Below are 57,671 nucleotides of genomic sequence, written 5' to 3' on the forward strand. Positions count from 1 at the left end.
TAGCGCGCCGCAGCCCAGCGCCCCCTGCATGCCGTAGGACTCGATGGCGATGCCGCCCGCCAGCGCGCCCACCGTCACGCCCAGGTTGATGGCGGCGATATACACGCCGATGGCGAACGCGGGCGCCTCGCGCGCTTCGCTGCTGAGCCACACTTGCGTGACGATCAGCCCGCTCGTATGCGCCGCACCCCAGAACAGCAACAGCACCGCCATGGGCGCCCAGCCGATACCATTGCCCGCATAGCGGTACAGCAGCCAGTACGCCAGCCCCAGCAGCACGGGCTGCAGCAGCACCGTGCGCAGCACGTGCGTGCCCAGCTGCCGCCCCGCGAACAGATTGCCCGCCACGCCGCCCACGCCAAATACCACCAGCGCCAGCCCCGTCTGTCGCGCCGACAAGCCCGCTTCCTGCTGCAGATACGCGGCCGCATACGCATACACGGCAAACATGGCGGCAAACACGAGCACGGCGGCGGCAATGGTCAGCCACAGGGCGGGTTTACCCAGCACGGCCAGCTGGCGGCCATATGCCATTGGCGCTTCCTGCGGCGTGTCCGGCAAGAACAGATATAGCCCCAGCGCCGCCAAGGCATTGACGAGGGCGCAGGCAAGGAACGATGCCTCGTAGCCATATTGGGCGGCGATCCAGGTGGTGAGCGGAATGCCCAGCACCATGCCCATGCTGGTGCCCGTAAATGCATGCGCGCCAGCCCGCGCCGCCTGTTGCGGCGGGTACAGGGCTGCAGCCGCCACCATGGCCAGCGAGAAATACACAGGATGAAACAGGGCCGGCACGATGCGCAGCGCCAGCAGCAGCTCGAAGCGGGGCGCATACGCCGACACCACGCTGGCCAACGCGAACACGAGCAAGGAAACGATCAGCACGCGCTTGCGGCGCCAGCGCGTGGCCAGCAGCACGAGGAAGGGGCCGCCCACGGCAATCACGAGGGCGAACAGGCTCACCAAGGAACCCGCCTGCGCGGCCGTCACGCCGTAGCGCTGCATGATCATCGGCAAGATGCCGACGACGCCAAACTCGATGCAGTACACGCCGAACAGGCCCAGCGCGAGGAAGACGATCGGGTGCGGCCGTGTCATGGCGCCTCCATCACGCCATACACCGCCTGGCACAGCTCCGCCACGAACGGTCCCGCCATGCCTTCCAGTGCCGTATTCGTAAACGCCACCACGGACAATTCTTGCGCCGGATCGACAAACCACGAATGGCCATATGTGCCGCCCATGCGCCAGCTGCCGACGGACTCCGGCGTGGCAGCGGCAAGCGGGTCCGTCAACACGGTAAAGCCGAGGCCAAAGCTGCGGCCCGGCCAGAACGGCAAGTCGAACGCCTCAGTCTGGCTGGTGCCCATCTGCTGCGCCAGATCGGCTGGCAGCAAGGGCGCGCCACCCAGGCGCAGGGTTTCCAGCAAACGCATGAAATCGGGCGCCGAGCCGACCATGCCCGCGCCGCCCGATGGATACGCCTGCGCGTCGCGGGCGCGCGCCGGTGACAGGGTAAAACCTGCCATGCCATCGAGAAACGGCAGATGGTCTTCACCCTCGTCGCGCAAGCGGCGCGGCAGGGATTCTCCCGCTGCCCGGTCCGCGTACGCGACGGCCAGACGCGCCGGGTCGGCAGCCACAAAACCCGTGTCGCGCATGGCCAGCGGCACCGTCACCAGATATTCCACGGCGTGCGCCAGCGGCATACCGGCCGCCTGCTCGATGACGGCGCCCAGCACATCGGTGGCAATCGAATACGCCCAGCGCCCGCCCGGTGCATATGCGAGCGGCACGGTGGCCAGGCGGCGCAGGTTGTCCTCCAGGGAAATGCGGGACGCATCCATGCCGTCGGACACCCCGGCCTGCGCATACGCACCGCCCGGCGGCTGGAAGAAGCCATAGTCCAGGCCGGCCGTGTGCGTGAGCAGATGCCGCACGGTGATGGGCGCCACCATCCCGTCCGGCTGGCGCGGCGCAAAATACGGCAGCCAGCGTGTCACCAAGTCGTCCAGGCCCAGCCGGCCCTGCCCCACCAGCGCCAGCGCGGCCGTCGAGACGATGGGTTTGCTGACGGACGCCAGGCGGAACAGGGCGTCCTCAACCATGGGCGTACCCGCCTCGCGGTCCAGGTGGCCGGCCGCGCGGCGGTACACGTCCTTGCCGCGCTGGCGCACCAGCACGACGGCGCCCACCAGGCGCTGCTGCTGCAAGACTGCGTCCAGCAAGGGATCGATACGGGCGGACAGGGCCGCGGGAGAGAAGTTGTACATCATGGCGTAGCCTTTCAAATGATCAGGCTGCCAAGGTAAGGCAGGCGCGATCAAAGAAAAACAGGCTATAGTTTCTGTCTGTGCGGACGTTGGCATCCGCAATCAAAGGTAAAAAATGGATAACCTGGCGGGATTCACGGCCTTCGTACAGGCGGCCGAAACGCGCAGTTTTGTCGCGGCGGGCCGCGTGCTCGGTATTTCCGCCTCGGCCGTGGGCAAGAGCATCGCGCGGCTGGAAGAGCGCCTCGGCGTGCGCCTGTTTCACCGCAGCACGCGCAGCATCGCGCTCACCAGCGAGGGCACGGTGTTCCTGGAACGCTGCCGGCGCATCCTCGGCGAGATCGAAGCGGCCGAACTGGAGTTATCGAACAGCAAGAGCGCGCCGCAAGGCCGGCTGCGCGTCAGCTTGCCGCAGGTGGGCAGCCTGCTCAATCCCGTGCTGGCCGCGTTCGCGCGCGCCTATCCGCTGGTGGAGCTCGATCTCGACTTCAGCGACCGCCGGGTCGACGTGATCGAGGAAGGCTACGACGCCGTCGTGCGCGCGGGAGAGAGCGCCGACAGCCGTTTGATGAGCCGCCAGCTGGGCCAGTTCCAGCTGCAGCTGGTGGCCGCGCCCGCCTATCTGGCGCAGCACGGCATGCCGCTGCTTCCCGCCGACCTCGTACATCACGTTTGTTTGCTGTACAAATTTCCCAGCAGCGGCAAGGTCGAGGCCTGGCCCCTGCCCGAGTGGCCTGCCCTGCATGCGGCCGGCTTGCCGTCTCTGCTCCACTGCAACAATGTCGACACCTTGCTGCACTTTGCCGAAAGCGGCCTGGGCATCGCCGCCCTGCCCGACTTTGCCGTGCGCGCCGCGCTGGCCGCAGGCCGCTTGCAGCCGGTGCTGGACGCGCACCGCCAGCACGACGGCGCCTTTCGCATCCTGTGGCCCAGCAGCCGCCATCTGACGCCGAAACTGCGCGCCTTCATCGATTTCCTTGCCACCCACGTATTTCCGGAAAGCTGAGCCCGCATCCGGCGCCGCGCTCGTTGTTTCCACACGACAACTTAGTCAAGTTGCTACCGGTTTTTCAGCTTTTCACGGACTTGATACAAGTTTTTGTATTGCAGTGCGGAATTTTGAGGAACAATTACAGGCTAGCCGCCGCTACGTATAAACCCGTAGCGCTGGCCTGTCCGATGTTTTCCCTCACTTCCGCAATACGAAAGCAATCATGTCACTCACACAATTCAAAATCGGCACCCGGCTCGGGATCGGGTTTGCTGTCGTCCTCGGCCTGCTGGTGGCCGTCTTGCTCGTCGGCTTGTATTCCATGGGACAACTGAGCGCGCGCACGCACGACATCGTGGCCGACAAGAACGTCAAAATGGCGGCCGCCAATACCATGAGCGACAACGTGCGTAACATTACCCTGGCGATCACGAGCATTGTGGTGGCGCCGACGGAAGCGCTGGTGCAGGCGGAACTGGCAAAGATTGGCGAGTCGCGCAAGAAATACGGCGCCGCCAAGGAAACCTTGCAAAAGAAAATCTCGACGGACAAGGAAACGGCGCTGATGGCCGAGCTGGACGCGGCCCTGAAATCGGGCGCGCCGCTGAACAACAAGGTCATCGAGCTGCGCAATGCGGGCCAGACCGAAGAAGCGATCGCTTTCCTGACGCAGCAAGCGGCGCCGAGCCTGAAGCGCGTGCTGGGCGCGCTCGACAGCCTGGTCGCGTATGAAGGCGAGCAGGCGGCGCAGGCGGCAACGGAAGCCGAAACGCTGAGCAACAGCGCGCGCGCCTCCATGATTACCCTGGGCAGCGTGGCCGTGCTGCTGGGCGCTTTTGTTGCGTGGATCATCACGCGCTCGATCACCCAGCCCATCAATGCGGCCGTCAGCGTGGCCGAAACCGTGGCCTCGGGCGACTTGTCATCGCACATCGTCGTCAATTCCAGCGATGAAACGGGCCGCCTGCTGGGCGCCCTGAAAGCCATGAACACCAGCCTGCTGGGCGTGGTGGCGCAAGTGCGCAACGGCACGGATGCGATCTCCACGGCATCGAGCGAAATTGCCGCCGGCAACCTCGACCTGTCGTCCCGCACGGAAGAGCAAGCCAGCTCGCTGGAAGAAACGGCGTCGGCCATGGAAGAGCTGACCTCGACCGTGAAGCAGAACGCGGACAATGCGCGCCAGGCGAACCAGTTGGCGAAAAGCGCATCGGAAGTGGCCGTGCGCGGCGGCAGCATCGTTTCGCAAGTGGTCGATACCATGGGCACCATCAACGCCTCATCGCGCAAGATTGTCGACATCATCGGCGTCATCGACGGCATCGCCTTCCAGACCAACATCCTGGCCTTGAACGCGGCCGTCGAAGCGGCACGCGCGGGTGAACAGGGACGCGGTTTTGCCGTCGTGGCCTCGGAAGTGCGCAACCTGGCGCAGCGCTCGGCTGGCGCGGCGAAAGAGATCAAGGAGTTGATCGCCGCCTCCGTCGCCAACGTGGACACGGGTTCGCGCCTCGTCAATGAAGCGGGCCAGACCATGGGCGACATCGTCGACAGCATCGTGCGCGTGACCGACATCATGGGCGAGATCACGTCGGCCACGCACGAACAGACCATCGGCATCGAGCAGATCAACATGGCCATTGCCCAAATGGATGAAGTGACGCAGCAAAACGCGGCCCTCGTGGAAGAAGCGGCGGCCGCCTCGCAAAGCATGCAGGACCAAGCGGGCGAACTGGCACATGTGGTCGGCTTCTTTAAAACCGGCAACCATGTCGCCAGCGCAGCCAAGCTGGCGCCTGTGCGCACGGCACCAGCCGCCCCCGCCATCGCGCGCCCCGCGGCCAAGCCAGCGCCAGCGCGCAAGGCCGTCGCGGCCGCGCCGGCACGCCGCAGCAATGCGGCCGCCGAGAGCGAATGGGAAGAGTTTTAATGCACGAGTTTTAACCCTCAGCAACATCCCAACGGGAGAAAGCCAGGCAGGAAGTTGCTGCCTGGCTTTTTTTCGTCTGCCAATACCACTTTTTTTTGCCGCAAAGCCCGCGCAATAGACAAAAGTGCAAAACGTGCAGCGCGCATACGCTTTACAATCCTCGCTCGCTTTACAAAATATTGGTCATCATGAATCAGGCAGAACAGCAGCGCCTCCTGGCTATCCTGGAGTATTGGCACAAGATCGAATTTTTTATCCCGTTTGACCTGAATCAAATCACGGACGTTGAAGACCAGTCCACCGTGCGTCTCCTGCACCGCGAACAGCTGGCGCAATTGCCGCCGCAGTTCGCCACGCAATGGCAAGTACCGTCCGACCGCGAGATCGACGGCTTTTCATTGTTCCTCGGCGTGTTCGACAAGGCGGAAATCAACAAGGCTTGTCCGCCAGCCACTGGCCCGGAAAACATTGCCGAAACAGAAAAAACAGAACTGCTGGGACGCTCGTGCTTTGCCCGCCTCAATCTCAATGCGCTGGGCGAGCCGCAGTTCGATCCGGTGTCCGTGTCGACCTTGCCGTGGGCGCTGGGCCGCGCCCGCACGCCGGACTGGTCTGGCCTGAGCCTGGACGCCTTCAGCGACAGCCAGCTGGCGCTGCAGGACAGCCTGCGCAACTTCGCAGCCAGCCGCACGCCACAGCAAGTGACGGACGAGGCCGGCAATGTCTCCTCTCCCCTGTCCGGCATGGAAATCGCAGCCCTGGCCGACCTGCTGCGCGACTGGGCCGGCTTCCACCCGTCCGCCGGCCAGCCGCTGGCCGTGCTGGAATTGCGTACGCGCAAGAAACGCGCAACGGCCACGGAAACCGATCCGCTTGAATCCAGCCAGAACCGCAGCCTGGACTTTGGCGACGCGGTGGAGCCATCGATCGATATCCTCAACAGTTTTTACCTCGATGACTTGGAACAGATCATCCGCGCCTTGCGTGGCGGCAAGCTGCCGGCGACCGTCGCCGCCTACCTGACACCGCTGGCACAGGATGAGCGCATCGACCTGTACAGCCCGGCCGGACGCCAGGCGCTGGCCGCCATGCTCAACCCGGGCAATATGAACCGTGGCCACTGGCTGGAAGACGCCAGCTACGCCATGAGCCTGATGCAGCAGTTCGCCATCCACGGCGCGCGCACGGGTTTGAGCGAACGCGGCATCTTTTCCGTCAATGGCCCGCCGGGCACGGGCAAGACGACCTTGTTGCGCGAATTGTTCGCCGACAACATCGTGCGCCGGGCCAGCGTGCTGTCCTGCCTCGATCGCGCCGGCGACGCCTTCATCGGCAAGGTGGCCGTGGCCTTTGAAGGCGTGCGCGACCCGATCACCATCGCCCGCTTGCGCCCGGAACTGACGGGCTTTGAAATGGTCGTCGCCTCGTCGAATAACGCGGCGGTGGAAAACATTTCCGGCGACCTGCCAAAACCGAAGCAGCTGGGCAAGGAATGGGCACGCACGCGCTACTTTGAAAGCGTGGCGCGCCGGGTCGTGGCGGACGGCAATGGCGCCAACCGCGCGCTGAGTGAGGCGGAAGCGCCATGGGGCTTGATGTCCTGTGCACTGGGCAATAGCGCGAACCGCCGCCGCTTCGTCAGCAATTTCTATGACGACGACTGGGACAAGACCACGACGCGCAAGACGCCGAATGCGCAAAATATCCGCCAGTGGCTGGCCAGCCACCAGGGCGTGAGCTTCGCGCAGGCCGCGCGCGAATTCCGCGAGACGGAACACGTGGTGGAAAAGGCGCTGGCCGAGCACGCCCAGTACGCGGCCCTGTGGCAAGCCGTGGGCACGTGCACGGAAGCCGACTTCATGCAGGCCAGCCAGCAAGCGCTGATTGCGGCCGAGCAAGAGATGGATGCAGCCAATGGCGCCTTGTCCGGCGCGCTGGCGCAGCAGGACACCCTGCTCGCCAGCAAGAAGGAATTGCTGGAAGAAGAACGCCTGGTGGCGCTGACGCAGCCCGGCTTCTTTGCCCGCCTGTTCCGCACGGCACCGGCGCGCGCCTACAAGGATGCCGTCGTCGCCAACGCCGAAGCGCAGCGCCAGGCCGCGCGCGACGTGTCCGCCATCAAGCTGCTGCTGAAGGGCGAGCTGGAGCCGCGCTGCGAACGCGCGCGCAACAGCCTGCACATCGCCCTGCGCACGGCGCAATCGCGCCAGCGCGAATGGGATGACAGCACGGAACTGCTGCGCCGCGCGCGCATGCGCTTCCCCACCATCGCCGCACCGGCAACCCTGGACGAGCTCGATGGCGACGCCCTGCAAATTGGCGGCCTGTGGCATGAACCGGCCCTGGCCCGCCTGCGCTCGCGCCTGTTTGCCAAGGCCCTGGCCCTGCATGAAGCATGGCTGGCGGAAGTGGCAAAGAAAGGCGGCCCCGGCTTTGGCGGCAACTTGCTGGCCGTGTCGAAATTGCTGAAAAACAAGCGCGCCTACGACCAGTCGCACATCGCCATGGTCTGGCACAGCCTGTTCATGGTGGTGCCCGTCGTGTCGACGACGTTTGCCTCGTTCGCGCGCCAGTTCCAGGGCATGGGCCCCGAATCGCTGGGCTGGCTGTTCATCGACGAGGCGGCCCAGGCCGTGCCGCAAGCGGCGCTGGGCAGCCTGTGGCGCGCGAAGCGTGCTGTCGTCGTGGGCGACCCGCTGCAGATCGAGCCCGTGTTCACGGTGCCGGGCCGCCTCGTGCAAACCTTGTCCGCCCTGTCGCCGCACACGCAGGATGGCAGTTATGCGCCGACTTCCGTTTCCGTGCAGACATTGGCGGACAAGGCCAACCGCTATGGTGCGACTGTCGGCGCCAATAGCGCGCAGCCCCTGTGGATCGGCAGCCCCCTGCGCGTGCACCGCCGCTGCGTGGAACCGATGTTTTCGCTGGCCAATAGCATCGCCTACGAAGACAAGATGGTCTATGGGCTGGCTGAGCGCACGCCGCCGGCCGGCGCGCGCGGACTCACGCGTGGCCCCAGCTGCTGGATCGACGCCGCCGGTCCTGTCAGCTACAAGCAGGTCGTGCCCGTGCAACTCGATTTCGTGCTGGAGGTGCTGCTGAAACTGTACCGCCGCGACGGCAAGCTGCCCGACATGTATGTGATCACGCCATTCAAGGCCGTGCGCAACGAATTGCGTTCGCGCATCGTCGACATGGACTGGGACCGCCGCCTCGGCTACGGCAAGGCGCCGACGGCGCGCGAATTGCGCCAGTGGAGCAGCCAGATGGTGGGCACCGTGCATACCTTCCAAGGCAAGGAGCAAAGCGTGGTGATGCTGGTCCTCGGCGCCGATGACAGCACGGCCGGTGCCGCGCAGTGGGCGGCAGCCACGCCGAACTTGCTCAACGTGGCCCTCACGCGCGCGCAGCACCATGTGTATATCGTAGGCAACCCGCTGCTGTGGGGCCAATTGCCGCATTTCGCGCCCGCGTGTGCGCAGTTGCCGCATACGGGCATGCATGAGTTTTTGGTGGAGATGGGTTGACGGCCCCATGACCATGCTTTACGGCGTAGGCCGGATTAGGTCCGCAGGACCGTAATCCGACAATATGGTTGGCGCGTGATGTCGGATTACGCGCTTGCGCGCTAATCCGACCTACAGTCCTCGAGCGGAAACACTAAAGTAAACGTCGTGGCGGCCGCGTCCGATGCCACGGTCGCGCTGCCGCCATGCAACTGCATGATGGCCGTGACGATGGCCAGCCCTAAGCCTGTGGAAGCGGCCGAGTCGCTGCGGGCCGGGTCGGCGCGGTAGAAACGCTCGAACAGGTGCGGCAAGTGGCGCGCGGGGATGGCGGGGCCGAGGTTGCTTACGCTCAGTTCCACACCCTCGTTGGTCGCATGCGAGCGCAGCAGTATCGTGCTGCCGGGCGCCGCGTGGCGTATCGCGTTCGACAGCAAATTGCCGAGCGCACGACGCAGCAGTTGCGGCTCGGCCGTCACCGTGCCGCTGCCATGGCAAGCCAGCGCCAGCTCGCGCTCTTCGGCCAGTCCCTCAAAGAAATCGGCCAGGCGCAAGAACTCGTCCTGCACGGGCAAGACTTGCTTGACGAGCACCATTTCATCCTGCTGCGCACGCGCCAGGAACAGCATGCTGTCGATCATGCGCGACAGCCGTTCCAGCTCCTCCACATTCGATGACACCAGCTGTTCATACTCGTGCGCGCTGCGCGGGCGGGCCAGCATCACTTGGCTTTGCCCCAGCAAATTGGTGACGGGCGTGCGGAATTCATGCGCCAGGTCGGCGGAAAACTGCGACAGCCTCGCATAGCCTTCCTGCAGCCGCGCCAGCATGGCGTTGAGCGCCTGAATCAGAGGCAGCAATTCCGTGGGCGCGCCGCGCGCATCGAGTTGCTGCTCCAGCTTGCCAGGCCGCACGAGGGCCGCATGGGCGGCGATATTGCGCAGCGGCCGCAGTCCCCGCAGCAGCATCAGGCTCGCCAACAGCGCCGCCACCAGCGCGCTGACGGCCACGGAGACGACGATTTGCCAACGGTAGGCCGCAAACATGGCCGTGCGGTCGCCGTAGACCCGGGCGACGGAAATGTCCGCCATCTGCGCCGGGTCGCCGATGCGCGCGCTGGCCGCCACGACCCTGGCCGGATAGCCGTCGCGGCTGGTCCAGCTGACGATGTCGCTGTCCGTCACGGGCGCATCGACGGCCACGGGCACAGGATGCGCCACCGTCTCGCCGTTCGGATTGACGTCGATCAAACGCGTGCCATCGGCGCGCACGATGCGCACCAGGGAATTTTCTTGGCCGCTCATGGTGTCGCGGAAATACTGGGGCCGCTCGCGGATGATGTCGAGGGTGCCCGCATTGCCCAGCAGCTGCTGAATCTGCCGCAGTTTTCCCAGCAATAAAATATCGTCGCGGCGCTCGATTTCCGCGACAAATGAACGGTACAAATGCATGCCCAGCCCGGCCGACACGAGCGCCACGATCAGTACGAACACGAGCGTGACGCGCAGGGTCAGCGAGCGGCGGAGTTGCGCCAGCTTCATTGAGCGGTGCCACTGTCAGCCACGGCAGGCGCGCGCAATTCGCAGACATAGCCCATGCCCCGCAAGGTGTGGATCAGCTTGGGTTCGAACGGATCGTCGAGCTTGCTGCGCAGGCGGCGGATGGCCGCATCGATGACGTTGGTGTCGCTCTCGAAATTGATGTCCCACACTTGCGAGGCGATGATGGAGCGCGACAAGACTTCGCCCTGGCGCCGCGCCAGCAGATGCAGCAAGCCAAATTCCTTGGCCGTCAGGGTGATGCGCTGGCCTTGCCGGCTCACCTTGCGCTTCATCACGTCGATTTCCATGTCGCCGATGCGGATCACGTCGTCTTCGCGCGGCGGCCCGCGCCGCAGCAAAGTGCGGATGCGTGCCACGAGTTCAGCAAAGGCGAACGGTTTCACCAGGTAATCATCGGCGCCCAGTTCCAGGCCTTTCACGCGGTCCTGCACCTCGTCGCGCGCCGTGAGGAAGATTACGGGCACGTCGGCGCCGCCTTCCTGCAAGCGCAGCGCGCGCAAGACTTGCCAGCCGTCCATGATGGGCAGCATGACGTCGAGCACGATGAGATCGGGCGCCTCGCTGCTGGCCATATGCAGGCCGTCGCGGCCATTGCGCGCCAGGCTCACCGTAAAGCCGGACTCGGCCAGGCCACGCAGCAGATAGTCGCCCGTCTTCGGTTCGTCTTCAATGACCAGGATGCGCATGGGTAGGGGCTTTCTTGTGGGAAGTTGAACCATTTTACGCCGCGTGCAAACCGCTGCGGATGATAAAAATGTCATGCGGCGATCATCTTCTCGTAGGGCAACACTGGCCATACTGGCGTCACTTCACTCAACGGACAGCCACATGAAAACCCTGTTACTCGGCAGTACCCTGCTGTGCCTGCTGGCCAGCCCAGCGCACGCTCAATTGCGCAAGGTCGATGACCTCTCGCTGGCGGCGGCCAACAAGCTGGCTGATGCTGCCATGGCCGCATGCCAGGCGCAAGGACGGCACATCGTCGTCACCGTGCTCGATCGTGGCGGCAATATTGTCGCTGTGCAGCGCGCCGATGGCGTCGGGCCGCACAACACGGATGCGAGCCGGCGCAAGGCCTACACGGCCCTGTCCACCAAGAATGATACCCAGGCGCTGGCCGTGGCCGCACGCGGCAATCCCGACATGGCCAATTTGACGACCGTGCCGGAACTGTTGCTGCTGGGCGGCGGCCTGCCCTTGCGAAGCAAGGGCGAAGTAGCCGGCGCCATCGGCGTGGCCGGTGGCGGCGGTGCCCTGCAAGACCGGGCCTGCGCCCATGCCGCCCTGGCCGCTATCCCTGAACTCGATTCCCCTACCCTTTAAACTGAAAGATACGACGATGAGCACACTGAAACAAATCACCGCCGCCCTGGCCTTCGCCAGCCTGTCCAGCATGGCCTTGGCCGCCGCCAATCCCTTGAGCGTGCACATTCTCGACTTGCAGAGCGGACAGCCGACGGCGGGCGTAACGGTCACCCTGGAGCAAAAGAACGGTGAAGGCTGGCAACAACTGGGCAGTGCCGTGACGAATGCGCAGGGGCGCATCGCGGCCATGTATCCGGTGAATGCGCCCATGCAGGCGGGCGATTACCGCATCGTGTTCAAGACAGGCGAGCACTATGCGCGCCTGAAACAGGAAACCTTTTTCCCGGAAATCCCCGTGCAATTCCACGTAGAAAAGACTGAGCAGCATTATCACATTCCGCTGCTGCTCAGCCCTTTCGGCTTTTCCACGTACCGGGGCAATTAACCGTTGCTCAAGCCACCGTCTTCGCCGTCTGCCCGAACAGCACGCTTTTCGCATCGCCGCTGACGGTCGGCTGCACATTGATTTCCGCCGCCCGCGCATACGCGCGCACGGTGGCGGGACGGGCGGCAATGGCCGCGAACCAGCGCGCCAGATGCGGGAAATCTTCCAGCTTCTGGCGCTGGCGTTCGTGCGGCACGATCCACGGGTAGATCGCCATGTCGGCGATGGAATAGCTGTCACCGGCCACGAATGCACGGTCCGCCAGGCGCTTGTTCAGCACGCCGTATAGCCGGTTCGTTTCGTTGACGTAGCGCGTGATGGCGTAGTCGATCGGTTCGGGCGCATATTGCACGAAATGGTGATTCTGTCCCGCCATGGGGCCAAGGCCGCCCATTTGCCAGAACAGCCACTGCATGACTTCGGCACGTCCCCGCACATCCATCGGCAGGAATTGCCCGCTTTTCTCGGCCAGGTATTGCAAAATCGCGCCAGACTCGAACAGCGACAGCGGCGCGCCGCCATCTTCCGGCGCCTGGTCGACGATGGCGGGAATGCGGTTATTCGGCGCGATGGCGAGAAACTCGGGCTTGAACTGCTCGCCCTTGCCGATATGCACGGGAATGAGGTTGTAGGGGATGCCCGCTTCTTCCAGGAACATCGTCACTTTGTGCCCGTTGGGCGTGGTCCAGTAATACAGGTCGATCATCGTGGTCTTTCCAGGTAGATAAGTAGGAGCAGGCGAACTTGGCATAACTATTGTCGCGCCGCAACTGATATGCATGGATATAATGCCACGTAAGCGAAAAACAAGGCGGCGCAAGCACCCACTAGCGCCGTCACGCAGGCATCCCGACATTCCCGAGCACAAAACAAAGAAAGCCGACCATGCGCAAACTCCTGATCGTCACGCTGTCCGTCCTGCTGTCAGGCTGTGTCCAGGACTTCGCCATCTACATGTTCGATGGGCAAGACCATTCCCTGACCGTGCGCCGCCAGCAACGTTATTTTTGGCAAGATACCGTGGAAGTGCAGCTGATGGCGACCAATCTGCCGCAATGCCAGCGCTTGCATACCCTGTCCACGGATGCGCCGGCCGACATCACCGTCGAGCTGTTCGCGGCCGGCGATGGCCTGTGGAATATCCGCATGGGCAAGCAGTTGTGGCAGGCGGAAACGAATACCTGCAATGAGCTGACGGAAATGGAAAACGACCCGAAAGCCGACCTGGGCCAGCCGGTCGGGCAATTCGTGGTCGTCGATGACAAGCTGGAATTCGAACCGGCGCCGCCAGCGGCGGCACCAGCCCAGTAGAACCCTAGCGCGCCGCCAGGCTGCGCAGCGGCTTTTTCGCCGCGGCGCGCGGTGCGCCAGCCGAAGTGGCCGCCAGGCGCGGCGACGTGCCCGGCTCCTGCGCCGACAGTTTGAAGCGCGCCACCAGTTGCGCCAGCACGGCCGCCTGGTCCTGCATGCTCGACGCCGCTGCCGCCGCCTCTTCCACCAGTGCCGCATTTTGCTGCGTCACGCTATCCATCTCCGTGATCGCTTGGTTGACGTGGCCGATGCCCGTGCTTTGCTCGTGCGAGGCGGCCGTGATGTCGGCCATGATGTCGGTCACGCGCGAGACGGAAGCGACTACCTGATCCATGGTCGTGCCCGCCTGTGCGACAAGCGTGCTGCCGGCCGCGATGCTGTCGACGGAAGCGCCGATCAGCTCCTTGATTTCCTTCGCCGCACCGGCCGAGCGCTGCGCCAGATTACGCACTTCAGATGCCACGACGGCAAAGCCGCGACCCTGTTCGCCGGCGCGCGCCGCTTCCACGGCCGCGTTCAAGGCCAGGATATTCGTCTGGAAGGCGATGCCGTCGATGACGCCGATGATGTCGACGATCTTGCGCGACGAGGCGTTGATGGTGTCCATGGTACCGATCACTTGCGCCACCACGGCGCCGCCCTGGCGGGCCACGGCGGAAGCGGACTGCGCCAACTCATTTGCCTGCACGGCGTTGCCCGCGTTTTGTGTCACGGTCGAGGTCAATTCCTCCATCGAGGCAGCCGTTTCTTCCAGCGAACTGGCTTGCATTTCCGTGCGCGCCGACAAGTCCATATTGCCGCTGGCGATCTCGCTCGACGCCGTGGCGATCGTCTCGGCGCTATGGCGGATTTCGCTGATCGCATCGACCAGGTTGGTTTGCATGGTTTTCATCGCGTACAGCACGCTGTGGCGATCGTTGGCATGCGTGCGCACGACGCCGCTCAAATCGTTATTCGCGATCTTTTCCGCCACGTCGGCCGCATACTCGGGATCGCCGCCCAGCGCATGGCGCAAGCTGCGGTTGATCACCACGACGACGGCGGCCAGCAAGCCGCACACGAGCACCAGCACGCCCAGCGAGGTCAGCAGCGACTGGCGGAAGGCCGCGTCGATATCGTCCATGTACACGCCCACCACCAGGGTCCAGGCCCATGGCTTGTAGGCCGCCACGCGGCTCATCTTCGGTTCGGGGGTCTTCTGGCCGGGACGGGGGAAATAATAATGAACGAAGCCCTTGCCCGTATCGCTCTTGCCGACAGCCACGATGTCGCGGTACAGATAGGTGCCGTTGGCATCCTTAAAATCCGACATGTTCTTGCCATCCGTTTGCGGCGCGGCGGGATTCATCACGACGACGGCGTCGAGGTTGATGATGGACAAATAACCGGTCTCGCCGAAACGCATGCTCTTGATGACGGCCGTGGCCTGCTTTTGCGCTTCTTCCTTCGTCAAGGCGCCGCTGGCGGCCAGGTCGCCGAACATCTTGACGGCACCCAGGCCCAGGTCGGCGGCATTGCTCAGGTCGGCGCTGCGCTCTTCGATGCGGATCTTGCGCACTTCCAGGGCGTTATAGACAAAAATAACGGTGATGCACAACAGGCTGCAAATCAGGGGAATCCATAACTTCTGCTGGAACGTCAATTTCTTCATGCTGTGTCTCCAACTATCTATTTGCGGCGGTGGGGCGTGGCCCGCTTCCTGCGCGACAGGCCAGGAATGCGGCGGCGACGATGCTCTGGCGGCACCGTTCAGACGACACCAGCATACGCTCGAAATACCGGTATTTACAATGCCGGGAGGCAATGATTTTTGCTTGGTGTTGTTAATGCGTTGCGACAATTGATGAGAATTGATGAGAATTGATGCTGCATTGCAGTAAAAAAGCATGCAGATAGGGGGTGGCAAGGCAGGCGGGGGTGGCGTGCCTGTGTCAAAATGCACGCCGGATATAAGATGAATCACGAAAGCACAGCATGACCAAGAATGAAGCCATGAAACGCATCAACGACCGCCTGGGCAAACCCACCTTGACGGACAAGAACACGCATTTTGCCAGCGTCGCCAGCTATGGCACGGACGAAGGCTGGTGGCTGAAGATCCCCTTCCTGACCTTCAGGCAGGAATTGCATTTTATTCTCAACAATGAGAAAACGAAAAGTTTCCAGCACCTGAAAATCGGCGCCAACCAGATCCTCAGCCCCGGCATGAAGTTTCGCAGCACGGGCGGCGCGGCCGACGCCTTCATGTCGGCCTCGGCGCCGAAACGCCTGGTCGACTTGCTCGACGGCGGCAGCAAGTACAATTTTACAAAACACTTTATCAACGACTATCGCTATTAGGAACACCTGACCAAACCTGCTGCGCGTCGGTTTTGTCAGGCGTTGTGTAGCCTTGTCAGATCATTTTTGGGGCGGCAGCCACGCGTGCAGCAAATGCTGGGCGATGTCGAGCGCGTCGTCGCGGCTGGTGCCGAAATGCAGGGGATAACCCCAGAATTTGCCGAACATCACGGCAAAGGCCTTGCCCGCCAGACGCTTGGCGGCGCTCGGTTCGACCAGCACCATGCCCTGGATATACGCGCGGATGGCCGCCTTGTTCTGCTTCATCCAGAGTGACGCCCGCTTGCGCTCTTCCTGCGGGTGTTCGTGCCCATCCTCGTCAAAGCCTTCCTCGCTGAGAATGACAAACGCCTGGCGGCGCGCCAGCAGCGCGTCAAACTGGGCAAACAGCATATCGGGCTGGGCAGGCGCTGCCTCGCGGCGCATCCAGACGAGGGGAAAAGTGGATAGATCAAGCTGCATGGTGATGACTCCTTCAAGGGGTTGCCGTTCCTCCTTACCTTCATCAGAACACTGGCGGCGGCGGTTGCCGTTGAAGCGGGGCTGCGGATCTCCATACAATACCGTTGGCGGTACCGCGCGTCATTGCATAAAATAGCCACAATATTATTCAATCCAGCCAGAATCCACCCATGTCCCATCCATTGCAGCCCAACATGCTCACCACCGAGCTGGGCCTTGACGCCAGCGCCTCCCTCATGGATTTCGACGTCGATGGCGTGTTGCGCCCGCTGCTGGCCGTGGGCCTGGCCAGCGTGCCCGAGGAGGCCGAGCAGGCACCGCACCAGCACCGCAAGGGGCAGTTGCTGTATGCCACGCGCGGCGTGATTCATTGCGAGGTGGACAGCGGCGTGTGGATCGTGCCGCCCCAGTGCGCCGTGTGGATACCGGGCGGCCTGATGCATTCCGCGCAGGGCGTGGGCGAGGCCCAATGTTATTGCCTGTTTGTCGAACCGGCCATGGCGCCGGCCTTGCCCACCGTCTGCTGTACCGTGGCCGTCTCGCCCCTGCTGCGCGAACTGATCGCCAAGGCGGCCGGTTTTCCCACCTTGGCCGCGCTGCATGGCGCGCAGGAACGCCTGGTGTTCACCCTGCTCGACGAACTGGCGGCCGCGCCCGTGGAAGACTTGCATCTGCCGATGCCGCGCGATGCGCGTTTGCGCCGCCTGGCCGCCCTGCTGCTGGCGCAGCCCGCCGATAAAAGCACCCTGGCCGAGTGGGCCGGCCGCATCGGCATGAGCGAGCGCAGCATGACCCGGCAGTCACTGGAGGAATTGGGCATGAGCGTGGGCCGCTGGCGCCGGCAATTGCACGTCATCCTGGCCTTGCGACGGCTGGCGCAAGGCCACAGCGTAAAAGCGGTGGCGCTGGAACTCGGTTATGAAAATACCAGCGGTTTCGTCACCATGTTCCGCAAGGCGGCGGGCAAGCCGCCAGCGCGCTACCTGGCGGAACGGGAATCGGGAAGAGCATAAAAAAAGGCGGCATCTGCCGCCTTCGTCACGCATCATCGCCGAACAATCAGCTTTCGCGCGCCAGTGCCAGAAATTCCGTACGCAGCGCCAGGTTCGGCTGCATCTCGCCCAGCATGGCCGAGGTGATGGTTTCTTCGCCCGGCGTACGGATGCCGCGGCTTTCCATGCACAGATGGCGGCAGCGTACGACCACGCCCACCGATTTCGGTTCCAGCACTTCCATCAGGGCATTGGCGATCTGCATCGTCATGCGTTCCTGCACTTGCAGGCGCTTGGAGAAACAATCGACGAGGCGCGTCAGTTTCGACAGGCCGACGATCTTGCCGTTTGGCACGTAACCGATGGTGGCCTTGCCGAAGAACGGCGCCAGATGGTGTTCGCAATGGCTGTAGACGGGAATCCCGCGCACGACGATGAGCTCGTTGTACTGTTCCGCGCCATCTTCAAACGCTTTCAGCAAGTCCACCGGATCCTGGCCATAGCCGGACGTCCAGTGCTTCCACGCCTTGGCCACGCGTGCCGGCGTTTCCAGCAAGCCAGGACGCTGCGGATCTTCACCAAAGCTGCTGATCAGCCGGCGCCAGTCGTTTTCGGAGAATTCTTCTTGAGACATGCTACACCACCCTAAAATTTTCAATTGCCGCCAGTATATAGAAAATGCGGCAGGCTGCCCGAGCAGCCCCGGCTTTCTATGCCGTTGGCGGACGGTGGGCGCCCACCAGCAACGCGGAAATCGACACGCTCGAACTCGCCTCCGGCCACGCATCGCCGGGGCCGAACCAGCGCGCCTCGGCGATCTCGTTCTCGTCGAGGCGGATCTCGCCGTCGAGGTAATCGGCCGTAAACGCGATCATCAGCGAATGGGGAAACGGCCAGGACTGGCTCATGAAGTACTGCAGATTGTGCACGCGCAAGCCCACCTCTTCCATCACTTCGCGGTGCACGGCTTCCTCGATCGATTCACCCGCTTCCAGGAAACCGGCCAGCGGGCTGAAACGCTGCGATGGCGAGTGCTTGTGCATGGCCAGCAACACCTGTTCGCCCTTGCGGATGAGCACCATCATGGCCGGCGAAATGCGCGGATACGCGAGCATGCCGCAGGCGGCGCAGGTGAAACAGCGTTCGCCGCGCGTGCGCTGCATGGGCGTGGCGCACACGCCGCAATGGCGGTGCGTGCGCGCCCACTCGGCCAGTTGCACGGCGCGGCTGGCCAAGCCCAGGAAAGCATCGTCGACGGCATTGAACAGCGAGCGCATGCCGTGCCAGGCCAGGCCGGCACCCGGCGGCAACTCTTCGTCGGCCCAGACCGTCTGGCAATAGCGGCCCTGCCACCAGCCCACGGGCTGTGCGCGGCTCAGATCGATATCGTACGCGGCTACCTCGGCGGCCGTGGGCAAGGTCAGCTCTGGCGTACGCAACAACAAACGCCCGCGGTGAAAGACAAACGTCAGCGTATCCGTGGCGGCCGGGGCCGGTTCGGGCGCATCGATCAGGGGGACAAAGGCATCGGGAGTCTGCAGCATTCTGAAAGGAAATTTGTAAAGGTTGCTCATCATACTCCCGCCGGCGGACGCTTGCGCGCATAGCAGCGGCCGGGCCGCAAAGCAAGCATTCATCAGCCATGACAGTGTTTTTTTTGCGGCACGCCCAATCCGTTGCGTAAATGATACTGATAACGATTCTCATTTACGAAATAGCGCCCAGTTATTACAATACGGCCTATTCCGTCTCCATCGCCAGCCACTTGCCCGCGTGCCCAAGCACTGCGGCGCAGAGCCAGCCAGGAACCACTACCCTGACCTTTTCGAAAGAGCAAGATGGCAATCAAGAGCCGCAAACACGCCCCCACCCGTTTCAACCAGCACATCGGCGCCGCCCTGGCCGTGATGCTGCTGCCCGTTGCCGCCCAGGCAGCCGACCCGGCCGGCCAAAGCGCGCCCGCATCGCAGCAAACCCTGAACGAAATCAAGGTCGTGGGCTCCAAGGAAAATGATTTCAAGGCAGAAAAAGCCTCGTCGCCGAAATACACGGAAGAGCTGGTCAATACGCCGCAAACCATCGTCGTGATCAAAAAGGAATTGATCGAGCAGCAAGGTGCGCTGACCCTGACGGACGCGCTGCGCAACACGCCAGGCGTGGGTACTTTTTTCCTCGGTGAAAACGGCAACACGAACACGGGCGACGCCGTCTACATGCGCGGTTTCGATTCGTCGGGCAGCATCTATGTCGATGGCGTGCGCGACGTGGGCTCCATCTCGCGCGACGTCTTCAACATCGAACAGATCGACGTATTGAAGGGCCCGGCGGGCACGGACAGCGGCCGCGGTTCGCCGACCGGCTCGATCAACCTGGTCAGCAAGACGGCGACCATGGAAAACAAATTCAATTCGCTGCTGACAGTGGGCAGCGGCAAGCAGAAACGCGCCACGGCCGACTGGAACCGCGTTCTCGACAGCGATACCGGCACGGCATTGCGCCTGAACCTGATGACGCAGGACAGCGGCGATCCGGCGCGCGACGAAGTCAAGAACAAGCGCTGGGCCTTCGCGCCCACCGTCACCTTCGGCATCGGCAAACCGACGCGCATCACGGCCAGCTACCTGCATGTGGATCAGGACAACGTACCCGACGGCGGCGTGCCGACCATCGGCTTGCCTGGTTACTCGACGCCGGACACCATCACGAAGACAAACCCGGTCATCCGCACTTTCCTGAACGGCGCGGCCAAGGTCGATCCGAAGAATTTCTACGGCTCCACTTCGGACTACAACAAGGTCAAGGCCGATATGGGCACCTTGCGCATCGACCATGATTTCTCGCCAACCTTGCAAATCCAGAACACCACGCGCTATGGCAAGACCCAGCAGGACTACCTGCTGACGGCCTTCATGGGCAGCACCGTCAACCTGAAGACACCGGTCGCCACCGATCCGTCGACCTGGACCATGGCGCGCTCGCTGCGCACCGTGAAAGACCAGGAAAACACGATCCTGACCAACCAGACCGTGGTCAGCGCACAATTCGACACGGGCGTGCTGAAGCACTCCGTGGTGGCCGGCGCCGAGTTCACCAGCGAAAAACAGACGAACTACAGCTATGTGCCAGCCAGCCTGGGCACTTTGCAGGATGCCAATCTGTACAACCCGAACCCGCGTGACACCGTCACCGGCCATAACCCCGTGCGCAGCGGCGCCTTCACCGAAGGCGAAGTCAATACGCAAAGCCTGTACGTGTTCGACACCATCAAGTTCGGCGACAAGTGGCTGTTCAACGGCGGCGTGCGTTTCGACCATTTCAACACCACGTATGATGCCGTCGCTCTGCAAGGGGCCGTGACCGCGCCTGCGGTACAGCCCTTGCCCGTCGGCACGCCGATTCCGACGCATCTGACCCTGAGCGACACCTTGGCCAACGGCAAGATCTCGGCCATGTACAAGCCGACGCCGGACAGCAGCGTGTATGCGTTGCTGGCCACGTCGAAAGCGCCGCCTGGCGTCAACTTCGCCTTGAGCGCGGGCGCCAACAGCGCGCAAAATCCAAAATATGACCCACAGGAAACCATTACCAAGGAAATCGGTACCAAGTGGGACTTCCTGAAACAAAAACTGTCGTTCTCGGCCGCCGTCTACCAGACCACCGTCAAGAATGAAGTGGAACAAGATCCTGTGATCCCGACCATTTATTACCAGACCGGCAAGAAACGCGTGGAAGGCCTGGAACTGGGCGTGGTGGGCGAGATCATGCCGAACTGGCTGGTCAGCGCCGGCTACACGCGCATGAATACCAAGGTCGAGTCGGGCAAGGTCGTCACGGCCAGCGGCGTCAACAACCTCAGCTACACGCCAAAACAGGCGTTCACCAGCTGGACCTCGTACACCCTGCCATTCGGCCTGAAGATCGGCGGCGGCGCGCGTTACGTGGGTGAAATGCTGCGCGGCACCGATGGCGCCGTCGGCACGCCGGCACGCGTCGATGCCTACTGGGTCTTCGATGCCATGGCAAGCTACACCGTCAACAAGAACCTCGACCTGCAGTTGAATGCCTACAATCTGGCCGACAAGACCTATGTGGCGGCCATCAACAAGTCCGGCTTCCGCTACACGCCAGGCCAGCCCCGTTCGTTCAGTCTGATGGCCAATATCAAGTTCTAACATCAATAGAACACGCATTACGTAACATCGGCCCCTCTTCGGAGGGGCTTTTTTATTGTCCTGATAATCTTGCCTTTTTGACGCACTGCCGCCCTGCCGCGACTAGCGTATGAAAAGTCATACAGCGATGGCCCGCCGCGTCCAATATTTCGCGCAAGCACGCGAAGTTGCAACATCCTAACAACAAAAAAGCTTCCTTAAATCAACAACTTAAGAAGTTATGCGCCAAATCCCAATTTCAGGCATATCCTTTGCTATGTACAGGTTTTGCTGCAAATAATCGCTAGCACGCAAGGGCTTGTTTTTGAGAAATATTGACTCCAAGCTTGAGTTGCTCGCTATCAATAATCCGCTCACAGCGGCGTTTCACCGGAGGAGTCAAAATGAAAAAGAAACGGCCATTAACCCTGTACATCCTGATTGCCATGGTCCTCGGCATTATTGTCGGCTATGGATGCAACACCGCTTTCCCTGATGCCAAGCTCAGCGCTCAGATCGCTGGCAATATTTCCATCGTCACCGACGTCTTCCTGCGCCTGATCAAGATGATCATTGCGCTGCTGGTGTTCTCGACCCTGACAGTCGGTATCGCCCACATGGGCGACGGCAAGACGGCAGGCCGCATCGGCCTGAAAGCCATGTGCTGGTTCGTCGTTGCCTCGCTGGTTTCGCTGGCGCTGGGCATGGTGCTGTCGAACCTGATGCAGCTGGGTACCAACCTGGGCTTGCCATTGCCGGACGTACACGCTTCGACAAATTTGAAAACGGCCGCCTTCACCTTGAAAGATTTCTTCACGCACCTGGTGCCGAAGTCGCCGATCGAGGCCATGGCCAACAATGAAATCCTGCAAGTGCTGGTGTTCTCGATCTTCTTCGGCGGCGCACTGGCCGGCCTGGGCGAATCGGGCAAGACCCTGACGGCCGTCGTCGACCAGCTGGCGCAAGTCATGCTGCGCATCACCGGCACCATCATGAACCTGGCCCCACTGGCCGTGTTCGCCGCGATGGCTTCCGTCATCACCACGCACGGCCTGGGCGTGCTGGTCACGTTTGCCAAGTTCATGGGTGGCTTCTACCTGGGCCTGATGTGCCTGTGGGCACTGCTGATCGGCGCCGGCTTCGTCGTCATCGGCCCGCGCGTCTTCAAACTGGTCGGCCTGATCCGCGAACCATTCCTGCTGGCATTCTCGACGGCCAGCTCGGAAGCGGCCTATCCAAAACTGCTGACGGCGCTCGACCAGTTCGGCGTGGACCGCAAGATTTCCAGCTTCGTGCTGCCGATGGGCTACTCCTTCAACCTCGATGGCTCGATGATGTACTGCACCTTTGCCGTGCTGTTCATCGCGCAAGCCTACGGTATCGACCTGTCGATCGGCACGCAGATCACCATGCTGCTGCTGCTGATGCTGACCTCGAAAGGCATGGCCGGCGTACCGCGCGCCTCGCTGGTGGTGATTGCCGCTACCCTGAACCAGTTCAATATCCCGGAAGCGGGCTTGCTGCTGCTGATGGGCGTCGACCAATTCCTCGACATGGGCCGTTCGGCCACCAACGCGGTCGGCAATGCCGTCGCCACGGCTGTCGTCGCCAAGTGGGAAGGTGGCCTGGCCACCGAGGAAGAAGCCGCCGCGGCCAACGCGGCCAGCCAGAACACGGAAAGCCATTGGGGCGAAGCGGATCACGCTAGCAAAGCCTGATAGCGCCATGGCCCGCCACAAGCGGGCCATTTATTTGTTGTCGATGTTGAGTAACAAGCAGTCAGGTAGTGCGATCAGTAGTCATTCCAACTTATTAGAGAGATTTTCATGAAAAAAGTCCTGTTTACCCTGCTGACCCTCGGCGCAGCCTCCACCGGCGCCATGGCCCAATCGAGCGTGACCATGTATGGCGTGGCTGACGCCGGCCTGGTGTTCGACAAGGATGCGTCCGGAGACCGCCTGAACCGCGTCGCTTCCGGCGTCGCTTCGGGCTCGCGCATCGGTTTCAAAGGCAAGGAAGACCTCGGTGGTGGCCTGGCCGCCACCTTCGTGCTGGAAAGCGGTTTCAATATCGATACCGGTACCTCGGGCCAGGGCGGCCGGCTGTTCGGCCGCCAGGCGTATGTGGGCCTGACCGGCAGCGCCGGCGCCCTCACCCTGGGCCGCCAATATACGCCGTACTACCTGGCCCTGCGCGACGTGGCCGATCCGTTTGTCATCGGCCTGGCCGGCACGGCGTCGAACATTATGGCGACGAATTATCGCATCGATAACATGGTGCAATACAGCACACCGACCTGGAGCAAGCTGTCGGCCGACCTGGCGTATGGCTTTGGCGAAGTGGCCGGCGACAATGCGAAAAACCGCAGCATGGGCGGCGCCGTGCATTACATCGACGGTCCGCTGAACGTGACCCTGACACACCACCGCCAGGAAAATGCGCTGGCGACCCAGCAAACGCGCAACACCTTGCTGGCCACGCGCTACGACTTTGGCGTGGTGCAAGGTAACTTCGGCTACGCCGACAACCGCGCCCTCGACGACAGCAAGAGCAACGACATCCTCGTTGGCTTCAGCGCCCCGTTCGGCGCCACCAAGCTGGTCGCGTCGTACATCCGCCACAACGACAAGAGCAATGCCAACCGTGACGCCCAGCAGTGGGCCATCGGCGCCTTCTATGCACTGTCCAAGCGCAGCGACCTGTACACAGGTTACGGCCACATCAGCAACAAGAACGGCGCTACCTACAAGGTTGGCAATGCCACCGACGATGGCACCGGTAACAGCGGTTTCAACCTCGGCATGCGCCACACGTTCTAAGGACGTCGGCCAAAATCTACTGCGCGGCGCGCTTTGCGGCCGGCGATGCTCACCGTACTAAAGTACGGTTGCGCTTCTCGGCCATAAATCACTGCCGCTCGCTACGATTTTGTCGGACGTTGAGATGTCCGTAAAATAGAAGTGTGGGCCGCCGGATGCATATCCGGCGGCTTTTTCTTTTTACGCAATATTTAAATGCGATACTGTGGGTTCGTGCAAGTTGGCAGCTGATTTTATGAATAGCAGTACTACCAAACCCTCCCTTTCCTGGCGCCAGCGCCTGTCGCAACGGTCGGGCCGCGAAACGCTGGCCTGGGGCGTGGTGCTGGCCGCCTGCCTGGCCACCGTCTGGCTCGTGTATTTCTGGACCGAACGCATCGCCATCGGCAAGCTGCAGGCCAGCGGCGCGCAGCGCCTCGAGGTGTATGTCAGCAGCCTGGAAAATGCGCTGGAGAAATACGACTTCCTGCCCAAAACCCTGGAGCTGAACCGCGACGTGATCCGCCTGCTGCAGCATCCCGAAGACCCTGTGCTGGTCGATACGGTCAACCATTACCTCGAGCAGATGAATGCGCAGGCGAAATCGTCGACCATTTTCATCAGCAACCTCGATGGCAACACGCGGGCCGCCAGCAACTGGCAGCAGCCCGACAGCTTTATTGGCGACAATATCTCGTTCCGCCCCTACGCCCAGGACGCGCTGCGCGGCACGCCGGGCCGCTTCTATGGCGTCGGCACGACACGGCTGGAACCCGGTTACTTCTTTGCCCACGGCATCTACCAGAATGGCCACATGCTGGGCCTGGCAACGGTAAAGGTGAACCTGGAAACCCTGGAAAAACGCTGGGTGCAGGGCGCCGACAAGGTCATGCTGGCCGACGAGCACGGCGTGATCTTTCTCAGTTCCATGGCGGACTGGAAGTACAAGACCCTGGCGCCGCTGTCGCCCGCCATCGTCGAAGAACTCAACCGCACGCGCCAGTACTATTCGAAGCAGCTGGCCGCCATTCCTTTCGTTTCCGACCGCCAGCTGGGCAATGGCGCCCGCGTGATCAGCGTGCGCGAGCAGGAACACGCCGACACGCCGCCGAAGATCAGTTCGAGCGTCATGACGCAGATCAAACTCAAGTCGCCGCAAGGCTGGACTTTCATTTATTTGTCCGACCTGGCGCAGGCCAAGGCCAGCGCGCGCGCGGCGGCCGCCTTCTCCTGCGTGCTGCTGGGCTTTTTCATGCTGCTGTTCTTTTACCTGCGCCAACGCCGCGCGGCCGTGGCGCAAAAATTGCGCGCCCGCGAAGATCTGCAGCATGCCTATGACAACCTGGAAGCCATGGTCGAGGAACGCACGTCGGAACTCAATGCCATGACGCAAAGCCTGAGCCAGGAAATCGAGGTGCGCAGCAAGGCCGAGCAAAAGCTGCACATCACGCAAAACGAACTGTTTCAGGCCGGCAAGATGGCCGTGCTGGGGCAAATGTCGGCCAGCATCACGCATGAACTGAACCAGCCGCTGACGGCGCTGCGCACCATGTCCGACAATGCCGTCATCCTGCTCGAGCGGGGACGGCTCGACGACGCGCGGCGCAACCTGACGAAGATATCGCAAATTGCGGCCAGGATGGGGACCATTACGGGCCAATTGAAGATTTTTGCGCGCAAGTCGACGACCAGCCTGACGTCCGTGTCGATTCCCACGGCCATCAGCAACGCCCTGTTCCTCGTCGAACGCCGGCTGCAGGTGGAAAATGTGCGTTTTACTTTGCAATTGCCGCCCGAAGACATCTTCGCCATGTGCGAAAGCAACCGCCTCGAGCAGGTGCTGGTGAATCTGTACGCCAATGCGCTCGACGCCATGAATGGCAGCGACGTGCGCAGCCTGCGCGTATCCGTCGAATGCACGCCCGAGCATGTGCTGATCCACGTTGCCGACACGGGACCGGGCCTGTCAACGGAAGTGTACGAACACCTGTTCGAACCGTTCTTCACGACAAAACCGCAAGGACTGGGACTGGGCCTGGGACTGGCCATTTCCGAACAGATCACGCGTCAGTTTGGCGGCGTGCTGCGCGCCGAAAATGCTCCCGGCGGCGGCGCCATCTTCACCATCGAACTACAGATTGCAACGCAGGAGGAAAAACATGTTTGACGGCTTGAAGGTCTTGCTGGTCGAAGACGACCCCACCGTACGCGAAGGCAGCGAGCAAGCATTGCAACTGGCCGGCCTGGACGTGCTGGCCTTCCACTCGGCCGAGCTGGCCTATAAACTGCTCACGCCCGATTTCCCTGGCATCGTCGTCAGCGACGTGCGCTTGCCCGGCATGAGCGGCCTGGAATTGCTGCAAGCGGTCAAGACGCTCGATGCCAACCTGCCCGTGATCCTCGTCACGGGCCATGGCGACATCACCATGGCCGTGCACGCCATGCGCACGGGCGCCTACGATTTCATCGAAAAACCGTATTCGTCCGACCAGCTGGTCGACGTCATCCTGCGCGCGCTGGAAACCCGCCGCCTGACCCTGGAAGTGCACAGCCTGCGCCGCCAGCTCGAGGACGGCGGCGGCATCGAAGCGCGGCTATTGGGCAATTCCGTGGCGATGCGCGACATACGGCGTTTGATACTCGACGTAGCCGACGAACCGGCCGATGTGCTGATCTATGGCGACACGGGCACGGGCAAGGAAATGGTGGCCCGCTGCCTGCACGACTTCAGCCACCGCCGCAAGCACAACTTGGTCGCCGTCAACTGCGGCGCGATTCCCGAAAGCATTTTTGAGAGCGAAGTCTTCGGCCACGAACCGGGCGCGTTTACGGGCGCGGCGAAGCGGCAGGTGGGCAAGATCGAGCACGCGGACCAGGGCACTTTTTTCCTCGACGAAATCGAATCGCTGCCCCTGTCGCTGCAAGTGAAATTGCTGCGCGTGCTGCAGGAACGCTATATCGAGCGGCTCGGCTCGAACGTGCCCACGCCCGTTGACGTGCGCGTCATCGCGGCGGCCAAGCTGGACCTGGAAGACTTGTCGCAGCAGCAGAAATTCCGCAGCGACCTGTACTACCGCCTGAATCTGATCGTGCTGCACCTGCCGCCGCTGCGCGAACGGCGCGAGGATATTCCCATCCTGTTCGAACACTTCGTGCTGGCCGCCGCCGCCCGCTACAACCGCGCCGCGCCCGTCGTTTCCAGCGCGCAGATGCGCAATCTGATGGCCCATTCCTGGCCCGGCAATGTACGCGAACTGCGTAATATCGCCGACCGCTTCGTGCTGGGCATCGCCGGTGGCGCATCGAGCCTGCTGGCGAGCGGCCAGGCCAGCCCCTTGTCGCTGGCGGAACAGGTGAACGGCTTCGAACGCGCTCTGATCGAGCAGGAACTACGCGCATATTCGGGCAACGTCAGCGAAGTGAGTGCGGTGCTCGGCTTGCCGAAACAGACCTTGTACCACAAGATGCAGAAGTACAACCTGGTGGCGGAAGAGTTCCGCTAGGGAGCGGCGCGGGGGAAACTTATCAGAAAGAGCAGCAATATATTGCCACATGGTATATATTGTTTCTTTTTGATAATTTAAAATTCACAATGAAAAACCCTGCCGTCCTGTTTTCCCTGTTACTCAGTGCCTCCGGTTTTGCCCAGGATGCCGTCACCACCGACGCCCCCGCAGCTGCAGCCGCCGATGCGGCCAGCGCCCCAGCCGCACCGGCAACATCGGCCATCAGCCGCCTGCGCCTGTTCGGCCAGAATGGCGCCACGGCCTTCCTGTACCGCGACAGCAGCTGCATCCGCGGCATGTTCAGCGATGGCGTGGAAAAGGCCAGCGGCGGCATGAGTTCCGCCTTCGGCTCCCTGATTGGCACTGTCAGCAATACCAGCCTGGGCATCCCGGAGACGGAAACGTCGCAAAACCTGTCGCGCAAGGACGGCTTTTTCTCGAAAGCCTATTTCCGCGAATATGAAGTTCCCGCCGACAAGCCCAGCAGCCTGCGCCTGGGCTTCCAAGACGTGTCCTCGTTTTACGTGGCCAACGGCGTGCGCTATGACAGCGTATCACCCAGCTGCCATGGCGACATCACCTTCACGCCGCGCGCCGGCGAAGATTACGAAGCGGCGTTCTCGTGGGAAGGCAAGCGCTGCAGCATCAGCATCAACCAGGTGATCGCCAAGGACGGCAAGACGGAACTGGTGCCCGTGCCCGTCACGCGCGCCCCAAGCTGCTAAAGCGCTCAGGCGGCGCCGACGAATCCCGTTCGCAAGGGCGTGGCCCAGTCGGGCCGGCCGTTGGCCAGCGCCAGCCGGGCCGCCTTTTCCCAGTCATATTCCACGGCGTAGAACTGCGCCGTCCAGCGGCCATCGGTCCCCTGTTCGGCAATCGCATAGCGCGCGTGCGGCGTGCCGTTTTCCATCACGTGCGGATAACCATGGTCGTCGGCATAGGCTTGCAAACCGACGCTGCCCGGGTTGACGATCAGCCGCCCGTCGGCCAGGCGTACCTGGCGCGGCATGTGCGTGTGGCCGCACAGGATCAGCGCGGCGTCTGTCTCGCCGGCCCGTTCGGCCACTTCCATCGGCGTGGCGGCGCGGCTGCCTTGCGGCGTGACGCTGTCGAGAAAATACACAAGGTCGCTGACGGGCGTGCCATGCACGAGCAACACATCGTGCCGCAGGCGCAAGGTGGCGGGCAGCGCCGCAATCCAGTCCAGTTGCTCTGGCAACAGTTGCGCGCGCGCATAGGCGTCCGACACACCCATGCGGGCCGGATCGCCCAGCAGCTGGCGTTCGTGGTTGCCGCGGATGGTCGGCAAGCCGAGCCCCATCAGGCGTGCTGCCGTGGCGCGCGGCTGCAGATGGCCCGAGACGATATCGCCAAGATTGACGGTCACGTCCACGCCACGCCGGGCGATGTCGGCCAGCAGGGCGTCAAGCGCGTCGAGGTTGCCGTGGATATCGGATATGGCGGCGATTCTCATGTTCCCTCCTGTGCACACCATTCTGCGCGCGTCAGACGATACAGGCAATGCGTGCGCAATGCGTGTCCTGGCGCCATGGCCGGATGCTCGAACGTGTCCGCATCGCGGCGCATGCCCAGGCGCGCCATCAGCGTGCTCGAGCGCAAGTTGGGCAACGCCGTGAACGCGACGATTTCCGGCAATTGCAAGCGTTCAAAACCTGCCTGCAGGGCGGCCCGTGCCGCTTCCTGTGCATAACCTTGCCCCCAGTAATCGAACGCCAAGCGCCAGCCGATTTCCACGCACGGCGAACATGGCAGTTGCACAGCGGGAATATGCAAGCCCGTCATGCCGATGAAGGCATCGTTTTCTCGCAAGGCCACGGCCCACAAGCCCCAGCCCCGCTCGGCGATCAGGCCGCTGCAGCGCTTCGCCATGGTGTCGCTGGCGTCGTGCGACAGGGCCCCAGGAAAATAGGCCATCACGCGGGGATCGGCATTCAGCGCCGCGAACGGCGCGAAGTCGCTGTCGCGCCATTGCCGCAGTACCAGCCGCGGCGTCACCAGTTCCATGATTTCCTGCATCGTTGACATCCCTTCATTACCAGTTTTTACAGTTGCTTGACCGGCGGTAGGACAAGTCCGACGGACAGTTGCGCCGTGCGGCTACGTGATCTAAATGTAACAGTTGCTACCATTTCCTTATTGCACTGTTGCCCAAAACGTCGCGACAGTTTTCACTTTATCTTGAGGAGTTGCCCCATGTCTGCCATGTCCGTGTTCACCCGCCTGTCCCCACCACGCCCGCACCACCTTGCCTTGCGCGGTGCCATGATGCTGGGCGTGCTGGGTATTGCCACGGCGGCCGCCACGGCGCGCGCTGAACCGTCGCCCACCCTGGACCGCGCCAGCATTTCCGTGGGCGCGTTTTCCGCCGATCCACGCATCAATATCGGCGCCGACACGCAATTTGGCCGCATCGACGCGCCCGAATCAAAGCCAAGCCATACCACCATCCCGCGCGTCAAGGCGGACTTGCTGATCGGCGACCGCCATGGCCTGGCATTCGACTACTACCGCTACGACAAATCCTACACGCCAAGCCTGACAGGCGAAACCATCATCAATGGCCAGCCCGTCACGGGCACGGCCACGGCGAATGCCGATCTGAAGCTGGACCTGGCCAAGCTGGCCTATAAATGGTGGCTGGGCAGCGGCAACGATACCTTCGGCATCGGCCTGGGCGCCGCCTACTACCACGCCAACCTGAAAGGCACGGCCACCGGCGTCGTCAATGGTGAAACGGCCACGGCACGCGATTCCATCAGTGAGCACGCGTTTGCGCCACTGCTGGAAGTGGGCTGGCGCCACGCCTTCACGCCGGACTTGCGCATGTATGCGGAAGCGTCGGGCATCAAGAAAAACGGCGGACGCATCAATGGCCACATCTACGGCGGCAATGTCGGCGTGGAATGGTTCCCGTTCAAAAATATCGGTTTCGTGGCCGATTACGGCATCTCGAAAATCAAGCTGCACCGCGACAGCGAACGCGATGCCGACCTGAACATCCGCCTGACGGGACCGTCGGCATATGTGAAAGTACGCTTCTAATCCAGCTCAGGCCGCAGGTTTCAGCAACGTCAGCTGGAACTGCGGCAAGTCCGGATCGTCCCACGCCTCGACCCTGGCGAACGGCAGGCGCGCAAACGCCTGCCGCCAGAACGCGCAGGCATCCGCATCGGCGCGGAACGTCGCCACCATCCACGTCTGCGTGCTGCCCAGCAGCACTCTCCGCACCACTTCCAGCGCCAGCCCCCGGCGCCGGTACTTCTTCAAAATAAAAAAGTCGCTGAACTCCTGCACCGGCAACTCGCCCGCCATGCCGGGCTCCGTGATGAAAAAGCCCGCCAGCGCCCCACCGACCTCGATCCAGACGGCCGTATGCCCGGGCGCATGCACATAGTCAGCCAGCCCGGCATCGCACACATCGTAGCGGCCGTCGGCCAGCACGTCTTCGCCGCTCCAGACGGTGTTGTCGTAGCAGTACAGCTGGAACAACCGCGCCAGCGTCCCTTCTTCGCCGGGCGCAACGGCGCGCAATGTCATGTTCTGTATTACCGTCATGGTCCCGTCTTTCCGCCGCATGGCGTCATTGAGATGGCGAGTGTAGCACCACGTCGCTCATCGCTTCCTCCTGCATTCCAGCCCTGCATTTCCGCCCTTGGTCGCAAAAATATTAATTTCCTTCCAATTGGTTATATATTATTGTTTTTAAGTAACATCCGCCATCGCGGCTGCAAAACAAGGGTGATCCCCTTCCACAGACCGGCAGGCATGCATCTGCCGGCTTTCATACCCAAGCTCTGGAGAGTGCTGCACATGCTATCGATCAAACAGCTGAACAAAACGTATGCCAATGGCGTCAAGGCCATCAACAATGTCAGCCTGGAAATCCCCAACGGGATGTTCGGCTTGCTGGGACCGAATGGCGCGGGCAAGTCCTCGCTGATGCGCACCATTGCGACATTGCAAGATCCCGATAGCGGCAGCATCCATTTCGATGGCGTCGATGTGCTGCAGGACAAGGCCGGCCTGCGCCGCCAGCTCGGCTACCTGCCGCAGGATTTCGGCGTGTATCCGAAGGTCAGTGCGGAAACCCTGCTCAACCACTTTGCAGTGCTCAAAGGTTTGACGGAAAAGGGCCCGCGCAAGGAGGCCGTGGAAGCCTTGCTGCAGCAAACCAATCTGTGGGAAGCGCGCAAGCGCAACCTGGGCACGTATTCGGGCGGCATGCGCCAGCGCTTCGGCATCGCCCAGGCGCTGCTGGGCGCGCCGCGCCTGGTGATCGTCGATGAACCGACGGCCGGCCTGGATCCGGACGAGCGCAACCGCTTCCTGAACCTGCTGGCGAAGATCGGTGAGCAAGTGGTCGTCATCCTGTCGACGCACATCGTCGACGACGTGACGGACCTGTGCCCGCGCATGGCGATGATCGTCAAGGGACAGGTGCTGGTGCAGGGCGAGCCGCAGGCGGCCATCGATACGCTGCTGGGCAAGGTCTGGCGCCGCAGCGTCAGCATGGACGAGCTGGCACAGTACCAGCAAACCTTGAACGTGCTGTCGACGCGCCTGGTGGGTGGCAAGCCGCAAATCAATGTGTTTGCCGACAGCCAGCCCGACAGCGGCTTCACGCAGATCGCCCCGGACCTGGAAGACGTGTACTTCCTGCATGTGCGCAACGCCGCCCGCAACGGCGCCGCCGCGCCGGCCGCAGCCGCAGCCGCAGCGTAAGGGGCCGCCATGTGGAAGGAATTTTTCAAGTTTGACCTCGGCTATCAGCTGAAACAGCCGCTGCTGTGGATATTTGCCGTCATCCTCGCCTTGATGGCGTTTGGCGCCAGCAGCAGCGATTCGATCCAGGTCGGCGGCGCCATCGGCAACATCAACCGCAATGCGCCCACCGTGGTGGCGCAGCTGCTGACGATGTTCAGTCTGCTGTCTATGCTGCTCATCACCATCTTCATCGCCGGCGCCGTGCTGCGCGACAGCGAAGTGGGCATGGCCGACATGCTGTTCGCCACGCCCATGCGCAAGTGGGATTACCTGTTCGGCCGCTTTGCCGCCGGCTTCGTCGCCTGCCTGGTGATCTTTGCCGCCATCGCCCTGGCCATCATGCTCGGCCCCCTCATGCCCTGGGTCGACCCGCAGCGCGTGGGCGCGTTCTCGCTGCATGCGTACGCGTGGAGCTTTGGCGTGATGGTGATCCCGAACCTGCTCTTCATCGGCGCCCTGCTGATGCTGCTGGCGGCCACGACGCGCTCGATGTTGCTTGTCTACGTGGGCGTGCTGGGCTTTTTCGTGCTGTGGGGCATGGCCGGCGCCTTTACGCGCGACATCAACAACGAATGGATCGCCGTCCTGCTCGACCCGTTCGGCATGCGCGCGTTTGGCCGCATGACGCGCTACTTCACGTCCGCCGAAGCGAACGCGGGCCTGCCGCCGTTTTCCGGCTTCCTGCTGGCCAACCGCTTGCTGTGGCTGGCCATCACGGTGGTGCTGTTCGCCGCCACCGTGATCCTGTTCAAGCCGCAGCGCACGGGCACGGGCAAGCGCCTGTTCGGCAAGCACAAGGCAGAGGCCACCGCGCCGGCCGTGGCGGCGCCGCTGCACCTGCCGCGCAGCGTCCCCACCTTTACGGGCGCGACAGCCTGGCGCCAGTGGTGGCAAATCCTGCGCTTCGACGCCGTCGGCGTGTTCAAGAGCGTGCCCTTCCTCGTCATGCTGCTGTTCGCCGTAATCAACCTGATCGCCGGAGCGAATATCGGCAAGAACATGTACGGCACGGCCGTGTATCCGATGACGCATTTGATGCTGCAAAATATCAACAACAGCTTCAGCTTCATGCTGATCATCATCGTCACCTTTTACGCAGGCGAACTGATCTTCAAGGAGCGGCAAGCCAGGATCGCCGACGTCAGCGATGCCATGCCCGTGCCCAGCTGGGTCCCTCTGCTGGCCAAATGCACGGCCCTGGTCGGCGTCATCGCCGGTTACCTGCTGGTGGGCGTCATCGCGGCCATCGGTTTCCAGCTCTACAAGGGCGGCGCGCCCGTGGAACTGGGGCTGTACCTGAAAGGCACCCTGCTGGGGGCCCTCTTCTTCGTGCTGATGGCCTTGTGCGCCCTCACCCTGCAAGTGCTGTCAAATAACAAGTTCATCGGCTACCTGCTGGTGATCCTGCTGATGGTGGCGCAAATGGTGCTGGGCATGCTGCACTTCGAACACAATCTGTACGCGTTCGGCGGCACGCCGGCCATCAAGTATTCGGACATGAACGGCTATGGCCACTTCCTGGCCGGCTGGTCCTGGTTCGCGCTGTACTGGAGCCTGTTCACGGTGGCCCTCGTCATGCTGGCGCAGGCATTCTGGGTGCGCGGCCTGTCCGCCGACTGGCGTGCGCGCGTGCGCCTGGCCCGCCAACGCCTGAGCGGCAAAGCTGGCGCCGCGCTGGCCCTGGTGCTGCTATGCTGGGCCGGCACGGGCGGCTGGATCTTCTACAACACGAATGTGCTGAACCAGTACGAAACGGCGAATGTCAGCATGGACAAGCAGGCGCGCTACGAAAAATTGTACAAGCAGTACAAGGACTTGCCGCAGCTGAAGATCACCGATATCCAGGCCGACGTGGATATCTATCCCGAGCAACGCAAAGTCTTGATCAAGGGCCACTACGTGCTGCAAAACAAGACGCAGCAGCCGCTCGACACCTTGCGCATCCAACTCAATCCGGACTTGGACACGCACTGGTTGAACTTGCCTGAGCACAAGGTGGCGCTGGACGACAAGGAAGTGGGCTTCAGCATCCTCAAGCTGGCCCGTCCCGTGGCGCCTGGCGCCACCCTGCCGCTCGACTTCACGGTGGCCGTCACGCATGCGGGCTTTACCAACAGCGGCGCGCCTGACCAGGTCAACCTGAACGGCAGTTTCTTCAACAACCAGGCGTATTTCCCGCACTTCGGCTATGCCAAGGAAATGGAGCTGACGGACCGCAACGAGCGCCGCAAGCGGGGCCTGGGCGAACCGCAGCGCATGGCCAAGCTGGAAGACACCTCGGCGTATGGCAATACGGTCTTTGGCGGCGAGGCGGACTGGATCCATTTCGACACGACGGTGTCCACCAGCGGCGAGCAGATCGCCCTGGCGCCCGGCTACCTGCAGAAGAGCTGGGAAAAGGATGGCCGCCGCTATTACCGCTACAAGATGGACCAGCCGATGATGCCGTTCTTCGCCTACCTGTCGGCGCGCTGGGAAGTCAAGAAAGATGCGTGGAAAGGCTTGCCGATCGAAATTTATTTCGATAAAAAGCATGGCTACAATACGCAGCGCATGATTACCTCCGTGCAAAAGTCGCTCGACTATTACACCACCGAGTTCACGCCCTACCAGCACAAGCAGGTGCGCATCCTGGAATTCCCCGGCTACCAGAGCTTCGCGCAGTCGTTTGCCAATACGATTCCGTATTCGGAAGGCATCGGCTTCATCGCCGACCTGCGCGACAAGGATGACATCGACTACGTGTTCTACGTCACGGCGCATGAAATGGCGCACCAGTGGTGGGGCCACCAGGTGATCGGCGCCAACGTGCAGGGCGCCACCATGCTGATGGAGTCCTTGGCGCAATACTCGGCCCTGATGGTGATGGAAAAGGAATACGGGCGCGACAAGATGCGCCGCTTCCTGCGCTATGAACTTGACCGCTACCTGAGCGGGCGCGGCGGCGAAGCCATCGAGGAACTGCCGCTGGCGCGCGTGGAGGGACAGCAATATATCCACTACAACAAGGGCAGCCTGGTGTTCTACCGCCTGCGCGATGAAATCGGCGAGGAAGCGCTGAACCGTGCGCTGAAACGCTATCTGCAGGACAAGGGCTACCAGCAGGCGCCGTTCACCACGTCGTCGGAACTGCTGGCCTACATCCGCGCCGAAGCGCCGCAGGACAAGCAGGCGCTGATCACGGACCTGTTCGAGAAAATCGTCTTCTACGACAACCGCGTCACGCAAGCGAGCGCCGTGCAGCGCAAGGACGGTCAGTGGGATGTCACCATGCAATTGCACTTGGCCAAACTGGAGTCCGACGGCAAGGGCAAGGAAAGCCCACGCGCCTACGACGAGCCGGTGGAAATCGCCATCTTCGCGCGCCCGGCAGGCGGCAAGGAAAAAGATGAAAAAGTCCTGTTCACCGACAAGCGCGTATTGTCGGGCAGCGACCCCGTGGTGACGATGACGGTGAAGGACAAACCGTTTGAAGTGGGCGTCGATCCGTACAACAAGATGATCGACAGGGTTCCGCGCGACAACCGCAAGGAAGTCAGCGTGAATTAATCGATGGGGGTCTGACGGGGACGCCGATTCCCCGCCAGCCCCCCAATCACGCCATCAACGGTACACCAATCCCCCGTCGATCAGCGGCGCCTGGCCCGTCATGTAATCGGCATCGGGCCCCGCCAGGAAGGAGACGAGCCCTGCCACGTCGTCCGGCGTCTCGGCGCGCCCCAGTGCGATGCCGTCCACATATTTTTTATACGTCGCACCCAGTTCCGCGCCCGTCACTTCAGCCATGCGCTTGTCGATCTCGGTCCACATGTCCGTGCCGACGACGCCAGGGCAATACGCGTTGACGGTGATGCCGTCGGCCGCCAGTTCCTTGGCCGCCGCCTGCGTCAGCGCGCGCACGGCAAACTTGGTGGCCGAGTACACGCCCAGCAAGGCAAAACCGTCATGACCGGCGATGGAGCAGGCATTGATGATCTTGCCTTTCTGCTTGCGCTTCTTGAAGGTCTTGGCGGCCGCCTGGATGCCCCAGAGCGTCCCTTGCACATTGATGCGCATGATGCGGTCGACCTCGTCCGGCGTCACGTCGAGCAGCGGCTGCACTTGTGCGATACCGGCGTTGTTAACGATGATGTCGAAGCCGCCCAGTTCCTGCTCGGCAAACGCCACCGCTTCGGTGACCTGAGCGAGCTGCGACACGTCGGCAATGAAGGTGACGGCGCGGCGCCCCAGCGCACGCACTTCGGCGGCGGCGGCGTCCAGCTTTTCCTGATTCAAATCCACCAGCGCGATATCGGCGCCATCCTTGGCCAGGCGCAAGGCGATAGCCTTGCCGATACCTTGCGCAGCACCTGTGACGAGCGCGACTTTTCCGGAAATACCCATGCTGCGTTCCTTTCAGAGTAGTGAGAAGAGACGCTTCAGCCTACCTGAATTTCGTCTTTTTCCGCGTATTGAAACGTGCGCGCCCGGAAAAAGCGCACAGGTCAAGAAAGGAGGAAAAAACGCACCGGCACACGCTATACGAGCGCTGCCGTACTGGCCAATGGCGGCATCTGGCGTAACATGGCCAGCATCGCCGGCGAGCGCGCTGGCACCACGTTCAAGAGGAAGTCCCGATGCCGCATCGCCATCTGCCCATTCGCGCCAGCCTGCTGCTGGCAGCCCTCGTTTTCACCATGCCCGCCTGGAGCGCCGACCCGGTCCACAAGGAAACAGTGGAACTGACGGCAGGAAAAACCGTGCACAGCGTGAAAGGCAAGATCAAGGGCTACGCCACGGCCGAATACACGGTGACAGGCAAGGCCGGCCAGACCCTCAGCCTCAAGCTGAAGACCAACCAACCGTCGAATTACTTCAACATCCGCCAGCCAGGCCAGGATGAAGCCCTGTTCATCGGTTCATCCGGCGGCAACAGCTACCAGGCAAAACTGCCGGCCGATGGCGAGTACACGGTACAGGTTTACCTGATGCGCAACGCGGCGCGCAGGAATGCGGTGGCGGCATACACGCTCGATATCGGCTTGCGCGATTAAACAAGGGAGCTGCCAACACGGTCGATACGGCCCGCGTAACAGCCCCGCTTGGCATTATGAACATGAATATAACTGACGTCCGCATTGGCGAATAATTGTGCAATGACGGCTTCCACGGCAGTGCCGTCCACCACGTCGGCATCGAGCATCATGCCATCGGCAGCATAGGCGCGCAGCGCCAACAGGCGCCGCCGCATCGATTCCGGCACCTGGTTGACGGCATCGTACGCTTGCGTGGCGCCCTCGCGGACAAAAATGGCGTGGCAAGCCCGGTAAGGCGTCATGGCGGGCTGGCACACATGATTCAATAACAGCACGGTCTCGCCCAGTTCGGCGTCCATCAGCGTTACACGGTCAGGAAATCCGGGGTGTTGGTCGACCACCTGGCGCCGCATGCCGAGCGCCGTTAACTCGGCATCAGACAAGGAAAAATAGGGCAGAAAAGGTTCGGGCGACAGCCCCGTAATACGAAAATCCATACTGTTCTCCGGCGTCGTCAAAACCACCATCAGACCAGCATCGGGACGGCGCCGCCAGCCACTTCTTGCTATGGAATGTGAGAATGCGCCCCAGATCGCCTACTACCCCGTGCGCATAAAAAAAGCCTGCTTCACGGAGGAAGCAGGCTCTTTATCGGCAGTGTCTGACGGCAGGCCTCAGAACAGCGTGCTTAAAATGGGATGTCGTCATCCATATCCGAGAAGTTCGGTGCTGGCTTCGGTGCCGGGCGTGGCGCCGGTGCCGGAGCTGGACGCGGGGCTGGCGCCTGGCGCGGGGCCGGGGCGTCGTAGCCGCCGCCACCGCCACCACCGTAGCTGTCATCGCCACCGCCGGCGTCGCCGCCCATGCCGGAACGGCCGCCCAGCATTTGCATCTGTTCCGCGATGATGTCGGTTGCATATTTCTCGACGCCGTCCTTGTCCGTGTATTTACGGGTTTGCAGACGGCCTTCGACGTAGACGGACGAACCTTTTTTCAGGTACTGGCCAACGATTTCCGCCAGACGGCCGAAGAACGAGATACGGTGCCACTCTGTCAATTCTTTTTGTTCGCCCGTGTTGCGGTCCTTCGATTTGTACGAAGTGGCCACGGCGATGTTGGCGATCGCGTCGCCGCTAGGCATGTAGCGGATTTCCGGGTCACGGCCCAGATTGCCGACGATGATGACTTTGTTGACTGATGCCATGAATAACTCCTGATGAACTGCAGCGGGAGCCGGTGTCCCGCGCGTTAGTTTAGTGTACTAAACGAGGATTATAAGCGACCACGCGGCGCAAAGCACCCGCTTTCTGGCGGACGCCCTCTCCCGTGCGGCAGCACGTTTTTTTCACGGCAGGTGAAAACAAGAAACTTGAATACTGGTATTATATACAGTATTCAAACGTCAGTACGCATCTGCATCAAACTTTGTCAGGGCACGTTCGCCCGGCGGCGCAATCCGCCCATGGACGCCTCAGGCATGCAGAGCAAAACCCGGCTATAGTTACAGGTTGACCCGTTGTGGCTCCTCATCCGCACCCAGGCACAATGCGCCGGCCGCACCACTCACTGAAAGCAAGGCAATCACATGGAACAGATCCGCATTCGCGGCGCTCGCACGCATAACCTCAAGAATATCAATCTCGATTTGCCGCGCAATAAGCTGATCGTGATTACCGGCTTGTCCGGCTCCGGCAAGTCGTCGCTGGCCTTCGACACCTTGTACGCTGAAGGCCAGCGCCGCTATGTCGAGTCGCTGTCGGCCTATGCACGCCAGTTTTTGCAGTTGATGGAAAAGCCCGATGTCGACCTGATCGAGGGCCTATCGCCGGCCATCTCCATCGAACAGAAGGCAACGTCGCACAATCCGCGCTCGACCGTGGGCACCGTGACGGAAATCCATGATTATCTGCGCCTGCTGTATGCGCGCGTGGGCACGCCCTACTGCCCCGACCATCCGGAAAACGCGCTGGCCGCGCAATCCGTGTCGCAAATGGTCGATGCCGTGCTGGCCATGCCGGAAGACACCAAGCTGATGATACTTGCGCCCGTCGTTGCCAACCGCAAGGGCGAACACGTGGACCTGTTCGAGCAGATGCAGGCGCAGGGCTTCGTGCGCTTCCGCGTGCAAAGCGGCACGCATGCGGCCAAGATCTATGAAGTCGATGATCTCCCGAAACTGAAGAAAACGGAAAAACACACGATCGACGTCGTCATCGACCGGGTCAAGGTGAACCAGGAGATCAAGCAACGCCTGGCGGAAAGTTTCGAAACAGCCCTGCGCCTGGCCGATGGCCGCGCCATTGCCTACGAAATGGATACGGCCCAAGAGCACGTGTATTCCAACAAGTTCGCCTGCAATGTGTGTGGCTATTCCCTGCAGGAACTGGAACCGCGTCTGTTCTCGTTCAACAACCCCATGGGCGCCTGCCCGGAATGCGACGGCCTGGGACACATTGAGTTCTTTGACCCGAAACGCATCGTCGCGTTCCCGAACCTGTCGCTTGCCTCGGGCGCCGTCAAGGGCTGGGACCGCCGCAACCAGTTTTACTTCCAGATGCTGTCGAACCTGGCCGCGTATTACGAGTTTGACCTGGACATGCCGTTCGAGCAGCTGGACTTGAATTCACAGCAAGCCGTGCTGTACGGTTCCGGCAAGCAAGTGATTCCGTTTACCTATGTCAACGAACGGGGCCGCACCGTCATCAAGGAACACACGTTCGAAGGCGTGGTCAACAATCTGCAACGCCGCTACCGCGAGACGGATTCGATGGCCGTCAAGGAAGAATTGGCCAAGTTCATCAATGAAAAATGCTGCCCCTCATGCGATGGCGCACGCCTGCGCGTGGAAGCGCGCTTCGTCAAGGTCGGCACGGGCAAACAGCAGCGCGCCATCTATGAAGTGGCGGGAAAACCGCTGCGCGAGACCCTGGAATTCTTTGAAAAGCTGAAACTGACGGGCGCCAAGAAAGAGATCGCTGACCGCGTGGTCAAGGAAATCATTTCACGCCTGAAATTCCTCAACAATGTGGGCCTCGACTACCTGTCGCTGGACCGCAGCGCCGACACGCTCTCCGGCGGCGAAGCACAGCGCATCCGCCTGGCGTCGCAAATCGGCTCCGGTTTGACGGGCGTCATGTATGTGCTCGACGAGCCTTCGATCGGCTTGCACCAGCGCGACAATGACCGCCTGATCGAAACCTTGAAACACTTGCGCGACATCGGCAACAGCGTGCTGGTGGTCGAGCATGACGAGGACGCCATTCGCACGGCCGACTACATCGTCGACATGGGCATCGGCGCGGGCGTGCATGGCGGCGAGATCATCGCCGAAGGCACTTTGCAAGACATTCTCAAGAACAAGAAATCGCTGACGGCGCAATACCTGAACGGCAAGCTGAAAATCGCCGTGCCGGCCAAGCGCCACGCCAGCAATCCGGAAAAGCAGCTGGTCATTACTGGCGCGACGGGCAACAACCTGAAAAAGGTGTCGCTGAGCTTGCCTGTGGGCTTGATGACATGCGTGACGGGCGTGTCCGGCTCGGGCAAATCGTCGCTGGTCAACGATACCCTGTATCCGGCCCTGTCGCGCCATTTGTATGGTTCGCAGACAGAACCGGCGCCGCACGAGTCGATCAGCGGCCTGGAACACTTCGACAAGGTCATTTCCGTCGACCAGGCGCCGATCGGCCGCACGCCGCGCTCCAATCCCGCCACGTACACGGGCTTGTTTACGCCGATCCGCGATCTGTTCTCCACCGTGCCGACGGCCAAGGAACGCGGCTACAGCGCAGGCCGCTTCTCGTTCAACGTCAAGGGTGGGCGTTGCGAAGCGTGCCAGGGCGATGGCGTGATCAAGGTCGAGATGCATTTCTTGCCTGACGTCTACGTGCCGTGCGACGTGTGCCACGGCAAGCGCTACAACCGCGAAACACTGGAAGTGCAATACAAGGGCAAGAACATCACGGAAGTGCTGGGCATGACGGTGGAAGAAGCGCATGAATTCTTCAAGCCCGTCCCTTTGATCGCACGCAAGCTGCAAACCCTGCTCGACGTGGGCCTCGGCTACATCAAGCTGGGCCAGAGCGCCACGACCCTGTCCGGCGGCGAAGCGCAGCGCGTGAAACTGTCGCTGGAATTGTCCAAGCGCGACACGGGCCGCACCCTGTACATCCTCGATGAACCGACGACGGGCTTGCACTTCCACGATATCGACTTGCTGCTGAAAGTCATCCACCGCCTGCGCGACCAGGGCAACACTCTGGTGATCATCGAGCACAACCTCGACGTCATCAAGACTGCCGACTGGATCGTCGACCTGGGCCCGGAAGGCGGGGCTGGCGGCGGCCAGATCATCGCCACAGGCACGCCGGAAGACGTGTCACTGAACCCGGCCAGCGTGACGGGTAAATACCTGGGGCCGCTGCTGAAGCAATAACGACGGCAGCGCAATAAAAAACGGCGCGGATTGCTCATGCAATCCGCGCCGTTTCTCTTTTTGATAGCACCCCAGTCATTGCCGGCGTGTCATTTATCTCACGCCAGTCTTTGCTGGCGTGTTTCTCCCCCACTACAACTCTCAACACCTGACAAGCTACTGCGCGGCGCGCTTTGCGGCCTGCGATGCTCACCGTGCTTCAGCACGGTTGCGCTTCTTAGCCACAAATCACTGCCGCTCGCTACGCTTGTCAGATGCCGCTTTACGCTAACTTAGTTATGCACTCAGCCGCTTTTCCAGCGCAGCCTTGTTATCTGCCAATTCCTGCGGCAGATGATACGCGAGTTTTTCAAACAACTGCGTATGCAATTTCAACTCTTCCACCCACGCGGCCTTGTCGATCGAGGTGATGGTGTCGAACTGTTCTTGCGTGAATGGCAGGCCATCCCAGTTCAGGTCGCCATACTGCGGCGTCGTGCCGAACAGGTTTTCCACGCCGCCGGCCTTGCCTTCGATACGCTCCAACATCCATTTGAGCACGCGCATGTTGTCGCCAAAGCCAGGCCAGACGAACTTGCCAGCGTCATCCGTACGGAACCAGTTGACGCAGTAGATCTTCGGTAGGGCGGCCGGGTTGACCTTGCCCACCTTGACGCCCATGTCCAGCCAATGCTGGAAGTAATCGCTCATGTTATAGCCGATAAACGGCAACATGGCAAATGGATCGCGGCGCACGACGCCCATCTGGCCCACGGCCGCGGCCGTCGTTTCCGAGCCCATCGTGGCGGCCATGTAGACGCCTTCGACCCAGTTGCGCGCTTCGGTGACCAGTGGCACGGTGGTCGAGCGGCGGCCGCCGAAGATGAAAGCCGAGATCGGCACGCCGGCCGGATCGTCCCAGGCCGAGTCGATCACGGGGTTTTGCGTTGCCGCCACCGTGAAGCGCGCGTTCGGGTGCGCCGCCTTGGTACCGGACGCCGGCGTCCAGTCCTTGCCCTGCCAGTCGATCAAATGGCTAGGTGCTTCCTTGGTCAAGCCTTCCCACCAGACATCGCCGTCGTCCGTCAACGCCACGTTGGTGAAAATCGTGTTGTCGCGCATGGACGCCATGCAGTTGTAATTGGTTTTTTCGTTGGTGCCTGGCGCCACGCCGAAGTAGCCCGCTTCCGGGTTGATCGCATACAAACGGCCATCGGCACCTGGCTTGATCCAGGCGATATCGTCGCCGATGGTGGTCACTTTCCAGCCATTAAAACTTGCCGGCGGGATCAGCATGGCGAAGTTGGTCTTGCCGCAAGCCGATGGGAACGCTGCCGCGACATAATGCTTCTTGCCTTCCGGCGATTCCACGCCGAGGATCAGCATGTGTTCGGCCAGCCAGCCCGGGTTGTTGTCCGATGCTTGCGCTTCCTGGTAGCCCATGTTCGAGGCGATGCGCAGGGCGAAACATTTCTTGCCCAGCAAGGCGTTGCCGCCGTAGCCCGAACCGAAAGACCAGATTTCGCGCGTTTCCGGGAAATGCACGATGTACTTGGTGCTGTTGCACGGCCATTTCACGTCGGCCTGGCCCGCAGCCAGCGGTGCGCCCACGCTGTGCACGCATGGCACGAATGCGCCATCGGTACCCAGCACGTCGTACACGGCACGGCCCATGCGGGTCATGATCTTCATGTTGACGGCGACATACGGCGAATCGGACAGTTCCACGCCGATGTGCGCGATTGGCGAGCCCAGCGGGCCCATCGAGAATGGCACGACATACATGGTGCGGCCGCGCATGCAGCCATCGAACAGGCCGTTCAGAGTGTGGCGCATCTCGCCAGGCTCGGTCCAGTTATTCGTCGGGCCGGCCGCTTCTTTCGTTGCCGAGCAAATATACGTGCGGTCTTCGACGCGGGCCACGTCGCTCGGATCGGAGCAGGCCAGGTAGGAATTCGGGCGCTTTTCGGCATTGAGTTTTTTCATGGTGCCGCTGGCAACCATTTCGGCGCACAGGCGCTCGTACTCTTCTTGCGAACCATCGCACCAGTAGATGCGGTCTGGCTTGGTCAGCGCGGCAATGTCTGCCACCCAGTTGATCAGTTTCTGTTGTTTAATATAAGCTGGGACGTTGAGTGCGGCGACGCCACCCATGACGGGCTGATTCATATTACCTCCAATACCAATAAAAGAAATTCTGGTCGTTCCGGCAAGACAGGCAGCATCGTTGAGAGGTGGCTGCGGCTCACTGCGGGCGGCGTGTTCACGCGGGCAGGGCTCTGGTGTCGTGTCCGCCGCGGCGCTCGCGCCGGCGGCATTTACCTGGATCATGCTCCCGGGCTGCAGGAACAGTTTGCGCTATCACTATCATCAGGAAGCTTCAAAAGTGCCGGCGATTGTACACCCGCGTAACAGCTATTCTCGCAAAAATGTAGGAGAATAGCTTGACTAATGTAGTAGGCTATTCAGCATTTCCCGTATCCTGTTATTTCCCTACCAAATCCTCACTAAAATCGGCCATCCACCATGAAAATTGCCATACTCGATGATTACCAAGATGCCGTGCGCGGCCTCGATTGCTTCCAGTTGCTTGCCGGCCACGAGGTCAAAGTGTTCAGCAATACGGCGCGGGGCCTGGGCCAGCTGGCGATCCGCCTGGCGCCGTTCGACGCGCTGGTACTGATCCGGGAACGCAGCAGTTTCAACCGGGCCTTGCTGTCGAAACTGCCGAATCTGAAACTGATTTCGCAAACGGGCAAGGTCAGCGGCCACATCGATGTGGCGGCCGCCACCGAGCTGGGCATCGCCATCGCGGAAGGCATCGGCTCGCCCACGGCGCCGGCCGAACTGACATGGGCGCTGATCATGGCGGCGCAGCGCAAGATCGTGCCGTACGCGCAACATTTACAAGAAGGACTGTGGCAGACGTCGTCGCTGGAACCGGCACGCAACACGCTCGGTACGGTATTGAAAGGGCGCACCCTGGCGATCTGGGGCTACGGCAAGATCGGGCAATTGATCGCCGGCTACGGCCGCGCTTTCGGTATGAGCATCCTCGTGTGGGGCAGCGAAGCGAGCCGCGCGGCGGCCGTGGCGGCCGGCGATACGGCGGCAGAGTCGCGCGAGGCCTTCTTCGAGCAGGCCGACGTGCTGAGCTTGCACTTGCGCCTGTCCGACAAGACGCGCGGCCTGGTAACGAGCGAGGACCTGGCGCGCATGAAGCCGGCTTCGCTGTTCGTCAACACCAGCCGTGCCGAGCTGGTGGCCGATGGCGCGCTGGAAGCGGCGCTTCAGATGGGGCGCCCGGGCGCCGCCGCGCTGGACGTGTTTACGGACGAGCCGCTGCCGCCAGGCTCGCCATTGCTGCTGCTACCGAACGTGCTGGCCACGCCGCACCTGGGCTACGTCGAGCGTGACAGCTATGAACTGTATTTTCGCTACGCCTTGCAAAACATCGTCGATTTTACGCAGGGCCAATGCACGCGCCTGCTCAATCCCGAGGTGTTGCAACATGCGCGGCAAAGCCCTCAGGAACGCTGAAAACCCTTCAGCAAGTCCGGCTCGCCCGTGATGCCGATGGCGGGCGCGGGCAGCACGTGCCGGCCCCGCCACAGGCCGGCCCAGCCGGGCGGCCAGGCGATGTCCGGCCCACTGTACGGCGCCACGCCAGCGCGCACGGCCACGACCGGCACGGGCGGCATGTCTTGCAGGGGCTCGCCTGCGGTGCGCTGCATATCCAGGCTGTACATGTAATTGGGCAATAAAGCGTCGCAGACGCGGCCAAACCAGTCGCTATGGTCGTCGTCGCGGCCCAGCGCCTGCGCCAGCCCCTGCGGGTCGAAGCGGGCCAGGGCATCGATCAGCTCGCCAGTGGTGGCGCCCGGGGAATCGCTCCAGCCCATCACGGGGTTGACGTTGTAATCGGCGCCCGAGCCATACCAGCCTTCGCGCCAGGGCCGCTGCATCCAGTCGCGCGGCCCCGTAAACAAATGCCAGCGCCAGTGCAAGCCGGACGGCTTGGGCCAGGCATACAGATACAGCTTTTGATAGCCGGCCTGGTGCAGCTCGCGCACCATGGCCATCAGACGCGCGTGCGGCATGCGGTCCGGCGGCGCGCGGCGAAACAGGATCGCTTCGCCATCGGCAAACTGCACGTCATCGGTCGACAGGTTCAGGTCCAGGGTCCGCGCTTCGCTGCCGAAACGGGCGGCGATCCAGCCCGTCAGCAAATTGACGGACGTGATCACCCCGTAACCGCGGTGGCGGTGAAAAATGACGGTGCCGGGAGCGAGCGCTTTCATACGGAGTCGGGGGGCAGGCAAACAAAGAAACCAGTGTACTCACAGATGGCCAATTTTTCCAGATGCGGCGCAAGCGCAGGCGGCAAGCACGCTGCCCCATCCGCAGCGCCATTCACGCAAGGGCATCAATCCACGATATCATGCGCGTCATTCTCCACTGACATCGTGACCACATCATGACATTGCGCATACTCGCCACCGGCGGCACTTTCGACAAGCACTACAACGAATTGAACGGTACCCTGGGCTTTTCCGACAGTCATTTGCCGGCAGCGATCGCCCGCGCGCGCATGACGGCGCCCGTGGCGCTGGAGCAATTGCCACTGCTCGACTCGCTCGACATGCAGGATGCGGACCGCCAGCGCGTGCTCGCTTCGTGCCGCGCGGCGCACGAGAAAGCCATCGTCATCATCCACGGCACCGACACCATGCGCGAAACGGCGCAAGTGCTGGGCGCGGCGAACCTGCAGCAAACGGTGATTTTGACGGGCGCCATGATTCCCTACGAAATCGACAACTCCGATGCCCTGTTCAACCTGGGCTTTGCCTGCGGCGTGGCGCAAACCTTGCCAGCCGGCGTGTATGTGGCCATGAACGGCCAGATCTTCGCCTGGGACAATGTGCAAAAGAACCGCGCCGCCGGCGTGTTCCAGCCCTTGTAAGCCGATGGCGGGACAGGGCGCACGAGCAGAACGGCCAACGCTCTGACTGACACTCTGTCACAATTCCACCAGCCCGCTTTCAGCGGGCTTTTTTACGTTTTTTTACTTTGCATAAATTCTGCAATACAACCTTTTTCATCTAATTATTACTGGCAAAACATCAAATTGCCAATACAGTAATTTTATGTTGCAAAAAAACGCCATTGATCATTTTTAAAAACGTAGATATTTATAAATATAAAATCTATATTTAACATTTAAATCAAATATTCTTCAGTATCTCGAATTTATTGCCAAATCCGACACGGTTGATGTGCATTTTTTCTTGCTGAGACGACATAATGTTTGCCTCGACAAGTCAAAAGTGCATTTATAACAATATTGCACCAAGTAGTCTTCCACCTCCCACCGACGTGGTTCCGCCTACCGTACACGAGCACCGCAGACCATCTACCCGATGGCTATATCGGTGCTCGTGTGCCGCTTGTCGTTATTAAAACTACTACGGAGTAATTGTTACAATGGCATTTAAAGAAAAAATTGGCGTACGCAGCGTACGCCTGGCCCTGACCGTCCTGGCAGGTAGCGTCTTGTTCTCCGGCCAATCCATGGCGGACGAAGCAATTCAAAAAGTTGAAATTACCGGTTCGAGTATCAAGCGTATCGCTGTCGAAGGCGCACTGCCTGTACAGCGCCTGTCGCAAGAAGCGATCGCCAAATCGGGCGCCACTTCGGTAGCCGACCTGATCCAGGCCCTGCCAGCCATGCAAGGCTTCACCATCGGCGCAGTTGCTGCCGGTTCCGACTCGGGCGGCAATACCAGTGCATCGCTGCACGGTATCGGCGAGTCCTACACCCTGGTACTGCTGAACGGCCGCCGCATCGCACCACAAGGCTCCGGCACCACGGTCAACCTGAACGCCATCCCGATGAGCGCCGTTGAGCGCGTCGAGATCCTGACCGACGGCGCTTCGGCCCTGTACGGCTCGGACGCCATCGCCGGCGTACTAAACTTCATCCTGAAGAAAAACCAGCAAGGCGCTACTCTGGAAGCCACTTATGGCGGTCCGGAAGACAAAGGCGGCAACGCCTGGAATACCAGCGTCACCTACGGTTTCGGCGACCTGGACGAAGACCGTTTCAACGTGCTGCTGTCGTACCGCCACGACGAGCAATCGAAACTGCGCGCCACCGACCGCGATTTCGCCGCTACCTCGTATGTGCCATTCAGCCGCAACGGCAACAACTACGTGTGGGACCGCACCAGCACCTCGGCTTCGCCAGCAGGCGCCACTGTTGCCTACAATAGCGGTGCTAAATCGACAGCCTTTACGCCTTACCTGGCGATGAATGGCAAGTGCCCTGAAGACTCCTACAAGACGACCAGCAATTCGCGCGCTTGCGGCTTCGACACGGGCTCCACCGTGGAAGTCGTACCGCAATCGAAACGTGACAGCCTGTTCTCCAAAGCTACGTACAAGCTGAACGACAACCTGAACGCGTTCGCCGAACTGGCCTACTCGCGCTACGACCTGACGGCGCGTATCGCCGCCAATCCGATCCCGATTTCGATCGCCAAGGGCAGCCCGCTGTACAACACCTATGTATCGCCATACCTGACGCCAGCGCAACGTGCCGATGTCAAGTCGATCACCGCCAACTACCGCAGCACCGACTTCGGTCTGCGCGCCAGCAACACCATCACCGAAACCAAACACATGGTCGTTGGTGTGGAAGGCGAGCTGGGCGCGTGGAACTTCGAAAGCGGCCTGACCTGGTCGCAAAACTCGATCGACGAGCGCTACACGGGCGGTTACCAGAAGAGCCAGGAGTTCAAGAACATCCTCGCCAATCCGGACTTCAACCCGTTTGCAGCGACGCAAAAACCATCGGTGCAAGCGCAAGTCGCTGGCGCGCAGTTCGTTGGCTCCGTGCGTACCGCATCGACCACGATGCGCGGCGTCGACACGCACGGCTCGCGTGAACTGTTCAGCCTGCCAGGCGGCAAAGCCAGCCTCGGTATCGGTGGCGACTACCGCACCTATACCTATGAGCAATCGCCAGGCAGCAATGCCACCGGCGACGATATCTACAACTTCAACACCAAGGCCGCCTACGACATGAGCCGCGACACCTACGGCGCGTTCGTCGAGTTGCTGGCTCCGCTGACCAAGTCGTTCGAAATGACCGTTGGTGGCCGTCACGACGCCGTCAAGGCGATCGATGACAAGCTGAACAACAAAACTGTCGGCAAAAAAGACAGCGCCAATACCTACAAGGTATCGGCACGCTGGCAGCCAGTACAGACCGTGCTGATCCGCGGTTCGTACGGCACGGGCTTCAAGGCGCCAAGCATGCTGGAAATTGCTCAGCCACTGGTCAACGCCGGCTTTACCGCCAAGAAATTTGACTGCCCATACCCAGGCAACGCACTGTGCCGCGCGGAAGCAACGCAATACAACGCCGTGTCGCAAGGCAATCCGGATCTGCAATCGGAAAAATCGAAGCAGTTCACCCTGGGCTTCCGTGTCGAACCTAGCTCGGCCTTCTCGTTCGGCGCCGACCTGTGGGATGTGAAACTGCGCAATGCCGTGTCGGAAGTTTCCGAAGAGCAAGCATTTGCCGATCCGATCAAGTATGCGTCGAGCTTCGGAACTTATACCGAGCCATCGACCGGCATCACCTACTACTCGTTCAAGAAACTGTCGGTCAACATCGGCAAGAAGGAATACCGTGGTATCGACTGGGATCTGTCGGCCAACCACAAGTTCTCCTTCGGCAAGCTGACCGCCCAATTGAGCGGTACGCACATGTTGCACGCCAACTACACCAAAGCCGGTAGCGATAATATCTACACCAGCAACATGAACTTCTTCGGCGACACCAACGAAGTCACGTTCCGCAACCTGATGAAGCTGACGACGACCCTGGATACGGGCCGCCTGAGCAACACGGTAACGGTCAACTACCGTAACGGCTACACCGATGCAGCCGCTACCGTGTACAACCTGGCGACCCAGCAGGAAGAGAAAAACTTCCGCCTGCAAGTACCGTCGTACACGACGTTCGACTGGCAAGCACGTTTCGCCTTTGACAAGCAAACCACGATCCGCGCAGGTATCAAAAACCTGTTCGACCGTGCACCACCGCTGTCGCTGCGCGCTTCGTCGGGCCACCAGGTTGGTTTCGACCCACGCTACGCCGATCCAATGATGCGTTCTTTCTACATCACCGGCAACTACAAGTTCTAATGTGACGTTTTGAATTAGCTTGTCCGAAAGCGCCTTGCACTTCACCGTGCAAGGCGTTTTTTTATGCCGAAACATATTGCGCAGACGAAAAAAAAGGAGCCGCAGCTCCTTTTTGTACCGGCATGACGGCTGTTACGCCGTCGCTTCGCCGCCCAAGGCTTCGACCACGTCGGCCATCAGCTTGCTCAGCTCGCCCGTCATCAGCATCACGTCGCCGTCGAAACGCTCTTCGTCGTTCTTCGTGCTCGATTCCGTTTCCTTGATCACGTCCAGCGGCTTGACGCTCTTGATGGCCAGCGACTCCGTCAGCACGAATGAGATCTTGTCGTTCCACGTCATGGCCAGGCGCGTGCACTGCTTACCGGCCGCGATGTGGCGGCGCACGTCGTCCGCTTCCAGGGTGTGGCGCACGTAGCGCACGGTGGCCTTGCTTTCGCCCGTGGCGCGCAATTCCGTATCCATGTCGACCGTGAAGCCGGCAGGCGCATCGTCGGCTTGCAGCCATTCCGTCATCACCGCCACGGGCGAGCGCTGCACGCGCAGGCTTTCCAGCGGCAGTTTGTCGACGGCTTTCAACAGCAGCTTGATGACTTCATCGGCTTTCGCCGGGCTGGCCGCATCGACCACCAGCCAGCCATTGACGGGGTCGATCCACGTCCAGACGTTGCTGCGGATGCTGAAGGCGCGCGGCAGCAGCTCGTCGGCCACGCGTTCCTTCAATTCCTTCATGGCCTTTTTACCAGGCGCAAAGCCTTGCGCTTCTTCCATCTCGGCGGCGCGGGCCTTGGCCACCTGATTGATGACGGTCGCTGGCAGCAGTTTCTTTTCCGTGCCCAGCAAGATCAGCATCTGTTTGTTGACCACGTGGACCAGGCCGCCGTTCGGGCGTGGCGTATCCCAGCCCTGGCGCATCAGATCCATGCTGGTCGCCGGCGTAAATTTGTTCGAGGACAGCGCCTCTTCCAGTTGTTCTGGCGTGTAAGCCCACGGTGCGGGCAGGCGGTAAATCTGAAGATTCTTGAACCACATAGTTTTTGTCTTCCGTTTGTTTCAGTAGTGCCAGGGGAACGCCATTCTACACTTTCGACACGGGAATGCCGTCAAAAGCGCGGACTGGCGCGGTGTTGTTGCTGCGTGGGGAATGCCGCTACAGGGCGGGAAACAGCTCCGCCTGGGCCGGTGCCTGCCGCGTCACGATGGCCGGGTCCGACAAGGTCGAGATGCGCACGCCCAGCAGGCGGATTTTCTTGTCAAATGGCACGCGCCGCAAGCAATCGCGGCTGGCGCGCAGGATGGCGGCGGCGTCCGCCGTGGCGCTGGGCAAGGTGATGTCGCGCGTGACGGTGCTGAAATCCTCGAAGCGCAGCTTGATGCCCACCGTGCGCCCCGCCAGCGACTGTTTATCCAAGTCGCCCGCCACGCGCGTACACAGGCTTTCCAGTTTTTCCGACAGGGTGGCGCGGTCGCGCACCACCTGCAAGTCGCGCTCGAACGTCGTTTCGCGGCTGACGGACTTGGTTTCCCGGCTCGTCTGCACGGGCCGGTCATCGATGCCCAGCGCCGCCTGGCGCAGCCAGCCCGTGTACAGGTCGCCGAACTGCGTGCGCAGCATGGCCATGTCGGCCCGGGCCAGCTCGCCAATGGTGACAATGCCCAGCGCTTCCAGCTTGGCCGTGGCTTTCGGACCGATGCCGTTGATCTTTTTCGCCGGCAAGGGCCACACGCGCGTTTCAATATCCTCCGGGTTCAGGATGGTCAGGCCGTCCGGTTTTTCCAGGTCGGAACAGATTTTCGCCAGCAATTTGTTGGGTGCCAGGCCGATCGAGCACGACAGGCCCGTGGCTTCGAACACGGCCGCCTTCAGGCGCGCCGCCATGGCCGGCGCCTGCTCGCCGTATTCGGTCAGGTCGACATAGATTTCATCGATGCCCACGTTTTGGATGATGGGGCACAACTGGGCCACGGCCTGCTTGAAGCGCGCCGAATAGTCGCGGTAAGCCTCGAAATCGGCCGGCAACAAGATGCTGTCGGGCGCCAGCTTGGCCGCCTTCATGATGCCCATGGCGGAAAACACGCCGAACACGCGCGCCGCATAGGTCGATGTGGTGACGACGCCGCGCCCCACGTAGTCGCGCATGCGCGCAAACTGCCGCGTGCCGTCTTGCTGCAGCACGGGCTGCTGCAAGCGCCCGCCGCCGATGACGACGGCTTCGCCGCGCAATTCCGGATATTTCAACAGTTCCACGGAGGCAAAGAAGGCGTCCATGTCCAGATGCGCTATCCAGCGGCGGGCTGCGGGTGGCTCGGGAAGGGGGGAGGCAGATGTGGTCAAGGACACCTCGCGGCGGGATACTGTAGTTATATACAGTATCGCTGGAAATGCCCATGGATGCAAGTTGAAACGCACGCGCAAGGCGGTTGCTTTTCTCAATAGCAAGATTACAATCCTGACACAACTATTCAAAGGAGTCGCCTTGTCTATCGCCCATCACGCTGCGCGCCGCCGGTCCGCCTGGTTATCCATCCTGCCGGCCCTGCTGCTGTCCTCACTGGCGCCATCCGCGCTGGCCGCCGATGCCGCCACCGTCGCCACCATGTCGGCGCCCGTTGCCGCCAAGACCGCCTGGCAGGAAACGCGCCACGGCACGGTCGTCACGGACGACTACCGCTGGCTGCAAAAGAAAACCGATCCTGCCGTGATCGACTACCTGAATGCGGAAAACGCCTACACGGCCGCCGTCACGGCCCCGATCCAGCCGCTGGCCGACAAGGTGACTGCGGAAGTGAAGGGACGCATGCAGGAAGTAGACCTGTCCGTGCCTGCGCGCCAGGGCAATTTCTACTATTACACCCGCACGGAAGCGGGCAAGCAATACCCGATTCACTGCCGCCGTCCTGTCGGCAAGAACGGCGCCTACGATGCGCAGGCGACTGAGGAAATCCTGCTGGACCAGAACCAATTGGCCGAAGGCCACAAATTCTTTGCCGTGCGCGCATTCAGCATCAGCCCGAATGAACAACTGCTGGCCTACACCACCGACACGACGGGTTTCCGCCAGTACGAATTGCATGTCAAGGATTTGAAGACGGGCAAGCTGCTGGACGACACCATGCCGCGCGTGACCTCGCTGGCGTGGGCGGCGGACAATGCCACCCTGATGCTGACGCAGGAAGACGCCACCACTAAGCGCGCGGACCGCTTGTTCCGCCTGCCCCTGGGCGGCACCTTGCAGCAGGTCTACCACGAGCCAGTGGAACAGTTCGCCATCGGCGTGAGCCGCACCCGCGACCATCGTTATTTCGTGCTCACTGCGCGCAGCACGGATACGAGCGAAGTGCTGCTGCTGCCAACGAGCAAGCCGGAAGGCAGTTTCCAGTCCGTGCTGAAACGCGAAAAAGGCCACCGCTACGGCATCGAACACCGCGACGGACAGCTGTTTATTCTGACCAACAAAGAAGCGAAGAATTTCCGCGTCGTCAGCGCGCCGGTGACCGCCCCGCAGCCGAAGAACTGGAAGAGCGTCGTGCCGCACAACAAGGACGCCGTGATCCAGTCCATCGACGTCTTCCAGGGCTATCTGGTGGTGATGGAAAAAGCCCGCGCCCTGAACCGCGCCCGCATCCATGATTTCGCGCGGCATAACTGGAAGACGGTGCAGTTCGACGACCCCGTCTACCTGGCCACGGCGGCCGGTACGCCGGAGTTTTCCGCCACACAATTTCGCATGTCCTACCAGTCGCCCATCACGCCGCCTACCGTCATCGACGTGAGCATGCAAGACGGCAAGCGCACGGTGCTCAAGCAGCAGGAAATCGTCGGCGGCTTTGATGGCAGCCGCTACACAACGCAGCGCCTGTGGGTGACAGCGCGCGATGGCGTGCAAGTACCGCTGTGGGTCGTCTACAAGAAAGGCGTCAAGCTCGACGGTTCCGCGCCGCTGCTGCTGTACTCGTATGGCTCGTATGGCATCTCGACGGAAGCCAGTTTTGCCATCAGCCGCATCAGCCTGCTGGAACGCGGCGTCATCTATGCGCAGGCGCATATCCGCGGCGGCACGGACATGGGCGAAGCGTGGCATGAAGACGGCATGCTGATGAAGAAGAAAAACACCTTCAATGACTTCATCGACAGCGCCGACTACCTGGTGCGCGAAAAATGGACGAGCCCGAACCGCCTGATCATCCAGGGCGGCAGCGCCGGCGGCTTGCTGATGGGCGCCGTCGTCAACATGCGCCCCGACCTGTTCCACGCCGTGCACGCGGCCGTGCCCTTCGTCGACGTGATGAACACCATGATGGACGCCAGCCTGCCGCTGACGACGGGCGAGTACCTCGAATGGGGCGACCCGAACCAGAAGGCGGCCTACGACTACATGCTCAGCTACTCGCCCTACGACAACATTGCGCACAAGAATTACCCGGCCATGCTGGTGACGACGGGCCTGAACGACAGCCAGGTCATGTACTGGGAACCGGCGAAATACGTGGCCAAGCTGCGCGCGCACAAGACGGACGGCAATCCCCTGCTGCTGAAAACGAATATGGGCGCCGGCCACGGCGGCGCTTCGGGCCGCTATAACGCCATTGCCGAGAATGCATTCAATATGGCGTGGATGCTGTCGCAGTGGGGTATTACGGAGTAAAGTGAAAAAAGCGCTTGCAGAAGGATTTTGTCCGTCCTATAATAGCGCCTCTTCCAGACGTGGTGACAAACGTCGGGATGGTTTTCTGAGACAAGCAACGGGTGCTTAGCTCAGTTGGTAGAGCGGCGCCCTTACAAGGCGTAGGTCGGGAGTTCGAGCCTCTCAGCACCCACCAAATCAGAAAACTGTCCAGTGCTTCATGGATCAGCAATACAGATCATACGAGCTTGGAGTGGTAGTTCAGTTGGTTAGAATACCGGCCTGTCACGTCGGGGGTCGCGGGTTCGAGTCCCGTCCGCTCCGCCAATAAAAGAAAAGCCCTTTGGTTCTCTGAACCGAAGGGCTTTTCCCATTTCAGAAGCAGAAAACACGTCAGTTCCCCCTTCCCTGACTATTTTTGCGCTTTTCAGCAAAAAAACTGCTGTTCACCCTCAAGAATAGTTGCACAAGCACGAAAGCGCCCCCTATAATAGTGCCTCTTCCAGACGTGGTGACAAACGTCGGGATAGTTTTCTGGGTATGCGGGTGCTTAGCTCAGTTGGTAGAGCGGCGCCCTTACAAGGCGTAGGTCGGGAGTTCGAGCCTCTCAGCACCCACCACCAATACAGAAAATTATCCAGTGCTTCATGGATCAGCAACACAGATCATACGAGCTTGGAGTGGTAGTTCAGTTGGTTAGAATACCGGCCTGTCACGTCGGGGGTCGCGGGTTCGAGTCCCGTCCGCTCCGCCAATAAAAGAAAAGCCCTTTGGTTCTCTGAACCGAAGGGCTTTTCCCATTGTGGGACCGCAAATGCTCTAGAATCAGCGCTACCCCGATTCTGCCCCTGCCCCGCAGCTTTTCTCCCTACCGCGTGCTGCGCTTGCCTCTGGCCCATCATGCTTTGCTGCAATCTGCCGCCAGCGCATCGTGCTGACCAGCCATTTGGCGCCGGACGTGCCCCTAGCGGCGACCATGCAATTGTGAAATAGGACTTTGCAGATCCGACAAGAAACGCTTAGGATGCCGTGTTGCAAAAACCGGCGATCCCGGTGCAGCCACAACGACAATATGGCGCGGCTACTCGCTGCGCCAGGCTTATTCTTGGAGAAATTATGTTGAACACCCACCGCGGCGCCCTGGCGATTTTGTGCGCCGTCCTTGCCACCTCGGCCATCGCGGCCGGCCCCACGGGCACGGCCGCCGACTATGGCAGCAGCGCCCCGCACGCGGCCGCCCAGCGCAGCATCGAACTGCAACCCGATACCCGCCACATCAACGTCACGCGCGGCGAAACCGTCACCATCGCGCGCGCCGGCCAGCGTTTTACCTGGCACGTGCAAACCTTCAACAACAAGACCGTCTTCGCCCTGGCAGAGATCGCGCCGAAGGACATGCCCGTCGACGGCGTGCAAGTGTATGTGGCCGCCAATCCCCTGTACGCGGGCAGCTAAGTTTCTTCTACGCATAAAAAAACCGGAACCACCTCGCGGCCGTTCCGGTTTTTTTGCAGCGTAAAGATTTACGCAGTCAATGCTTCTTTCGACGCGGACTCTTCCACTACTTCCTCGTCGTCCGAGCGGATCAGGTGGTCAAAGGCGGACAAAGCTGCCTTGGCACCTTCGCCGGTGGCAATGATGATCTGCTTGTACGGCACCGTGGTGACGTCGCCGGCCGCGAACACGCCGGGGATCGAGGTCTGGCCGCGGGCGTCGACTTCGATTTCGCCGTGGCGCGACAGTGCCACCGTACCTTTGAGCCACTCCGTGTTCGGCACCAGGCCGATTTGCACGAAGACGCCTTCCAGCTCGACCTTTTTCGATTCGCCGCTGACCCGGTCCGTGTAGCTCAGGCCATTGACGATCTTGCCGTCGCCGTGGATCTCGGTCGTTTGCGCCGACGTGATCACGGTCACGTTAGGCAGGCTGTGCAGCTTGCGTTGCAGCACCGCATCGGCACGCAGTTCCGCGCCGAACTCGATCAGGGTCACGTGTTTCACGAGACCGGCCAGGTCGATCGCCGCTTCCACACCCGAGTTGCCGCCGCCGATCACGGCCACGCGCTTGCCCTTGAACAGCGGGCCATCGCAATGCGGGCAGTAGGCGACACCGTGGTTGCGGTATTCCTTCTCGCCCGGCACGTTGATTTCGCGCCAGCGGGCGCCGGTGGCCAGGATGACGGTCTTGGCTTTCAAGATGGCGCCATTGGCCGTTTCAATCTGCACCAATTTGCCCGGCGTCAGTTTCGCGGCGCGCTGGGTGTTCATGATGTCGACTTCGTATTCCTTGACGTGCTGTTCCAGCGCCATGGCGAACTTCGGACCATCGGTTTCCTTGACCGAAATAAAGTTCTCGATGGCGAGAGTGTCGAGCACCTGGCCGCCGAAACGCTCGGCCAGCACGCCCGTCTTGATGCCTTTGCGGGCAGCGTAGATGGCAGCTGCCGCACCGGCAGGGCCGCCGCCGACGATCAGCACATCGAACACGTCTTTTTTCGACAACGCTGCGGCCTGGCGGGCGCTGGCATTGGTGTCGAGCTTGGCGAGGATTTCCTCGACATTCGTGCGGCCCTGGCCGAAATGCTGGCCATTGAGGAACATCATCGGCACGGCCATGATCTGGCGCTCTTCCACTTCTTTCGGGAACACGCCGCCATCGATGGTGGTGACCTTGATGCGCGGGTTGATCACCGCCATGGCATTCAATGCCTGCACCACTTCCGGGCAGTTATGGCAGGAGAGCGAAATAAACGTTTCAAACTCGTAATCGCCGTCGAGGTTGCGGATCTGCTCGATCACGGCCTCGTCGAACTTGATGGTGTGGCCGCCCACTTGCAGCAGCGCCAGCACCAGGGAGGTAAATTCGTGGCCCAGCGGCACGCCGGCGAAACGCACGCCGATGTCGGAGCCTGCACGGTTGATGCTGAACGACGGGGCCCGTACGCCAGCGTCAAGGCGCTCGACCAGCGTGATCTTGTCGCTCAACAGGACTATCTCCTGGAGCAATTCCTTCATCTCGCGGGCTTTTGCGCTGTCATCGAGAGAAGCGA

The 57,671-nt window shown here is 61.5% G+C and carries 44 protein-coding genes and 4 tRNA genes (2 of these 48 cut by a window edge); 28 read left to right on the plus strand and 20 right to left on the minus strand.

Annotated features, from left to right (window positions below):
• Both SKZ59_RS27085 and SKZ59_RS27090 read right to left on the minus strand, forming a co-directional pair.
• Positions 1 to 1,098, minus strand: partial view of an MFS transporter gene (locus SKZ59_RS27085; RefSeq protein ID WP_319993488.1) — the 5' portion only. It extends 93 nt beyond the left edge of the window; 1,098 of the gene's 1,191 nt are visible here — the first part of the coding sequence; the start codon lies at positions 1,096 to 1,098; the stop codon falls past the left edge of the window.
• On the minus strand, positions 1,095 to 2,276 hold the full coding sequence (locus SKZ59_RS27090; protein WP_319993489.1) for a serine hydrolase domain-containing protein: 1,182 nt from the start codon (positions 2,274 to 2,276) through the stop codon (positions 1,095 to 1,097). The genes SKZ59_RS27085 and SKZ59_RS27090 overlap by 4 nt, the downstream gene beginning before the upstream one ends.
• A gap of 112 nt (positions 2,277 to 2,388) precedes the next feature.
• Between SKZ59_RS27090 and SKZ59_RS27095 the strand changes: the two genes are divergently transcribed.
• From SKZ59_RS27095 to SKZ59_RS27105, 3 genes are all read left to right on the plus strand, one after another.
• Positions 2,389 to 3,279: a LysR family transcriptional regulator gene (locus SKZ59_RS27095; RefSeq protein WP_319993490.1), complete on the plus strand. Its 891-nt coding sequence runs from the start codon at positions 2,389 to 2,391 to the stop codon at positions 3,277 to 3,279.
• A gap of 208 nt (positions 3,280 to 3,487) precedes the next feature.
• A complete protein-coding gene (locus SKZ59_RS27100; RefSeq protein ID WP_319993491.1) occupies positions 3,488 to 5,194 on the plus strand; it encodes a methyl-accepting chemotaxis protein in 1,707 nt (568 codons plus the stop codon).
• A gap of 188 nt (positions 5,195 to 5,382) precedes the next feature.
• The gene (locus SKZ59_RS27105; RefSeq protein WP_319993492.1) at positions 5,383 to 8,721 is read left to right on the plus strand and encodes a DEAD/DEAH box helicase; all 3,339 of its coding nucleotides are present in this window, start codon (positions 5,383 to 5,385) and stop codon (positions 8,719 to 8,721) included.
• Positions 8,722 to 8,822: 101 nt separating this feature from the next.
• On the opposite strand, the gene SKZ59_RS27110 is transcribed toward SKZ59_RS27105, so the two are convergent.
• Together SKZ59_RS27110 and SKZ59_RS27115 are read right to left on the minus strand one after the other, a co-directional pair.
• Positions 8,823 to 10,241 carry a heavy metal sensor histidine kinase gene (locus tag SKZ59_RS27110; RefSeq protein ID WP_319993493.1) on the minus strand — a complete coding sequence of 473 codons (1,419 nt, stop codon included), beginning with the start codon at positions 10,239 to 10,241 and terminating at the stop codon, positions 8,823 to 8,825.
• Positions 10,238 to 10,948: a heavy metal response regulator transcription factor gene (locus tag SKZ59_RS27115; protein WP_139091984.1), complete on the minus strand. Its 711-nt coding sequence runs from the start codon at positions 10,946 to 10,948 to the stop codon at positions 10,238 to 10,240. Before SKZ59_RS27115 ends, SKZ59_RS27110 begins: the two co-directional genes overlap by 4 nt.
• Before the next feature lie 142 nt (positions 10,949 to 11,090).
• Between SKZ59_RS27115 and SKZ59_RS27120 the strand changes: the two genes are divergently transcribed.
• Both SKZ59_RS27120 and uraH read left to right on the plus strand, forming a co-directional pair.
• Complete coding sequence (locus SKZ59_RS27120) at positions 11,091 to 11,585, plus strand: heme-binding protein (RefSeq protein WP_319993494.1); 495 nt, start codon at positions 11,091 to 11,093, stop codon at positions 11,583 to 11,585.
• Between the two features lie 16 nt (positions 11,586 to 11,601).
• The gene (gene uraH / locus SKZ59_RS27125) at positions 11,602 to 12,012 is read left to right on the plus strand and encodes a hydroxyisourate hydrolase (protein WP_319993495.1); all 411 of its coding nucleotides are present in this window, start codon (positions 11,602 to 11,604) and stop codon (positions 12,010 to 12,012) included.
• A gap of 7 nt (positions 12,013 to 12,019) precedes the next feature.
• Here the strand turns inward: uraH and SKZ59_RS27130 are convergent, their stop codons facing one another.
• Positions 12,020 to 12,718 carry a glutathione binding-like protein gene (locus SKZ59_RS27130; RefSeq protein ID WP_034754377.1) on the minus strand — a complete coding sequence of 233 codons (699 nt, stop codon included), beginning with the start codon at positions 12,716 to 12,718 and terminating at the stop codon, positions 12,020 to 12,022.
• 179 nt (positions 12,719 to 12,897) lie between these two features.
• Between SKZ59_RS27130 and SKZ59_RS27135 the strand changes: the two genes are divergently transcribed.
• Positions 12,898 to 13,323 carry a hypothetical protein gene (locus SKZ59_RS27135; protein WP_034754379.1) on the plus strand — a complete coding sequence of 142 codons (426 nt, stop codon included), beginning with the start codon at positions 12,898 to 12,900 and terminating at the stop codon, positions 13,321 to 13,323.
• Positions 13,324 to 13,327: 4 nt separating this feature from the next.
• On the opposite strand, the gene SKZ59_RS27140 is transcribed toward SKZ59_RS27135, so the two are convergent.
• Positions 13,328 to 14,974, minus strand: a complete 1,647-nt coding sequence (locus tag SKZ59_RS27140) for a methyl-accepting chemotaxis protein (protein WP_070302955.1) — start codon at positions 14,972 to 14,974, stop codon at positions 13,328 to 13,330.
• Between the two features lie 323 nt (positions 14,975 to 15,297).
• On the opposite strand from SKZ59_RS27140, the gene SKZ59_RS27145 reads away from it, so the two are divergent.
• Positions 15,298 to 15,663 (plus strand): hypothetical protein, encoded by a 366-nt coding sequence (locus SKZ59_RS27145; protein ID WP_319993496.1) that lies wholly within the window; start codon positions 15,298 to 15,300, stop codon positions 15,661 to 15,663.
• A gap of 60 nt (positions 15,664 to 15,723) precedes the next feature.
• Here SKZ59_RS27145 and SKZ59_RS27150 read toward each other — a convergent pair whose 3' ends face one another.
• Complete coding sequence (locus SKZ59_RS27150; protein WP_034754384.1) at positions 15,724 to 16,125, minus strand: hypothetical protein; 402 nt, start codon at positions 16,123 to 16,125, stop codon at positions 15,724 to 15,726.
• A 236-nt stretch (positions 16,126 to 16,361) separates the two neighbouring features.
• Between SKZ59_RS27150 and SKZ59_RS27155 the strand changes: the two genes are divergently transcribed.
• Positions 16,362 to 17,138, plus strand: a complete 777-nt coding sequence (locus SKZ59_RS27155) for an AraC family transcriptional regulator (RefSeq protein ID WP_139143367.1) — start codon at positions 16,362 to 16,364, stop codon at positions 17,136 to 17,138.
• A 46-nt stretch (positions 17,139 to 17,184) separates the two neighbouring features.
• On the opposite strand, the gene folE is transcribed toward SKZ59_RS27155, so the two are convergent.
• Positions 17,185 to 17,751 carry a GTP cyclohydrolase I FolE gene (gene folE, locus SKZ59_RS27160; RefSeq protein ID WP_034754386.1) on the minus strand — a complete coding sequence of 189 codons (567 nt, stop codon included), beginning with the start codon at positions 17,749 to 17,751 and terminating at the stop codon, positions 17,185 to 17,187.
• A 76-nt stretch (positions 17,752 to 17,827) separates the two neighbouring features.
• The gene (gene nudC, locus SKZ59_RS27165) at positions 17,828 to 18,661 is read right to left on the minus strand and encodes an NAD(+) diphosphatase (protein ID WP_070302960.1); all 834 of its coding nucleotides are present in this window, start codon (positions 18,659 to 18,661) and stop codon (positions 17,828 to 17,830) included.
• 294 nt (positions 18,662 to 18,955) lie between these two features.
• Here nudC and SKZ59_RS27170 point away from each other — a divergent pair, with 294 nt between their 5' ends.
• The 6 genes from SKZ59_RS27170 to SKZ59_RS27195 all read left to right on the plus strand — a co-directional run bounded on the left by SKZ59_RS27170 (position 18,956) and on the right by SKZ59_RS27195 (position 28,297).
• Positions 18,956 to 21,289: a catecholate siderophore receptor Fiu gene (locus SKZ59_RS27170; protein ID WP_319993497.1), complete on the plus strand. Its 2,334-nt coding sequence runs from the start codon at positions 18,956 to 18,958 to the stop codon at positions 21,287 to 21,289.
• A 383-nt stretch (positions 21,290 to 21,672) separates the two neighbouring features.
• Positions 21,673 to 22,986, plus strand: a complete 1,314-nt coding sequence (locus SKZ59_RS27175; RefSeq protein WP_034754392.1) for a dicarboxylate/amino acid:cation symporter — start codon at positions 21,673 to 21,675, stop codon at positions 22,984 to 22,986.
• 108 nt (positions 22,987 to 23,094) lie between these two features.
• Positions 23,095 to 24,087: a porin gene (locus SKZ59_RS27180; protein ID WP_051991521.1), complete on the plus strand. Its 993-nt coding sequence runs from the start codon at positions 23,095 to 23,097 to the stop codon at positions 24,085 to 24,087.
• Between the two features lie 235 nt (positions 24,088 to 24,322).
• A complete protein-coding gene (locus tag SKZ59_RS27185; protein ID WP_319993498.1) occupies positions 24,323 to 26,233 on the plus strand; it encodes a sensor histidine kinase in 1,911 nt (636 codons plus the stop codon).
• Complete coding sequence (locus tag SKZ59_RS27190; protein ID WP_319993499.1) at positions 26,226 to 27,569, plus strand: sigma-54 dependent transcriptional regulator; 1,344 nt, start codon at positions 26,226 to 26,228, stop codon at positions 27,567 to 27,569. The genes SKZ59_RS27185 and SKZ59_RS27190 overlap by 8 nt, the downstream gene beginning before the upstream one ends.
• Positions 27,570 to 27,658: 89 nt before the next feature.
• Positions 27,659 to 28,297, plus strand: coding sequence for a hypothetical protein (locus SKZ59_RS27195; protein WP_319993500.1), 639 nt, complete (start codon positions 27,659 to 27,661; stop codon positions 28,295 to 28,297).
• Between the two features lie 5 nt (positions 28,298 to 28,302).
• Here SKZ59_RS27195 and SKZ59_RS27200 read toward each other — a convergent pair whose 3' ends face one another.
• Both SKZ59_RS27200 and SKZ59_RS27205 read right to left on the minus strand, forming a co-directional pair.
• The gene (locus SKZ59_RS27200) at positions 28,303 to 29,046 is read right to left on the minus strand and encodes a metallophosphoesterase family protein (RefSeq protein WP_319993501.1); all 744 of its coding nucleotides are present in this window, start codon (positions 29,044 to 29,046) and stop codon (positions 28,303 to 28,305) included.
• Entirely contained in the window at positions 29,043 to 29,609 is a 567-nt protein-coding gene (locus tag SKZ59_RS27205) for a GNAT family N-acetyltransferase (protein WP_319993560.1), read from the minus strand. The genes SKZ59_RS27200 and SKZ59_RS27205 overlap by 4 nt, the downstream gene beginning before the upstream one ends.
• A gap of 177 nt (positions 29,610 to 29,786) precedes the next feature.
• Here SKZ59_RS27205 and SKZ59_RS27210 point away from each other — a divergent pair, with 177 nt between their 5' ends.
• Complete coding sequence (locus SKZ59_RS27210) at positions 29,787 to 30,635, plus strand: hypothetical protein (RefSeq protein WP_080698671.1); 849 nt, start codon at positions 29,787 to 29,789, stop codon at positions 30,633 to 30,635.
• Between the two features lie 6 nt (positions 30,636 to 30,641).
• On the opposite strand, the gene SKZ59_RS27215 is transcribed toward SKZ59_RS27210, so the two are convergent.
• Positions 30,642 to 31,148, minus strand: a complete 507-nt coding sequence (locus SKZ59_RS27215; RefSeq protein ID WP_319993502.1) for a hypothetical protein — start codon at positions 31,146 to 31,148, stop codon at positions 30,642 to 30,644.
• A gap of 255 nt (positions 31,149 to 31,403) precedes the next feature.
• On the opposite strand from SKZ59_RS27215, the gene SKZ59_RS27220 reads away from it, so the two are divergent.
• A complete protein-coding gene (locus SKZ59_RS27220; protein ID WP_319993503.1) occupies positions 31,404 to 32,315 on the plus strand; it encodes an ABC transporter ATP-binding protein in 912 nt (303 codons plus the stop codon).
• 9 nt (positions 32,316 to 32,324) lie between these two features.
• On the plus strand, positions 32,325 to 35,906 hold the full coding sequence (locus tag SKZ59_RS27225; protein ID WP_034754408.1) for an ABC transporter permease/M1 family aminopeptidase: 3,582 nt from the start codon (positions 32,325 to 32,327) through the stop codon (positions 35,904 to 35,906).
• Between the two features lie 54 nt (positions 35,907 to 35,960).
• Here SKZ59_RS27225 and SKZ59_RS27230 read toward each other — a convergent pair whose 3' ends face one another.
• Positions 35,961 to 36,740, minus strand: coding sequence for an acetoin reductase (locus tag SKZ59_RS27230; protein ID WP_319993504.1), 780 nt, complete (start codon positions 36,738 to 36,740; stop codon positions 35,961 to 35,963).
• Positions 36,741 to 36,973: 233 nt separating this feature from the next.
• On the opposite strand from SKZ59_RS27230, the gene SKZ59_RS27235 reads away from it, so the two are divergent.
• Positions 36,974 to 37,390: a hypothetical protein gene (locus SKZ59_RS27235; protein ID WP_319993505.1), complete on the plus strand. Its 417-nt coding sequence runs from the start codon at positions 36,974 to 36,976 to the stop codon at positions 37,388 to 37,390.
• Here the strand turns inward: SKZ59_RS27235 and SKZ59_RS27240 are convergent.
• Complete coding sequence (locus SKZ59_RS27240; protein ID WP_319993506.1) at positions 37,387 to 37,869, minus strand: DUF1203 domain-containing protein; 483 nt, start codon at positions 37,867 to 37,869, stop codon at positions 37,387 to 37,389. The genes SKZ59_RS27235 and SKZ59_RS27240 overlap by 4 nt on opposite strands.
• Positions 37,870 to 38,060: 191 nt before the next feature.
• Positions 38,061 to 38,576 carry a single-stranded DNA-binding protein gene (ssb, locus tag SKZ59_RS27245; protein WP_034754418.1) on the minus strand — a complete coding sequence of 172 codons (516 nt, stop codon included), beginning with the start codon at positions 38,574 to 38,576 and terminating at the stop codon, positions 38,061 to 38,063.
• A 381-nt stretch (positions 38,577 to 38,957) separates the two neighbouring features.
• Here ssb and uvrA point away from each other — a divergent pair, with 381 nt between their 5' ends.
• Positions 38,958 to 41,807, plus strand: coding sequence for an excinuclease ABC subunit UvrA (gene uvrA, locus SKZ59_RS27250; protein ID WP_034754422.1), 2,850 nt, complete (start codon positions 38,958 to 38,960; stop codon positions 41,805 to 41,807).
• A 276-nt stretch (positions 41,808 to 42,083) separates the two neighbouring features.
• Here uvrA and SKZ59_RS27255 read toward each other — a convergent pair whose 3' ends face one another.
• Positions 42,084 to 43,955 (minus strand): phosphoenolpyruvate carboxykinase (GTP), encoded by a 1,872-nt coding sequence (locus SKZ59_RS27255; RefSeq protein WP_319993507.1) that lies wholly within the window; start codon positions 43,953 to 43,955, stop codon positions 42,084 to 42,086.
• A 357-nt stretch (positions 43,956 to 44,312) separates the two neighbouring features.
• On the opposite strand from SKZ59_RS27255, the gene SKZ59_RS27260 reads away from it, so the two are divergent.
• On the plus strand, positions 44,313 to 45,326 hold the full coding sequence (locus SKZ59_RS27260) for a D-2-hydroxyacid dehydrogenase family protein (RefSeq protein ID WP_319993508.1): 1,014 nt from the start codon (positions 44,313 to 44,315) through the stop codon (positions 45,324 to 45,326).
• Here the strand turns inward: SKZ59_RS27260 and SKZ59_RS27265 are convergent.
• Positions 45,314 to 46,087: an L-asparaginase gene (locus SKZ59_RS27265; RefSeq protein WP_319993509.1), complete on the minus strand. Its 774-nt coding sequence runs from the start codon at positions 46,085 to 46,087 to the stop codon at positions 45,314 to 45,316. The two genes, SKZ59_RS27260 and SKZ59_RS27265, sit on opposite strands and share 13 nt — an antisense overlap.
• A 176-nt stretch (positions 46,088 to 46,263) precedes the next feature.
• Here SKZ59_RS27265 and SKZ59_RS27270 point away from each other — a divergent pair, with 176 nt between their 5' ends.
• Both SKZ59_RS27270 and SKZ59_RS27275 read left to right on the plus strand, forming a co-directional pair.
• Positions 46,264 to 46,749 carry an asparaginase domain-containing protein gene (locus SKZ59_RS27270; protein WP_034754431.1) on the plus strand — a complete coding sequence of 162 codons (486 nt, stop codon included), beginning with the start codon at positions 46,264 to 46,266 and terminating at the stop codon, positions 46,747 to 46,749.
• Between the two features lie 521 nt (positions 46,750 to 47,270).
• Complete coding sequence (locus SKZ59_RS27275) at positions 47,271 to 50,000, plus strand: TonB-dependent receptor (RefSeq protein WP_319993510.1); 2,730 nt, start codon at positions 47,271 to 47,273, stop codon at positions 49,998 to 50,000.
• Positions 50,001 to 50,132: 132 nt separating this feature from the next.
• On the opposite strand, the gene SKZ59_RS27280 is transcribed toward SKZ59_RS27275, so the two are convergent.
• Together SKZ59_RS27280 and dinB are read right to left on the minus strand one after the other, a co-directional pair.
• The gene (locus SKZ59_RS27280) at positions 50,133 to 51,029 is read right to left on the minus strand and encodes a recombination-associated protein RdgC (RefSeq protein WP_034754435.1); all 897 of its coding nucleotides are present in this window, start codon (positions 51,027 to 51,029) and stop codon (positions 50,133 to 50,135) included.
• A 118-nt stretch (positions 51,030 to 51,147) separates the two neighbouring features.
• On the minus strand, positions 51,148 to 52,332 hold the full coding sequence (gene dinB, locus SKZ59_RS27285) for a DNA polymerase IV (protein WP_319993511.1): 1,185 nt from the start codon (positions 52,330 to 52,332) through the stop codon (positions 51,148 to 51,150).
• Positions 52,333 to 52,474: 142 nt separating this feature from the next.
• Here dinB and SKZ59_RS27290 point away from each other — a divergent pair, with 142 nt between their 5' ends.
• The 6 genes from SKZ59_RS27290 (at position 52,475) to SKZ59_RS27315 (ending at position 56,077) form a co-directional block, all read left to right on the plus strand.
• Positions 52,475 to 54,643 (plus strand): S9 family peptidase, encoded by a 2,169-nt coding sequence (locus SKZ59_RS27290; RefSeq protein ID WP_319993512.1) that lies wholly within the window; start codon positions 52,475 to 52,477, stop codon positions 54,641 to 54,643.
• A gap of 99 nt (positions 54,644 to 54,742) precedes the next feature.
• Positions 54,743 to 54,818: transfer RNA gene (locus SKZ59_RS27295), tRNA-Val, on the plus strand.
• A gap of 54 nt (positions 54,819 to 54,872) precedes the next feature.
• Positions 54,873 to 54,949: transfer RNA gene (locus SKZ59_RS27300), tRNA-Asp, on the plus strand.
• A 217-nt stretch (positions 54,950 to 55,166) separates the two neighbouring features.
• Positions 55,167 to 55,242: transfer RNA gene (locus SKZ59_RS27305), tRNA-Val, on the plus strand.
• 57 nt (positions 55,243 to 55,299) lie between these two features.
• Positions 55,300 to 55,376: transfer RNA gene (locus tag SKZ59_RS27310), tRNA-Asp, on the plus strand.
• Positions 55,377 to 55,738: 362 nt separating this feature from the next.
• Positions 55,739 to 56,077, plus strand: a complete 339-nt coding sequence (locus SKZ59_RS27315; protein ID WP_319993513.1) for a CzcE family metal-binding protein — start codon at positions 55,739 to 55,741, stop codon at positions 56,075 to 56,077.
• Between the two features lie 68 nt (positions 56,078 to 56,145).
• Here SKZ59_RS27315 and ahpF read toward each other — a convergent pair whose 3' ends face one another.
• Positions 56,146 to 57,671 carry the 3' portion of an alkyl hydroperoxide reductase subunit F gene (gene ahpF, locus SKZ59_RS27320; protein ID WP_034753906.1) on the minus strand. 70 nt of this gene lie beyond the right edge of the window, so only the last 1,526 of its 1,596 coding nucleotides appear in the window; the start codon falls outside the window, past its right edge — the gene reads right to left on this strand; the stop codon is at positions 56,146 to 56,148.

The sequence above is a fragment of the Janthinobacterium sp. GMG2 genome (genome assembly GCF_033949445.1).
Taxonomy (GTDB): Bacteria; Pseudomonadota; Gammaproteobacteria; order Burkholderiales; family Burkholderiaceae_D; genus Janthinobacterium; species Janthinobacterium aestuarii.

Bases quoted from the DNA above. Each gene is read 5' to 3' on its own strand.
- SKZ59_RS27230 (WP_319993504.1), bottom strand. From the start codon at position 36,740: ATGGGTATTTCCGGAAAAGTCGCGCTCGTCACAGGTGCTGCGCAAGGT.
- SKZ59_RS27185 (WP_319993498.1), top strand. From the start codon at position 24,323: ATGAATAGCAGTACTACCAAACCCTCCCTTTCCTGGCGCCAGCGCCTG.
- SKZ59_RS27130 (WP_034754377.1), bottom strand. From the start codon at position 12,718: ATGATCGACCTGTATTACTGGACCACGCCCAACGGGCACAAAGTGACG.
- SKZ59_RS27100 (WP_319993491.1), top strand. From the start codon at position 3,488: ATGTCACTCACACAATTCAAAATCGGCACCCGGCTCGGGATCGGGTTT.
- SKZ59_RS27210 (WP_080698671.1), top strand. From the start codon at position 29,787: ATGTCTGCCATGTCCGTGTTCACCCGCCTGTCCCCACCACGCCCGCAC.
- SKZ59_RS27265 (WP_319993509.1), bottom strand. From the start codon at position 46,087: ATGAAAGCGCTCGCTCCCGGCACCGTCATTTTTCACCGCCACCGCGGT.
- SKZ59_RS27280 (WP_034754435.1), bottom strand. From the start codon at position 51,029: ATGTGGTTCAAGAATCTTCAGATTTACCGCCTGCCCGCACCGTGGGCT.
- SKZ59_RS27140 (WP_070302955.1), bottom strand. From the start codon at position 14,974: ATGAAGAAATTGACGTTCCAGCAGAAGTTATGGATTCCCCTGATTTGC.
- SKZ59_RS27135 (WP_034754379.1), top strand. From the start codon at position 12,898: ATGCGCAAACTCCTGATCGTCACGCTGTCCGTCCTGCTGTCAGGCTGT.
- SKZ59_RS27240 (WP_319993506.1), bottom strand. From the start codon at position 37,869: ATGGATTTTCGTATTACGGGGCTGTCGCCCGAACCTTTTCTGCCCTAT.
- SKZ59_RS27275 (WP_319993510.1), top strand. From the start codon at position 47,271: ATGGCATTTAAAGAAAAAATTGGCGTACGCAGCGTACGCCTGGCCCTG.
- SKZ59_RS27220 (WP_319993503.1), top strand. From the start codon at position 31,404: ATGCTATCGATCAAACAGCTGAACAAAACGTATGCCAATGGCGTCAAG.
- SKZ59_RS27190 (WP_319993499.1), top strand. From the start codon at position 26,226: ATGTTTGACGGCTTGAAGGTCTTGCTGGTCGAAGACGACCCCACCGTA.
- SKZ59_RS27315 (WP_319993513.1), top strand. From the start codon at position 55,739: ATGTTGAACACCCACCGCGGCGCCCTGGCGATTTTGTGCGCCGTCCTT.
- SKZ59_RS27195 (WP_319993500.1), top strand. From the start codon at position 27,659: ATGAAAAACCCTGCCGTCCTGTTTTCCCTGTTACTCAGTGCCTCCGGT.
- uvrA (WP_034754422.1), top strand. From the start codon at position 38,958: ATGGAACAGATCCGCATTCGCGGCGCTCGCACGCATAACCTCAAGAAT.
- ssb (WP_034754418.1), bottom strand. From the start codon at position 38,576: ATGGCATCAGTCAACAAAGTCATCATCGTCGGCAATCTGGGCCGTGAC.
- SKZ59_RS27095 (WP_319993490.1), top strand. From the start codon at position 2,389: ATGGATAACCTGGCGGGATTCACGGCCTTCGTACAGGCGGCCGAAACG.
- SKZ59_RS27200 (WP_319993501.1), bottom strand. From the start codon at position 29,046: ATGAGAATCGCCGCCATATCCGATATCCACGGCAACCTCGACGCGCTT.
- SKZ59_RS27270 (WP_034754431.1), top strand. From the start codon at position 46,264: ATGACATTGCGCATACTCGCCACCGGCGGCACTTTCGACAAGCACTAC.
- SKZ59_RS27155 (WP_139143367.1), top strand. From the start codon at position 16,362: ATGGATTTCGACGTCGATGGCGTGTTGCGCCCGCTGCTGGCCGTGGGC.
- SKZ59_RS27180 (WP_051991521.1), top strand. From the start codon at position 23,095: ATGAAAAAAGTCCTGTTTACCCTGCTGACCCTCGGCGCAGCCTCCACC.
- SKZ59_RS27170 (WP_319993497.1), top strand. From the start codon at position 18,956: ATGGCAATCAAGAGCCGCAAACACGCCCCCACCCGTTTCAACCAGCAC.
- nudC (WP_070302960.1), bottom strand. From the start codon at position 18,661: ATGCTGCAGACTCCCGATGCCTTTGTCCCCCTGATCGATGCGCCCGAA.
- SKZ59_RS27150 (WP_034754384.1), bottom strand. From the start codon at position 16,125: ATGCAGCTTGATCTATCCACTTTTCCCCTCGTCTGGATGCGCCGCGAG.
- SKZ59_RS27175 (WP_034754392.1), top strand. From the start codon at position 21,673: ATGAAAAAGAAACGGCCATTAACCCTGTACATCCTGATTGCCATGGTC.
- SKZ59_RS27205 (WP_319993560.1), bottom strand. From the start codon at position 29,609: ATGCAGGAAATCATGGAACTGGTGACGCCGCGGCTGGTACTGCGGCAA.
- SKZ59_RS27215 (WP_319993502.1), bottom strand. From the start codon at position 31,148: ATGACGGTAATACAGAACATGACATTGCGCGCCGTTGCGCCCGGCGAA.
- SKZ59_RS27120 (WP_319993494.1), top strand. From the start codon at position 11,091: ATGAAAACCCTGTTACTCGGCAGTACCCTGCTGTGCCTGCTGGCCAGC.
- uraH (WP_319993495.1), top strand. From the start codon at position 11,602: ATGAGCACACTGAAACAAATCACCGCCGCCCTGGCCTTCGCCAGCCTG.
- SKZ59_RS27115 (WP_139091984.1), bottom strand. From the start codon at position 10,948: ATGCGCATCCTGGTCATTGAAGACGAACCGAAGACGGGCGACTATCTG.
- SKZ59_RS27090 (WP_319993489.1), bottom strand. From the start codon at position 2,276: ATGATGTACAACTTCTCTCCCGCGGCCCTGTCCGCCCGTATCGATCCC.
- SKZ59_RS27105 (WP_319993492.1), top strand. From the start codon at position 5,383: ATGAATCAGGCAGAACAGCAGCGCCTCCTGGCTATCCTGGAGTATTGG.
- SKZ59_RS27235 (WP_319993505.1), top strand. From the start codon at position 36,974: ATGCCGCATCGCCATCTGCCCATTCGCGCCAGCCTGCTGCTGGCAGCC.
- SKZ59_RS27145 (WP_319993496.1), top strand. From the start codon at position 15,298: ATGACCAAGAATGAAGCCATGAAACGCATCAACGACCGCCTGGGCAAA.
- SKZ59_RS27110 (WP_319993493.1), bottom strand. From the start codon at position 10,241: ATGAAGCTGGCGCAACTCCGCCGCTCGCTGACCCTGCGCGTCACGCTC.
- SKZ59_RS27260 (WP_319993508.1), top strand. From the start codon at position 44,313: ATGAAAATTGCCATACTCGATGATTACCAAGATGCCGTGCGCGGCCTC.
- SKZ59_RS27225 (WP_034754408.1), top strand. From the start codon at position 32,325: ATGTGGAAGGAATTTTTCAAGTTTGACCTCGGCTATCAGCTGAAACAG.
- SKZ59_RS27255 (WP_319993507.1), bottom strand. From the start codon at position 43,955: ATGAATCAGCCCGTCATGGGTGGCGTCGCCGCACTCAACGTCCCAGCT.
- folE (WP_034754386.1), bottom strand. From the start codon at position 17,751: ATGTCTCAAGAAGAATTCTCCGAAAACGACTGGCGCCGGCTGATCAGC.